Annotated in this window: 58 protein-coding genes and 2 pseudogenes (2 of these 60 cut by a window edge); 18 read left to right on the top strand and 42 right to left on the bottom strand. The window is 57.7% G+C overall.

Features of this window, described 5'->3' with window-relative positions:
- Positions 1–945 carry the 5' portion of a DUF3152 domain-containing protein gene (locus ACP8MI_RS02890; protein WP_249606393.1) on the bottom strand. The gene continues 3 nt to the left of window position 1, outside the view, so the window shows 945 of its 948 coding nt (coding positions 1–945); its start codon is at positions 943–945; the stop codon falls past the left edge of the window.
- Between the two features lie 58 nt (positions 946–1,003).
- Complete coding sequence (locus tag ACP8MI_RS02885) at positions 1,004–1,231, bottom strand: DUF3107 domain-containing protein (protein ID WP_249606392.1); 228 nt, start codon at positions 1,229–1,231, stop codon at positions 1,004–1,006.
- Between the two features lie 234 nt (positions 1,232–1,465).
- On the opposite strand from ACP8MI_RS02885, the gene ACP8MI_RS02880 reads away from it, so the two are divergent.
- Together ACP8MI_RS02880 and ACP8MI_RS02875 are read left to right on the top strand one after the other, a co-directional pair.
- The gene (locus tag ACP8MI_RS02880) at positions 1,466–2,815 is read left to right on the top strand and encodes a DEAD/DEAH box helicase (RefSeq protein ID WP_147578659.1); all 1,350 of its coding nucleotides are present in this window, start codon (positions 1,466–1,468) and stop codon (positions 2,813–2,815) included.
- Complete coding sequence (locus ACP8MI_RS02875) at positions 2,815–4,113, top strand: Rv3212 family protein (protein ID WP_284590003.1); 1,299 nt, start codon at positions 2,815–2,817, stop codon at positions 4,111–4,113. The genes ACP8MI_RS02880 and ACP8MI_RS02875 overlap by 1 nt, the downstream gene beginning before the upstream one ends.
- Before the next feature lie 18 nt (positions 4,114–4,131).
- On the opposite strand, the gene ACP8MI_RS02870 is transcribed toward ACP8MI_RS02875, so the two are convergent.
- A complete protein-coding gene (locus ACP8MI_RS02870; RefSeq protein WP_018121004.1) occupies positions 4,132–4,581 on the bottom strand; it encodes a hypothetical protein in 450 nt (149 codons plus the stop codon).
- 491 nt (positions 4,582–5,072) lie between these two features.
- On the opposite strand from ACP8MI_RS02870, the gene ACP8MI_RS02865 reads away from it, so the two are divergent.
- Both ACP8MI_RS02865 and ACP8MI_RS02860 read left to right on the top strand, forming a co-directional pair.
- Positions 5,073–5,333, top strand: coding sequence for a WhiB family transcriptional regulator (locus tag ACP8MI_RS02865; RefSeq protein ID WP_018121003.1), 261 nt, complete (start codon positions 5,073–5,075; stop codon positions 5,331–5,333).
- Between the two features lie 158 nt (positions 5,334–5,491).
- Positions 5,492–5,569 carry a 50S ribosomal protein bL37 gene (locus tag ACP8MI_RS02860; RefSeq protein ID WP_375544301.1) on the top strand — a complete coding sequence of 26 codons (78 nt, stop codon included), beginning with the start codon at positions 5,492–5,494 and terminating at the stop codon, positions 5,567–5,569.
- A gap of 189 nt (positions 5,570–5,758) precedes the next feature.
- On the opposite strand, the gene ACP8MI_RS02855 is transcribed toward ACP8MI_RS02860, so the two are convergent.
- Positions 5,759–6,127 (bottom strand): hypothetical protein, encoded by a 369-nt coding sequence (locus ACP8MI_RS02855; protein ID WP_018121002.1) that lies wholly within the window; start codon positions 6,125–6,127, stop codon positions 5,759–5,761.
- Positions 6,127–6,831, bottom strand: a complete 705-nt coding sequence (locus tag ACP8MI_RS02850; protein ID WP_018121001.1) for a sigma-70 family RNA polymerase sigma factor — start codon at positions 6,829–6,831, stop codon at positions 6,127–6,129. Before ACP8MI_RS02850 ends, ACP8MI_RS02855 begins: the two co-directional genes overlap by 1 nt.
- Before the next feature lie 40 nt (positions 6,832–6,871).
- Between ACP8MI_RS02850 and aroA the strand changes: the two genes are divergently transcribed.
- Together aroA and rsgA are read left to right on the top strand one after the other, a co-directional pair.
- Positions 6,872–8,161, top strand: a complete 1,290-nt coding sequence (gene aroA, locus ACP8MI_RS02845; RefSeq protein ID WP_284590004.1) for a 3-phosphoshikimate 1-carboxyvinyltransferase — start codon at positions 6,872–6,874, stop codon at positions 8,159–8,161.
- A complete protein-coding gene (rsgA, locus tag ACP8MI_RS02840; RefSeq protein WP_249606389.1) occupies positions 8,162–9,202 on the top strand; it encodes a ribosome small subunit-dependent GTPase A in 1,041 nt (346 codons plus the stop codon). It begins immediately after the preceding gene.
- A gap of 81 nt (positions 9,203–9,283) precedes the next feature.
- Here the strand turns inward: rsgA and ACP8MI_RS02835 are convergent, their stop codons facing one another.
- Both ACP8MI_RS02835 and ACP8MI_RS02830 read right to left on the bottom strand, forming a co-directional pair.
- Positions 9,284–9,790, bottom strand: coding sequence for a DUF6912 family protein (locus ACP8MI_RS02835; protein ID WP_249606388.1), 507 nt, complete (start codon positions 9,788–9,790; stop codon positions 9,284–9,286).
- A 1-nt stretch (position 9,791) separates the two neighbouring features.
- Entirely contained in the window at positions 9,792–10,202 is a 411-nt protein-coding gene (locus tag ACP8MI_RS02830; RefSeq protein ID WP_018120997.1) for an HAD family hydrolase, read from the bottom strand.
- A gap of 164 nt (positions 10,203–10,366) precedes the next feature.
- Between ACP8MI_RS02830 and ACP8MI_RS02825 the strand changes: the two genes are divergently transcribed.
- Complete coding sequence (locus tag ACP8MI_RS02825; protein WP_249606387.1) at positions 10,367–10,807, top strand: hypothetical protein; 441 nt, start codon at positions 10,367–10,369, stop codon at positions 10,805–10,807.
- A 44-nt stretch (positions 10,808–10,851) separates the two neighbouring features.
- Here ACP8MI_RS02825 and secA read toward each other — a convergent pair whose 3' ends face one another.
- From secA to ACP8MI_RS02785, 8 genes are all read right to left on the bottom strand, one after another.
- On the bottom strand, positions 10,852–13,449 hold the full coding sequence (secA, locus tag ACP8MI_RS02820) for a preprotein translocase subunit SecA (RefSeq protein ID WP_249606386.1): 2,598 nt from the start codon (positions 13,447–13,449) through the stop codon (positions 10,852–10,854).
- Positions 13,450–13,621: 172 nt separating this feature from the next.
- Positions 13,622–14,299 (bottom strand): ribosome hibernation-promoting factor, HPF/YfiA family, encoded by a 678-nt coding sequence (gene hpf, locus ACP8MI_RS02815; protein ID WP_018120994.1) that lies wholly within the window; start codon positions 14,297–14,299, stop codon positions 13,622–13,624.
- 146 nt (positions 14,300–14,445) lie between these two features.
- A complete protein-coding gene (locus ACP8MI_RS02810; protein WP_239212185.1) occupies positions 14,446–15,093 on the bottom strand; it encodes a ComF family protein in 648 nt (215 codons plus the stop codon).
- Positions 15,094–15,118: 25 nt separating this feature from the next.
- A complete protein-coding gene (lpqB, locus tag ACP8MI_RS02805; RefSeq protein ID WP_337891687.1) occupies positions 15,119–16,927 on the bottom strand; it encodes an MtrAB system accessory lipoprotein LpqB in 1,809 nt (602 codons plus the stop codon).
- Positions 16,902–18,638: an MtrAB system histidine kinase MtrB gene (gene mtrB / locus ACP8MI_RS02800; protein ID WP_018120991.1), complete on the bottom strand. Its 1,737-nt coding sequence runs from the start codon at positions 18,636–18,638 to the stop codon at positions 16,902–16,904. The genes lpqB and mtrB overlap by 26 nt, the downstream gene beginning before the upstream one ends.
- Positions 18,639–18,649: 11 nt before the next feature.
- Positions 18,650–19,354: an MtrAB system response regulator MtrA gene (gene mtrA / locus ACP8MI_RS02795; RefSeq protein ID WP_018120990.1), complete on the bottom strand. Its 705-nt coding sequence runs from the start codon at positions 19,352–19,354 to the stop codon at positions 18,650–18,652.
- Positions 19,329–20,084 (bottom strand): dTMP kinase, encoded by a 756-nt coding sequence (locus ACP8MI_RS02790; protein WP_284590005.1) that lies wholly within the window; start codon positions 20,082–20,084, stop codon positions 19,329–19,331. Before ACP8MI_RS02790 ends, mtrA begins: the two co-directional genes overlap by 26 nt.
- Positions 20,081–20,431: a DUF4259 domain-containing protein gene (locus ACP8MI_RS02785; protein ID WP_049148611.1), complete on the bottom strand. Its 351-nt coding sequence runs from the start codon at positions 20,429–20,431 to the stop codon at positions 20,081–20,083. The genes ACP8MI_RS02790 and ACP8MI_RS02785 overlap by 4 nt, the downstream gene beginning before the upstream one ends.
- 191 nt (positions 20,432–20,622) lie before the next feature.
- On the opposite strand from ACP8MI_RS02785, the gene ACP8MI_RS02780 reads away from it, so the two are divergent.
- On the top strand, positions 20,623–21,738 hold the full coding sequence (locus tag ACP8MI_RS02780) for a hypothetical protein (RefSeq protein ID WP_126844454.1): 1,116 nt from the start codon (positions 20,623–20,625) through the stop codon (positions 21,736–21,738).
- Between the two features lie 73 nt (positions 21,739–21,811).
- On the opposite strand, the gene manA is transcribed toward ACP8MI_RS02780, so the two are convergent.
- The 3 genes and pseudogenes from manA to ACP8MI_RS02765 form a co-directional block, all read right to left on the bottom strand.
- A complete protein-coding gene (gene manA / locus ACP8MI_RS02775) occupies positions 21,812–23,059 on the bottom strand; it encodes a mannose-6-phosphate isomerase, class I (protein ID WP_126844456.1) in 1,248 nt (415 codons plus the stop codon).
- A 56-nt stretch (positions 23,060–23,115) separates the two neighbouring features.
- Positions 23,116–24,510 carry a phosphomannomutase/phosphoglucomutase gene (locus ACP8MI_RS02770; protein WP_049167516.1) on the bottom strand — a complete coding sequence of 465 codons (1,395 nt, stop codon included), beginning with the start codon at positions 24,508–24,510 and terminating at the stop codon, positions 23,116–23,118.
- A 406-nt stretch (positions 24,511–24,916) separates the two neighbouring features.
- Positions 24,917–25,351 (bottom strand): annotated as a pseudogene (locus ACP8MI_RS02765) (DUF3499 domain-containing protein); the annotation flags it as partial.
- 136 nt (positions 25,352–25,487) lie between these two features.
- Between ACP8MI_RS02765 and ACP8MI_RS02760 the strand changes: the two are divergent.
- Positions 25,488–25,961 (top strand): metallopeptidase family protein, encoded by a 474-nt coding sequence (locus ACP8MI_RS02760; RefSeq protein ID WP_201809125.1) that lies wholly within the window; start codon positions 25,488–25,490, stop codon positions 25,959–25,961.
- A 48-nt stretch (positions 25,962–26,009) separates the two neighbouring features.
- On the opposite strand, the gene ACP8MI_RS02755 is transcribed toward ACP8MI_RS02760, so the two are convergent.
- The 3 genes from ACP8MI_RS02755 to ACP8MI_RS02745 all read right to left on the bottom strand — a co-directional run bounded on the left by ACP8MI_RS02755 (position 26,010) and on the right by ACP8MI_RS02745 (position 28,658).
- Positions 26,010–26,306, bottom strand: coding sequence for a WhiB family transcriptional regulator (locus ACP8MI_RS02755; RefSeq protein ID WP_018120982.1), 297 nt, complete (start codon positions 26,304–26,306; stop codon positions 26,010–26,012).
- Between the two features lie 272 nt (positions 26,307–26,578).
- Entirely contained in the window at positions 26,579–27,649 is a 1,071-nt protein-coding gene (gene manB, locus ACP8MI_RS02750; protein ID WP_284590006.1) for a mannose-1-phosphate guanylyltransferase, read from the bottom strand.
- A gap of 106 nt (positions 27,650–27,755) precedes the next feature.
- Positions 27,756–28,658 (bottom strand): glycosyltransferase family 2 protein, encoded by a 903-nt coding sequence (locus ACP8MI_RS02745; RefSeq protein WP_236588381.1) that lies wholly within the window; start codon positions 28,656–28,658, stop codon positions 27,756–27,758.
- Positions 28,659–28,711: 53 nt separating this feature from the next.
- Between ACP8MI_RS02745 and ACP8MI_RS02740 the strand changes: the two genes are divergently transcribed.
- From ACP8MI_RS02740 to ACP8MI_RS02725, 4 genes are all read left to right on the top strand, one after another.
- On the top strand, positions 28,712–30,397 hold the full coding sequence (locus ACP8MI_RS02740; RefSeq protein ID WP_283774539.1) for an LCP family protein: 1,686 nt from the start codon (positions 28,712–28,714) through the stop codon (positions 30,395–30,397).
- Positions 30,398–30,519: 122 nt separating this feature from the next.
- Entirely contained in the window at positions 30,520–31,212 is a 693-nt protein-coding gene (locus ACP8MI_RS02735; protein ID WP_126844460.1) for a TIGR03089 family protein, read from the top strand.
- A gap of 103 nt (positions 31,213–31,315) precedes the next feature.
- Positions 31,316–32,494: an acetyl-CoA C-acyltransferase gene (locus ACP8MI_RS02730; RefSeq protein WP_147578665.1), complete on the top strand. Its 1,179-nt coding sequence runs from the start codon at positions 31,316–31,318 to the stop codon at positions 32,492–32,494.
- 2 nt (positions 32,495–32,496) lie between these two features.
- Positions 32,497–34,797 carry a 3-hydroxyacyl-CoA dehydrogenase/enoyl-CoA hydratase family protein gene (locus ACP8MI_RS02725; RefSeq protein ID WP_284572214.1) on the top strand — a complete coding sequence of 767 codons (2,301 nt, stop codon included), beginning with the start codon at positions 32,497–32,499 and terminating at the stop codon, positions 34,795–34,797.
- A gap of 279 nt (positions 34,798–35,076) precedes the next feature.
- Here ACP8MI_RS02725 and ACP8MI_RS02720 read toward each other — a convergent pair whose 3' ends face one another.
- Both ACP8MI_RS02720 and ACP8MI_RS02715 read right to left on the bottom strand, forming a co-directional pair.
- The gene (locus ACP8MI_RS02720; RefSeq protein WP_348649938.1) at positions 35,077–35,376 is read right to left on the bottom strand and encodes an acyl-CoA dehydrogenase family protein; all 300 of its coding nucleotides are present in this window, start codon (positions 35,374–35,376) and stop codon (positions 35,077–35,079) included.
- A gap of 108 nt (positions 35,377–35,484) precedes the next feature.
- On the bottom strand, positions 35,485–36,660 hold the full coding sequence (locus ACP8MI_RS02715; protein ID WP_490290697.1) for an acyl-CoA dehydrogenase family protein: 1,176 nt from the start codon (positions 36,658–36,660) through the stop codon (positions 35,485–35,487).
- 208 nt (positions 36,661–36,868) lie between these two features.
- Here ACP8MI_RS02715 and ACP8MI_RS02710 point away from each other — a divergent pair.
- Positions 36,869–37,482, top strand: a pseudogene (locus ACP8MI_RS02710) (TetR-type transcription factor C-terminal domain-containing protein).
- Between the two features lie 19 nt (positions 37,483–37,501).
- Here the strand turns inward: ACP8MI_RS02710 and ACP8MI_RS02705 are convergent.
- The 4 genes from ACP8MI_RS02705 to lepA all read right to left on the bottom strand — a co-directional run bounded on the left by ACP8MI_RS02705 (position 37,502) and on the right by lepA (position 42,102).
- Entirely contained in the window at positions 37,502–38,380 is an 879-nt protein-coding gene (locus ACP8MI_RS02705; RefSeq protein ID WP_284572218.1) for an HpcH/HpaI aldolase/citrate lyase family protein, read from the bottom strand.
- A 68-nt stretch (positions 38,381–38,448) separates the two neighbouring features.
- Positions 38,449–38,607: a hypothetical protein gene (locus tag ACP8MI_RS02700; RefSeq protein ID WP_284572219.1), complete on the bottom strand. Its 159-nt coding sequence runs from the start codon at positions 38,605–38,607 to the stop codon at positions 38,449–38,451.
- Positions 38,608–38,658: 51 nt separating this feature from the next.
- The gene (locus ACP8MI_RS02695) at positions 38,659–40,086 is read right to left on the bottom strand and encodes a M20 metallopeptidase family protein (RefSeq protein WP_284585541.1); all 1,428 of its coding nucleotides are present in this window, start codon (positions 40,084–40,086) and stop codon (positions 38,659–38,661) included.
- 168 nt (positions 40,087–40,254) lie between these two features.
- Positions 40,255–42,102 (bottom strand): translation elongation factor 4, encoded by a 1,848-nt coding sequence (gene lepA / locus ACP8MI_RS02690; RefSeq protein WP_018120969.1) that lies wholly within the window; start codon positions 42,100–42,102, stop codon positions 40,255–40,257.
- 104 nt (positions 42,103–42,206) lie between these two features.
- On the opposite strand from lepA, the gene ACP8MI_RS02685 reads away from it, so the two are divergent.
- The 4 genes from ACP8MI_RS02685 to ACP8MI_RS02670 all read left to right on the top strand — a co-directional run bounded on the left by ACP8MI_RS02685 (position 42,207) and on the right by ACP8MI_RS02670 (position 44,140).
- Positions 42,207–42,743, top strand: coding sequence for a type II toxin-antitoxin system PemK/MazF family toxin (locus ACP8MI_RS02685; protein WP_049148587.1), 537 nt, complete (start codon positions 42,207–42,209; stop codon positions 42,741–42,743).
- Between the two features lie 223 nt (positions 42,744–42,966).
- Complete coding sequence (gene rpsT / locus ACP8MI_RS02680) at positions 42,967–43,233, top strand: 30S ribosomal protein S20 (protein WP_284572220.1); 267 nt, start codon at positions 42,967–42,969, stop codon at positions 43,231–43,233.
- Between the two features lie 296 nt (positions 43,234–43,529).
- Entirely contained in the window at positions 43,530–43,688 is a 159-nt protein-coding gene (locus ACP8MI_RS02675) for a hypothetical protein (RefSeq protein ID WP_284572221.1), read from the top strand.
- 317 nt (positions 43,689–44,005) lie between these two features.
- Positions 44,006–44,140 (top strand): hypothetical protein, encoded by a 135-nt coding sequence (locus tag ACP8MI_RS02670; protein WP_284571846.1) that lies wholly within the window; start codon positions 44,006–44,008, stop codon positions 44,138–44,140.
- Between the two features lie 246 nt (positions 44,141–44,386).
- On the opposite strand, the gene ACP8MI_RS02665 is transcribed toward ACP8MI_RS02670, so the two are convergent.
- The 15 genes from ACP8MI_RS02665 to obgE form a co-directional block, all read right to left on the bottom strand.
- Entirely contained in the window at positions 44,387–44,518 is a 132-nt protein-coding gene (locus ACP8MI_RS02665) for a hypothetical protein (protein WP_284571847.1), read from the bottom strand.
- Between the two features lie 503 nt (positions 44,519–45,021).
- A complete protein-coding gene (locus tag ACP8MI_RS02660; protein WP_284571848.1) occupies positions 45,022–45,672 on the bottom strand; it encodes a LysE family translocator in 651 nt (216 codons plus the stop codon).
- Positions 45,669–46,145, bottom strand: a complete 477-nt coding sequence (locus ACP8MI_RS02655) for an ankyrin repeat domain-containing protein (protein WP_018120962.1) — start codon at positions 46,143–46,145, stop codon at positions 45,669–45,671. Before ACP8MI_RS02655 ends, ACP8MI_RS02660 begins: the two co-directional genes overlap by 4 nt.
- Positions 46,146–46,157: 12 nt before the next feature.
- The gene (holA, locus tag ACP8MI_RS02650; protein WP_425654050.1) at positions 46,158–47,114 is read right to left on the bottom strand and encodes a DNA polymerase III subunit delta; all 957 of its coding nucleotides are present in this window, start codon (positions 47,112–47,114) and stop codon (positions 46,158–46,160) included.
- A gap of 18 nt (positions 47,115–47,132) precedes the next feature.
- Positions 47,133–48,872, bottom strand: coding sequence for a ComEC/Rec2 family competence protein (locus ACP8MI_RS02645; protein ID WP_284571850.1), 1,740 nt, complete (start codon positions 48,870–48,872; stop codon positions 47,133–47,135).
- A 9-nt stretch (positions 48,873–48,881) separates the two neighbouring features.
- Complete coding sequence (locus ACP8MI_RS02640; RefSeq protein WP_049167507.1) at positions 48,882–49,703, bottom strand: ComEA family DNA-binding protein; 822 nt, start codon at positions 49,701–49,703, stop codon at positions 48,882–48,884.
- 139 nt (positions 49,704–49,842) lie between these two features.
- Positions 49,843–50,652, bottom strand: a complete 810-nt coding sequence (locus ACP8MI_RS02635; protein WP_018120958.1) for a DegV family protein — start codon at positions 50,650–50,652, stop codon at positions 49,843–49,845.
- Positions 50,653–51,330, bottom strand: a complete 678-nt coding sequence (locus ACP8MI_RS02630; protein ID WP_049167506.1) for a histidine phosphatase family protein — start codon at positions 51,328–51,330, stop codon at positions 50,653–50,655.
- Positions 51,327–51,785 (bottom strand): ribosome silencing factor, encoded by a 459-nt coding sequence (gene rsfS, locus ACP8MI_RS02625; RefSeq protein WP_049167505.1) that lies wholly within the window; start codon positions 51,783–51,785, stop codon positions 51,327–51,329. Before rsfS ends, ACP8MI_RS02630 begins: the two co-directional genes overlap by 4 nt.
- 98 nt (positions 51,786–51,883) lie before the next feature.
- The gene (nadD, locus tag ACP8MI_RS02620) at positions 51,884–52,540 is read right to left on the bottom strand and encodes a nicotinate-nucleotide adenylyltransferase (RefSeq protein ID WP_126844467.1); all 657 of its coding nucleotides are present in this window, start codon (positions 52,538–52,540) and stop codon (positions 51,884–51,886) included.
- Positions 52,541–52,626: 86 nt separating this feature from the next.
- Positions 52,627–53,136 (bottom strand): hypothetical protein, encoded by a 510-nt coding sequence (locus tag ACP8MI_RS02615; RefSeq protein WP_284571852.1) that lies wholly within the window; start codon positions 53,134–53,136, stop codon positions 52,627–52,629.
- Between the two features lie 42 nt (positions 53,137–53,178).
- A complete protein-coding gene (locus ACP8MI_RS02610; protein WP_284571853.1) occupies positions 53,179–54,480 on the bottom strand; it encodes a glutamate-5-semialdehyde dehydrogenase in 1,302 nt (433 codons plus the stop codon).
- Between the two features lie 18 nt (positions 54,481–54,498).
- Entirely contained in the window at positions 54,499–55,407 is a 909-nt protein-coding gene (locus ACP8MI_RS02605; protein WP_049167503.1) for a D-isomer specific 2-hydroxyacid dehydrogenase family protein, read from the bottom strand.
- A 99-nt stretch (positions 55,408–55,506) separates the two neighbouring features.
- Positions 55,507–56,745, bottom strand: a complete 1,239-nt coding sequence (gene proB, locus ACP8MI_RS02600) for a glutamate 5-kinase (protein ID WP_018120951.1) — start codon at positions 56,743–56,745, stop codon at positions 55,507–55,509.
- A gap of 88 nt (positions 56,746–56,833) precedes the next feature.
- On the bottom strand, positions 56,834–56,850 hold the 3' portion of the coding sequence (obgE, locus tag ACP8MI_RS02595) for a GTPase ObgE (RefSeq protein ID WP_126844469.1). 1,513 nt of this gene lie beyond the right edge of the window; the window shows 17 of its 1,530 coding nt (coding positions 1,514–1,530); the start codon falls outside the window, past its right edge — the gene reads right to left on this strand; the stop codon is at positions 56,834–56,836.

The raw sequence follows: 56,850 nt of genomic DNA, 5'->3' as shown, positions 1-56,850 counted from the left end.
GGTCTCTTTCTCCGGTTCGTGCAGGGCATCGAGCGCAGCACCGTCGGGAAGCGGGCGAGGATACGGCCACGGATTCGGACGGCAGGTATCCGGATTATCCGGATAGACTTCTTCCGGGTTCAACTGAAACAGTTCCGAATTTTGCAGGCTGATGGTTTGTTGCATCATTACCGGCGCGAGGTTGCCCTCCCCGGTACAAGCCTGGTGATGAGGGTAACCAATAGCGTGGCCGACTTCGTGGTTAATCAAATATTGTCGGTAGGCACCCAAATCGCCTTGGAACGGGGCGGCGCCACGCACCCACCGGGATTCGTTCAGCAATACCGTCGAACCACCCGTGATGGTGGTATGGCACGAGGTTTCTAATTCTAAATCCACCCCACACATGTCCGCGGTGGTGGTGACAGACGCCAAAAGGATGCGGGTGTCAGGGTCTTCTTCCGGTCCCACGTGCACGAATTTAAAAGCTGGGTCATAGGTCCAGCCACGTGGATCCGCCAGTGTCGCATCCACCATGCGTGCTATCGCATCATCGCCGCCATAGGGCACGGTATCGAGGCCTTCTTCTACTTCGACGGTGTAACGAATAGTCTTTTCTGCACCGTGGCCAACCTCCTGGCCGGGCGTGCCGACGGGGCGGAATTCGCCGCTGCCGTTGGCAGAATAGGTACCACCGGCCGGTAATTCACGCAGACCAAGCTCAGCACGTGAGGCAGTGCCGGGATCTGGGCCAGCGCCGAGTTCACCATCCGATTCCTCGTGTCCGCCGTGCCCATCATGACCGCCGGATCCGGCAGCACTGCGTGCATGCTCCCGCGAACCAGCGTCATCGCTGCCACGGGAGACGTCGACAAGCACCGCGGCCGTGATGATCAGCACCACGGCTATGATCCCCATCTGCCACCAGCCATAGCGGCGCACATAATGCTCGAGTTTCTTATTCATCTACACCTGAATCAATACCGCACCTGCAGCATCGTATTTCCTACAGCAGAGTATTTATTTAGGCACCGCCAAAGCCGACGACCGGCTGTTCGCCGCTACCGACCTCGACATACGCAATCGCATTGGTGCGCACCAGGTACTTGCGGCCTTTGGCATCCGCCAATTCGACGACATCATCGGCTTTACCCAATACGTCTTTGACGAGCTTCACTGCTTCGTCGTGGGAGAGCTCAGAATTAATCACCAGTTCACGAGGCGATTCAATCAAACCGATCTTGATATTCATACGCTTGCTATACACCTTTCGATTGCTATCGGTTGTTATCAGCATGCAATCCATACGCCTGAAACGCTTGCAGTGCATCCCTCACGGTGAATCCACAATGCCAACGTTTCCAGCACACTGCATGCGTTGTCCTGTGCCATATCCTAGTCAAGTTCGCGCGCATGCACAGTCGCACCCATGCACGATCCAACGCGCTGTATATCTATGCCCGTCCATCCGCGTTAGTATTAAGGAGTGTCTTCCCGCAATACTTCCCCCCAGTCAACGACGCCTACGTTTGCACAATTGGGCGTGGCTGCGGAAATCTGCGAGGCTCTTGCCGACGACAACATCCACCACACGTTCGCGATCCAAGAACTTACCCTGCCGCTGGCATTAGACGGCAAGGATCTCATCGGTCAAGCCCGTACCGGCATGGGAAAAACTCTTGGATTTGGGGTTCCGCTGCTGGACCGAGTCTTCGATGACGCGGATATTCCCGAACTCGACGGCACACCGCGTGCGTTGGTGATTGTGCCCACGCGTGAATTAGCAATCCAAGTCGGTGCTGATCTCACGCGCGCCGCGCGGCACACCCCGGTGCGCACACTCACGATTTACGGCGGTAGCTCCATCGACAATCAGATCAGCCAGCTCGAGCGCGGCGTCGACGTCGTCATCGGCACTCCCGGGCGTTTGTTAGATCTTGCACAGCGCGGCAACCTGATGCTGCACCTCGTGGCAATCTGTGTGCTTGACGAGGCCGACGAGATGCTGGACCTGGGGTTTTTACCGGATATCGAGCGTATTTTCCAGGCTCTCCAACCTACGCCCGCCCCGGCGTCCGCGCCCCGCAACCGCCGTTTACAGACCATGTTGTTTTCGGCGACGATGCCCGGCGAAATCAAGGCTCTGACCCGGAAATTCCAGCACAAGCCCATCCATATTCACGCCGAGGACCCTACGGCAACCGCCACGCATACCAGCACCCGGCAGGTGGTTTTTCAGGCCCACCAACTGGACAAGCTCGCGGTGGTGTCCCGGATCCTGCAAAGCCCGAGCCGCGAACAAGCAGTGGTTTTTACCCGCACCAAGCGCTCGGCCGCATTTTTAGCCCAGGATCTCGCGGAGCTCGGTTTCGGTGTCGCGGCTGTCCACGGTGACCTTAACCAGCCGCAACGGGAAAAGGCCTTACATGCTTTGCGTTCTGGTGCTGTCGACGTGCTCATTGCCACTGATGTTGCCGCACGCGGTATCGATATCGATTCGATTACCCATGTCATCAACTATCACCTTCCCGACGACGCCATGACCTTCGTCCACCGCATCGGCCGGACTGGGCGCGCGGGCAAAACCGGTACCGCAGTGTCGCTGGTCGGGCTGGAAGAAATCGGGAAATGGCGCGTGATTAACGATGAGCTTGCCTTGGGCCAGCCGCAGCCTCCTGAGTGGTTTTCTACTTCGCCAGAACTTGCCGACGCCTTCGACCTGCCCGCAGGCATCAGCAATAAAGTCGGCGCCCCCACAACAGTCATTGGAGTTGATCCGAAAAAACACCGCGACCAGGCCCAGCCCCGTAAGCCGCGACAAAGGTCACGCCGTTGATGGCGCCGCAGTCGACACGCCTGCTGCGGCGTACACGCACTGATGTGGTGGTCATCGCGGCGTTAAGCATCATTTCGGTTGCCGCGGTGCTGATTGTGTATGCGGGCGCATCAATCCGCAAGAGTGAGGCAATTGTTGCTGAACACGCCTACGAGCCACCGGCACCGCGGGAGACCATCCCGGATGAATTTACCGAGGTTGCGCGCCTGCATTCTGCACCGCTACCGGGCGATGCTCTGGAACCTGCGGTCGCTGCGGCGGCAGCACCGGTAGTCGCCGCAGGGTTGGTCATTACCTACGAGGAGCAGGACGGACGCCACATTGTCCGTGCATACGCACCAGAAACTCTTGCCGACGATCATGAGCAGCCTAGTTCAGCACCCGACCCGTACTGGGAGTATTCCCGCGAGTATCCGTTGTGCAGCATCGCCGCTGCGTGGGATTCTGTAGTGCTGACGTATCGCAACGCTGCAGGCTGCGGCGATGTCGTCGCGCTCGATGCTGCGACGGGCAACTACGATGCGACCCGATCTGCAGTGGCACCGGACGAGGTTGCCACGATTCGTTCCAATGACCGCGTGGGCACGGTTTCGCCAGAGCGCGTCGAATTATGGCGTTCGGATCTGGTGCGCACGGTGGAATACGGCGCAGTCGAGGCTCCGCAGGAACCGGGCAGCCAACCGTATGCGCAGTGTACTATTCATTCGGCGTTGACCCGCACAGAATTACTGGCAGTCGTCGAGCATTGCCCGGACGATACCGATCACAGCGTGTTGCGCCTGCAGCAAGCAACCCCGGAAGACTCGCGCGTGCCAGAAATCGATTCCAGCATCGGGCTGGAACATCCCAATGCACATGTGGTAGCGGTGGGCCAGGAAGCTGCGGCGGTCTATATACCTGGTGAAAAACCAGAACTGATGTCTTTTCACAGCGACGGCACACGCACCAGCCAGCGTCACGTCAAACCGGCTGCCCCGATACAGGCTTTTTCTGCCGCAGCAACCGCTGATCTTCCACACCACATGACCTGGTTCGACGGGCACCGCCTCTACTTCTTTACGCCAAATGAACTGGCGGTCGAGCACATCATTGACCCAGCTCTGGGGACCGGAGTTGCCGTAGACGGCAAAGCGTTGGTCCCTACGGAGTTCGGCATTAGCGTGGTCAATTGGAATACCGGCGAGATTGAGCGCACCATCCCGCTGGATCGCGGGGATTATGACGGGCCGGTATCACTCGCAGTGGCGGGTGAGCATCTCGTCGAAAAGCGTGGCATCGAGCTCGTGGTTCTGAAATAACGCAGGCCACCTGCACGGTTAGCCACGGGAGTGGTGATGCAGCTCCATCCACGAATTCGATTGTGGGTGGAAGATCATCATCAATGCGATCAGTGCCGAGGCGAGAATGAAGATGCCGAAAAACACGGCTCCACCGGACATCATCTGAAACGACGATGCCGCGAGTATTACCTGCAATAAGACGATGGGCCCACGTCCCCAGCGTTTACCCCGATATTGTGAGACCGCGGCGGCGACGATGGTGCCGAAAATAATGAAGATGAATCCAGCGGTGCCCGCCCCGATCCAATTCGCGGAGGCAGCATCGGATACTACGCTGTCGTTTTCCGCGTTAATGATTCTGCGCCAGATCAACACGGCAGCAAAAATCAGCGCGATCGCGGACTGCACCACCGCAATCAACGACGCAAACTTCATGGTTGCAGGTGGCTGCAGTGGTGCTTCTGGCTTTTCCGACGATGATTTCACGCCCCGTATTCTACAGTTTCGCTACGCGAGCGACACTATGATTTGACGAAACATTATTGGCAACTCTTTTCACGATTATCGCATCTGCGCAGTTCACCGTCGGCAAGAAAGCTGTGAGAAAGCTGAATATTAGCGATTTACACCATCATTTTGTGGTTAAACATTCATTACTAATACATGATTTAACTCACTATTTACTCCCGACCCCTAGCATTCATCTTTTATTCATGTCATTATTCGTTCATAGCGACAACCCAGGCCGCTAACCCGGCACAACCCCGGACGATGCCCAGCGCATCGCAACAGTTAGTTGCGCACAAAGCGCAGCTTCCGGGCGCATGAACACGCCCGGCACCAACCGGAGTGCGATCCCAGCCGGTAGCACCGCAGAGGTTTTCCTGAAACAGGTTTTCCTCAACAGGTCTTCCTCACTGAGAATTCTCATGGATTCCCATTCATTCCCCCGACTGCAACCACAAGGAGTACACAGAATGTCTGATTGGCGCCACGAAGCAATCTGCCGCAACGAAGATCCAGAACTGTTTTTCCCAGTTGGCAACTCCGGCCCAGCGCTGACCCAGGTGGCGAAGGCAAAGCTGGTGTGCAACCGCTGCCCTGTCACCAATGATTGCCTGCAGTGGGCCCTGGAAACTGGTCAGGACGCCGGCGTCTGGGGCGGCATGTCCGAAGAAGAACGCCGCGCACTCAAGCGCAAGCGCAATCGGGGACGCCGCGCCCGCGTCAGCGCCTAAGGTCCATAGCTGAAATTCCACGGCGTAAGGTCCACCGCCGCCTAAAGTCCACGGCCTAGGATCCTTAGGCAAAGCAACTACCTACTGGTCTACCCTATGTGCAGGATTGGCTAGTATAGTGTGGGCAGCCCGTTCCTATTGAATAAGGAGTGATCACAATGAGCAAGCGTGGTCGTAAGCGTAAAGACCGTCGCAAGAAAGGCGCTAACCGCGGTAAGCGTCCAGGCGCTGGCTAACAGCCGAGCGCTCTAGCTGCCCGTATCCGGTATCGGCCTGAGTGTTGTACTGGGCCCTAGTGTTGTACTGGGCTTAGAGCCGCTGGAGCGCTGCGACAAAAGAAGAAGGCATCACCCTGCACCTCGCGGGTGATGCCTTCTTTTATTGCTTGGCTGCCGAAAATTCCGGGCCGCTAATACCCTAATCCCCTAATACCTGCGTCGGCTGGTGCGCACCGTCGTTTGCTCCGTGCGAATTGAGACGATAATCCGCTCCCGAAGGCTCCGCGGCGCGGTATCGTCGGAGCCTTCATCGACCGCGGAACAACAGCGATTGAGCAACGCACGGAACCGTTCTTCTTGTTCCAGCCGCTTATAACACAGCTCGCACGAGGCAAGTTCCGCCCGAGCGTCCTGCAGCTCTGCGGAGTTCAGCGCACCATTTTCCGCGCCGTCGATGAGCAACCCCACGAGGTAATTAACTCGCTGGGGGCTGCACCCGCAGGGCGCGTACGTTTCTCCACCATAGCTGTCTGCATCGTGATTGTCCGCACTCTCATGCGCATTCCATCGTTGCATCAGCGCTCACCTTCTTTGCTGTTCGCTGCTTTGTCAGCCGATTCTTGCACTGCTGCCTGTGCCGCGGCAATGCCATGATCGGCGGCCACTTCCTTTAACGCTTCGCGCAGCTTTTTTCTTCCACGATTGAGCCGGCTCATCACCGTTCCTAGCGGAATATCCAGTACCTCGGCGATTTCTTTGTACGCCAGGCCCACCACATCGGAGTAGTACACCACGCGCCGGTAATCTTCGGACAGATCATTAAGCGCCGCGGCAATCGTGGCATCGGGCATCGCAGCGAGTGCTTCGACCTCCGCAGAGACCAACCCGGCAGAATCGTGCTCGGAGCTGGTGTAGAGCTGCCCATCAGTGAGTTCATCGGCGCTGGTTTGTTGCGGCTGGCGCTGCTTTTTGCGGTAGCTGTTGATATAAGTATTGGTCATGATCCGGTATAACCAGGCCTTCAGGTTGGTGCCTGGGGTGAACTTTGCAAAGTTCTGGAAACCTTTGAGGTAGGTTTCTTGCACCAGATCCTCCGCGTCTTGCGGGTTGCGCGTCATTTTCAGCGCCCCGCCATACAGCTGATCCAATAATGGCAGTGCGAGTTCTTCAAATCCGGTGTTTGCCGATGCGGTGGCGCTTGCCGACGGTTGCTGGCTGGTGTGCTCGGCTGTTCGCACCGACGCACCGGCTGCCGGTTCGTCGTAAAGCTCCGCTCTCATCCACGTATCCTTTCCGGCGCTGTCTATTATCATGGCGCTTATGAGCAATTTCTGGGCTGCCCCGTATGCCACGCACCCGGTTTCGCATGTGCAGGCGATTCCAGGGTCAAAATCTTTGAGCAATCGCGCCTTGGTACTGGCTAGTTTAGCTGATCGCCCCTCGACGATTCTGCGGCCGTTGCACTCGCGCGATACCCAGCTGATGGCGCAGGCTTTGCGCGCGATGGGCGTGGGTGTCACTGAGTCGCCAGAGGCCATCACCGTAGAACCGGCCCCGCTGCAGCCCGCCACCATCGACTGCGGTCTGGCTGGAACGGTCATGCGTTTTTTGCCGCCTCTGGCGGCGCTTGCCGACGGCACGGTGGCCGTTGATGGCGACGAACAAGCCCGGGCCCGCCCAATTGGCCCGCTGCTGGATGGCCTGCGTTCCCTTGGCATTGCGGTGGACGGCGAGCATTTGCCGTTTCGCATCATCGGCTCTGGTATCCCGGCTGGCGGCGTCGTCGAGATTGATGCTTCTGCTTCCTCGCAGTTTGTTTCTGGTTTGTTGCTCTCGGCGGCTCGTTATACCGACGGGGTGACGGTGCGTCACGTTGGTGATTCTTTGCCATCCATGCCGCATATCACCATGACCGTGGAGATGCTGCGTGCTGCCGGGGTGCGCGTGGATGTGTCCGAAAACCAGTGGCGCGTCCACCCAGGCCCGATCCGGGGTGGTACGTGGGAGATTGAGCCCGACCTGTCCAATGCCACACCATTTTTGGCCGCCGCTGCGGTAACCGGCGGCACCGTGACCATCCCGCAGTGGCCAGCTGCCACTACCCAGCCTGGTGCTGAGATCCGCCCGATCTTGGAAGCAATGGGCTGTGAGGTCGAGTTTATTAGTGCAGAACAGGATTCAGCGGAACATACTGCAGCTGGCGAGTTGCGCGTGACTGGCCCGTCCGACGGTCAGCTGCGCGGTATCAACCTGGATATGGGAGATATCGGCGAGCTCACCCCCACCGTCGCCGCTCTGGCAGCGCTGGCCAGCACCCCATCAAAGTTGTACGGTATCGCCCACCTGCGCGGGCACGAGACCGACCGGCTGGCCGCGTTAGCCACCGAGATCAACCGCGTGGGTGGCGATTGTGCAGAACGTGCCGACGGTTTGCTCATCCGTCCGGCGCAGCTGCATGGCGGGCAATGGCACTCGTATCACGATCACCGCATGGCCACCGCCGGTGCGATCATCGGCCTGCGCGTTTCCGGTATCGAGGTGGAAAATATCGACACCACATCGAAGACACTTCCGGGTTTTGCCCAGATGTGGGAAAAGATGGTGTCGTAGATGGCCAGGCGAGATTGGGACGAATCCGACGTCAAAACCCGCCCTGGGAAAGGCTCGAAGCCGCGGACGAAAAACCGGCCGAGCCACAAAGATGCGGTGTTCGGGATGGTCATTGGCAAAGACCGGGGCCGCTGGACCGTTGCGTTAGACGATGGCCCAGACGTCGTGTGCATGCGCGCTCGTGAACTCGGCCGCACCCCGATTGAAGTGGGTGATCGCGTCGGCGTGGTCGGTGATACCTCGGGGAAAAAAGATACTCTGGCGCGCATCGTGAAACTCGCCGAGCGTAGTTCTGTGCTGCGGCGCACCGCGGATGATACTGACCCTTATGAGCGCATCGTGGTCGCGAATGCGGATCAGATGCTGATCGTCACAGCGGTGGCTGATCCCCCGCCGCGCACCGGGTTTGTGGAGCGTGCGCTCATCGCCGCCTTCGTGGGTAATATCAGACCGATTTTGTGTTTGACCAAGACGGATCTTACAGATCCCAGCGAGTTTGCCGCGCAATTTGCCGATTTGGATATCACGGTGGTGTGCGCGGGCACTTCCGACGAGCTCGACGAAGTCTCGCAGCTGGTGGCAGGACACCGAACAGCGCTCATTGGCCACTCGGGCGTCGGCAAGTCCACCCTGGTCAACCGGCTGGTTCCGGATGCAGACCGGGCGACCGGCGAGGTATCAGCCATTGGACGCGGCCGCCATACTTCGACGCAATCGGTGGCATTACGCCTACCCGAAACGCTTGCCGACGCGCGCGGGGCTTCTCAGCCAGCTGGCTGGTTGATTGATACCCCGGGCATCCGTTCGTTTGGTTTGGCCCACGTAGACGCCGATACCGTGCTGGAGGTTTTCGACGATCTCGATGAGATCACCGAGGAATGCCCGCGTGGGTGCTCACATAGCGGCCCACCCGCGGATCCAGAATGTGCACTCGACGAGATCGACGAGAATGATCCCAGCCTTGCCGCCACCCGCAACCGGCGGGACGCCATGCGTCGCCTACTTGAGGCGCTGCGCAGCAATGTCGACTGGGAAAACTAAGCTCCCGGGGCTACAGGCCTACAGGCTCCCCGGGCGAAAATCCCGCGGCGGAGTTTCCGAGCGAAATTCCCCGGGAAAAAATTAGTTGCTTAGCTGCACTAAGGCATTGAGCTCGTTGGCGTCGTAATAAGCCATCAGGTTGTCTTGCGCATCGCCAACGGCGAGTTCGGCATCTTCGTCACCCAGATCAGCGGCATCGATCAGTGTAATGGCTTTAGCTGTGGCTTCTTCGGCATCTGCAACATCCATGTGAATAGCGGCGAAATCCCGCACGTCAATCACGGCTGGATCCAGCTTGATCACCGGCTCACCCATCTCCGGGTCCGGGATGCAGGACGCATCTGGCACATCGGCGGATATCACCACACGGCGGTGCGGCAGCTCAGAATCGCCGACGGTCAGCAGCCGCAGCGAAGCCTCCGCCGCAGAATCAAAGGCCACCATGGCGATTTCTTCTTCCTCACCAGAATCAAAAAAATCGCGCAATCCGTCGGTCACCGCGAAAGCCCAACCGCCTTGGGCTGGGAATTCGCCGTCTTCGGCGCATTGTTTGAGCAAACTGAACGTCGCGGGCAGATAAATCCGCATTTTAGAATTCTCCGTCAATATCGAAAATGGCTTGCACTTCCACCCCGGAGCGGTCGAACTGGGTATACAGCACGCCCACCATGCCATAGCCGACAGAGGCGCGCACGTTATCAATGCCGTCGTCGACCATGACGCAGTCATTCAATGGCAAGTCCATGGCGGCGGCGGCGTGCTGGAACGCGCCCATCTCTGGTTTTTCCATGCCAATTTCTCCGGACAGCAGCACAGCATCGACAATGCCGCGATATTCCCATTCCCGGATCGATTCTGCCTCCGGCCCACCGGGATGGTTCGACAAAATCGCGGTGGCAACACCGTTGGAGCGGGCTGCACCTAATAGGTTGCGCCAGCGACGCTGGTCTTCTTCGGAACCGTCTAATACTCCCGTGTAGTCCAGGATTAGTCCACGCATATATTTTCTTCCTTTTGCCCGATTTTTTCGTTCTACTTGCCCTACGCACTACCCTAGTTTTTGGGCAGGTATGGCACTTTTCTCCATACTTCCACACAGGCCGCATTCGGCCAGGCACACTGGACACAATACCTGTTTCAGTAGTATTCCGGGGGAGGGATTTCATGCTCGCTGCAATACCGGGTTATGCGCACCTGCGCGTATATATTCCAGACGAGCCCGACCGCAATCCAGATACCAGCGAGACCGATATCGATGTTTTGCACCAATTTGCACCGTTGCTGCAAATAGCGTTGGAGGTGCTAAGCGGGTTGCGTCCCGAGCACCAGATCCGTACCAAACGCTTCGGGCCAGCGGTGCGCATTCATATCGGCGCGCAACAGCGCAAGGCCCGCGCCGAACACAACAAGGGATTGTCCAGCACAAGATTATCTGGCCCAGTGGCGGTGAAATCACTGCACAGCAGGCCGTCGTCAACGCAGCCCGATAGCTGGGAGTTGTTCGGCACTGCACTCATTGGACCCGCGAACGCCCGTTCCCGCTACGGCTTCACCGCGGTGTGCGGGAACGAACAATTGGTGAGCTTGCGGGTGCTGGCTGCTTAACCAGTCCGGCACCCTTCCGCGTGAGCCCGGCACCCCACAGGGTTCTAGCCGCCCATCACGCTGTTGGTTGCACCGCCACCACCGGCGGATTGGATGGGCGTGCCAGGGTCAGTCTGCTGTTCGCCCTGCTGCGCAAAGCGCTTGCGCAGCATGAACAATTGGCGCACGGTTTCTTCCTTAATGGCCTCGTTCATGGCATTGAACATGTCGCCACCTTCCTTCTGGTATTCCACCAGCGGGTCGCGCTGAGCCATGGCACGCAAGCCGATGCCCTCTTTGAGATAGTCCATCTCATAAAGGTGCTCGCGCCATTTCTGGTCGATGACCGGCAGGATGATCATGCGCTCGGTGTTACGCATTTGCTCATCGCCGCCGATTTCGGTGACGGCTTTTTCTAGCTCATCGTATTCCTTCTGCGCATCGGCGATCACGGCGTCGCGAAGCTGGTCTGCGCTGAGCTCGCCCTTGGAACCGTATTCGGTGCCGTCGACCAGACCCTGCCAGCTAATCGTTGGCTCGTACAGGGTATTCAAGGCGTTCCAGAGCTCGTCGAGATCCCAGTCTTCGACGTAGCCGACGGCAGTAGCACCCGATACATAGGCACCGATGGTGTCGTCGATCATCGTGCGCACGTGGCTAGAAATATCCTGTGAGGTCAGGATCTCGTGGCGGGTCTGGTAGACGACCTTGCGCTGCTCGTTGAGCACCTCGTCGTACTTCAGGACGTTTTTGCGCATCTCGAAGTTCTGGTTTTCTACCATCGCCTGCGCACCCTTGATGGAGTTCGAGACCATCTTCGCCTCAATCGGCACATCATCTGGCACGTTGAGGCGGTTCATCATGTTTTCCATGGACTGGCCGACGAAACGCACCATCAGCTCATCGCGCATGGACAGGTAGAACCGGGTTTCCCCAGGGTCACCCTGGCGGCCGGAACGCCCCCGTAACTGGTTATCGATACGACGGGATTCGTGGCGCTCGGTACCCAGCACGTATAGGCCACCGGATTCACGAACCTCGTCGCCGCGGCGTTTGCTTTTCGCCTTTTCGTCTTCGATTTCGTTGTCCCAGGCTTCCTGGTAGGCCTCTTCGTCGTCGAAAGGATCTAGGCCGCGCTGACGCAGACGCATATCGAGAATGACCTCGGGATTACCGCCCAGCACGATGTCGGTACCACGGCCAGCCATGTTCGTTGCGACGGTGACGTTGCCCGGTAGGCCGGCACGCGCAATAATATTGCCTTCTTCTTCGTGGTATTTCGCGTTCAGGACGTTGTGCTCGATGTCCTTGCGCTTGAGCAGCTGCGACAAATATTCGGAGCGTTCCACCGAGGTAGTACCCACCAGGACGGGTTGGCCGGCAGCAACGTGTTCGGCGATGTCTTCCACGACCGCAGAGAACTTTGCTTCCTGCGTTTTGTAGATGCGGTCGGAGTGATCCACACGCTGGTTTGGTTTGTTCGTCGGGATCGGAACGACGTCCAGTTTATAAATCGAGTTCAGCTCGGCGGCTTCGGTCTCTGCAGTACCGGTCATACCGGAGATCTTGTCGTACAAACGGAAGTAGTTCTGCAGCGTGACCGTCGCCAAAGTCTGGTTTTCGTTTTTGATCTCGACTTTTTCTTTTGCCTCGATCGCCTGGTGCATGCCTTCGCTGAAGCGGCGACCAGCCAAGACACGGCCGGTGAAGCCGTCGACGATCATGACTTCGCCTTCGCGGACAATGTAGTCCTTGTCGCGCACAAATAGCTCTTTGGCTTTCAGTGCGTTGTTCAAAAACGACACTAACTGCGCATGCTCTGGAGCGTAGAGGTTGTCGATACCCAGCTGGTCTTCGACGTATTCGACGCCGTCTTCACTGATACCGATGGTGCGCTTGCGGTGATCGACTTCGTAGTGTTTGCCTTCGCGCATGCGTGGTGCAAGCTGGGCGAACACGGAATAGTACTGCGAGCTACCGTCAACGGGACCGGAAATGATCAGCGGGGTACGGGCTTCGTCGATAAGAATCGAGTCCACCTCGTCGACAATGCAGAAGTTGTGCCCGCGCTGCACGGCGTCTTTCAACTGGCGCACCATGTTGTCGCGCAGGTAATCGAAGCCAAGCTCGTTGTTGGTGCCGTAGGTGATGTCCGCAGCATAGGCTTCGCGGCGTTCTTCGGGGCGCATCTGTGAAAGGATCACGCCCACTTCCAGGCCCAGCCAGCGGTGCACACGTCCCATCATTTCGGCGTCACGCTTAGCCAGGTAGTCGTTGACCGTGACGACGTGGACGCCCTTGCCTTCCAGCGCGTTGAGGTAGGCCGGGAGAACGGAGGTCAGGGTTTTACCCTCACCGGTGCGCATCTCTGCGACGTTGCCGAAGTGCAGGGCGGCGCCGCCCATGATCTGCACCAGGAAGTGCTTCTGGTCCAACACGCGCCACGAGGCTTCACGGGCCACCGCGAATGCTTCGAGCATGATGTCGTTGAGGTCTTCGCCGTCGGCTAGTCGTTTCCGGAATTCGCCCGTTTTGTCCTTCAGTGCCTCGTCAGACAGTGCGGCGTACTCGTCTTCGAGTGCCATGACGTCTTGGGCGATTTTCTTCAGGCGTTTGACGGTCTTGCCTTCGCCAGCCCGGAGAAGCTTAGAAAGTCCAAACACAGGTGTGCCATCCTTTAAAATCACGAATAGTTTTTGCTCTGGGCTATTCTACGCGCGCAGCAACAAAAAATTGCCCTAGGCCGATGTTAATGAGCAACACACTTGGGAATCATCGGCCTGGGCGGGCAAGGTAGCTGACGATACGCCAGCTGTTAATTCGCTGTGGTAGCGATTAGCTCTCGTCGCCTTCGGTCAGAGAGATCAAGCCGTAGTCAAAGGCGTGGCGACGGTACACCACCGACGGGCGGTTGTTTTCGGCGTTGATGAACAGGTAGAAATCGTGTCCCACCAGTTCCATTTCGGACAAGGCATCATCAACGCTCATCGGAACAGCAGCGTGCTCCTTTTCGCGGACAACCTGGCCTGGCTCGATGTCCTCAACGGAATCAGCATATGGGTCAACATCGTACTTCGACTGCTGTGCCTGTTCTTTGGCCTCAGCTTTCGCTGCTGCAACCATCTCAGCTGCTAGCTCACCGGTACCCTTTGGTGCGCGGTGGCCAGACTTGGCGGCTTCACGACGAACCTTGACCTTACGCAGGCTACGGGACATTTTCTGGAGTGCGGTTTCCAAAGCAGCGTAGAAGGAATCTTCCTTAGCCTCAGCACGCAGCAGGTGCCCTTTGCCCGTGGCGGTGATCTGAATGCGGGAGCCTTGATCCTCACGACGAGGGTTCTGCTCCTGCTTCAGCTCCACATGGAAGAACGTCAGCGTAGGGTCCAGCTTTTCGATGCGGGAGAGTTTTGCGTTAACGCGCTCGGCGAAGTGCTCCGGCACCTCAACATTGCGGCCGGTGATGGTGACCTGGGCTTCTGGGGCTTGAGCGTCGTTATTTACGTCGAAAGTCATAACTGTAATCTTTCCCTTTCATCTCGGTTGCTCTACCTTTATTGTATCAACCGCGAACTAGTTTGACCTGGGTTTGGACTGGGAATTAGCGCTTAATTGGAAAAAGTTTTCAGAGCTTTCCTAGCTTCTCGTAGCACCTCCTAGCTTTATGCAGCCGCCAAAACCACACACCCAGCAACATCCGCACCAGCGAACGTGAGCGTGTCGACGGTCGCGGCCAGTGTTGCCCCGGTGGTTATCACGTCATCGACAACCACCACCTCGGCCCCGCGTGGTACCGGGCGCACCAACTGCACGTTGCCGCGAACGTTGTGCAACCTGTCGTCACGGTTGAGCCCAGACTGATCCGGCATCGACGACGCCAGGCATACCGCTTCGATGACCGGAAATCCACTACCCAGACACAACTGTGTCATTGGGTCACCGCCGCGCAGCCTGGCTGAGCGCGCACGAGTGGGGGCTGGAACCAACACCACACGATGCGAAAACTCCCCGCGCGCTTGCAAGGTTTCCAATGCTGCCTGTAAAACCGCAGCAATGTGCGGACGAATTGCACGGTTATTGCGTTCTTTCATTTCTAAGATGACTTCGCGATGTGGGCCTCCATAACCACCGCAGCTATACACAGGGGCGAGGACGTCAGCTCGCGGCGTGATGCGTCGCGGCGGCTGGGCCAGTACCACGCGGCAATTCCGGCACAGCAGCTGTCCGGGCGCACCACAGCCGGCGCACGAGCTGGGTAAAACCAGCTCGACGAAACCGGCGCGATCAGCGTGACGACGAAATTTCGACATGATCCCCCACATTGTTGTCAGCCGGCTAGTTCGCCACCACAGGAACCGAACGCTGCCCCTGCAAACCAGGTACTTCGCGCCAAAACGATGTCTCGCTGCCACTGGCTGGAAGCTGCAGTGTCGCATGCGCATCAGTGATATATAGCGTTGACCCAGACGCCGCTACGGCCACCACCGGTGCAGTCACATTCCCCGACGGCAACGACGACACCGCCGAGCCATCCTGTTCTACACGCCACACCGGCGTATCAGCCGCAGACGTCCCCACCAACAACGAGCCATCCGGCTGCCAATCCAAACTCAACGCGGTACCACCGATTTCGGTGGCCATCTCATGCACGTTCACGATCTTGCGCTCACCGGTCGTGGTGTGTTGCACTACACCGGTATACACATGGCCGTCGATGATCATCGCCGCTGTGGCACCACTATTAGACAACCGCAGCACAGAAATCTCGCCGTCAATCTCCTCCAGCGCAGAAGTATCAACCTTATCGGTCGACAGCTCACCGGACGTCGTCGAACGGACCACACGCACGACCTGTTTATCCTGGGTAGCTACCCACACCGCGCCACCACCGCGCTCCAGCGTTGGGCGGGTGATGAATTCGCTGGACAATGCTTCTTCCAGTGTTCCATCCAGCTCGCCAACAAACAGCTGCGATTCTCCCCCTCCAGCAGACTGCGCCGTCCCAGCACCGCGCGAACGCACCACCGCAACCGTGCCATCAACGCCAATATCCGCGGCACTGACATCTGTCAGCTCACCAGCGGCGTCGTCAAGCGGCACCCGCTGGTCAGATGCAACCCGCACCAAAGAACCATTCGCCAACGCATACAACGGACTCACGCCATCCGACGAGGCTTTCGGGTTCAGCCCGGCAAAATCGTCGGTGGACAGCGTTTCTAAACCATCGCGGACCGGAACATCGTCGATCAACACCGAATACGGGCCCGGCACCGAAGCTGTCGCCAACGTCCACACCAGCTGCGCGGCAAACTGCATGCGCTGCTCAGTGCTCATCGAGGACATCCCAGAGAACTTGTAGGTGCCCTCATCAATGCCCAAAAACGTGGCATCCTCCGGAACATAATCCTTCGTCGCAGGGGCCAAACGCGACGACGGCCCTGCAACCAGCATCGTCGCCAGTGACGCCCCCAACGACTCTTGCTGCGAATACAACCAGCGCCGGTCAGACACCAACACGCTGCCAGTCGAATCAAAGAAATACAGCGACTGCGGCTGGTACTGGTTTCGCAATTCATTCCGCTCAATCACGACACCGGACGGCAAGGACGAAATCCGCCACTGATTATCAACCAGTTCCATTTCCACGCTGGTCTCATACAAACCATCTTCGGGCAGATATTTTCCACCATCGCCTAGCTTGCCGATGACGGTACCGCGCACATTAAACTTCCGCTTCGCAGAATCCGACGGCCCCGACGCGGTATTGAATTCGATGCGATCGACGATCAACATGTCATCGTGGTGCGGCTGCCAATTGCTTTTCGCATTATCGGTGAGATAACGCTTCGCCGCACGATAGTCACCGTCCGGGCTTGCCGACGCGCGATAAAAATCACGCAGCAACAAATCCGGTTCTTGCCCGTCGGTTGGTCCAATATTCATATCATCGTCCGGATTTGCTGAATCCTCAAACGGGCGCAGCGCCTGCGGGCCAGTATCCCGAGGCAACGAACTGCACGCCGCCACAAACCCCAGGCTGCCAGCTACCACTACCGCGAGAGCGCCACGGCGCACAACATACAGGCTCTGGTTGCCGACGAATCGCTGCCTACGCTGCTTATTTTGCATCATCTTCTGCATCATCACGGTCATCCTCATGCCCTGCGCTGGTAGTTTTCTCACTATCCGCGCTCTTTTCGCCTGTCGCTGACTCCGGGACATCGGGCGCAACTACCAGCTCCAGCGGCGCCGGATCTACCTCACCGCGCGGGGTCCGTGGCAGCACCAGCCGGAACGTCGCGCCCACGCCTAATTCGCCAACAGCATCCAATATCCCGCCATGCAACTGCGCATCCTCGCGGGCAATCGCCAATCCCAAACCGGTGCCACCGGAATGCCGCTTACGCGACACATCCGCACGCCAGAAGCGATTGAACACCAGATCTTCCTGGCCGTCTTTGAGCCCCACGCCTTGGTCGGCAACCAGCACCGCAATCGCGTGCTCATTCGACCCGGCTATCACCCGGATTGGATTGCCTTCCGAATGGTCAATCGCATTAGCCAGCAAATTACGCAAAATCCGCTCGATCCGACGAGAATCACCGGCGATAGTCAAAGCGTCGTCAAGACCAAAAAAGGAGACCTTGACGTCTAATTTATCCGCCAAGTGCTCCACCTGGTTCCACGCAGCATCCAAGCTTGAGCGCACATCAATCTGGGTTTCAGACAAATCAGCCACCCCGGCATCGTGCCGCGAAATCTCTAACAGATCACCCAATAAGTCTTCGAACTTATCGAGCTCGCGGGTCATCAGCTCCGTCGCACGGCGCGTGTGCGGGGCCAGCGAGTCTGCATCAGAAGCGATCATGTCCGCGGCCATGCGCACCGTCGTCAAGGGCGTGCGCAATTCGTGCGAAACATCTGAAGTGAACTGACGCTGCAAATCGCCGTATTCTTCCAGCTGGTTAATCTGGCGCACCAGCTTATCGGCCATGTCATTAAACGACATCGCTAACCGTGCCATCTCGTCCTCGCCCTCGACGACCATGCGTTCGCGCAAATGCCCTCCAGCCAAGCGTTGCGCAGTACGCGACGCGGAGCGAATCGGCACAATCACCTGCTGGGTGGCCAACCATGCAATCCCCACCAACAGCACCAGCACGACTACCCCCGCAGTAGACAGCAGACCGCGTAGCAACGCCATGGTGGATGCTTCTGATTCCATCGACAGCGCCAGATACACCTGGGCGCCCGGAATATCGGATTGGGTCGGTGAACCAATCAGCAGCGCGTCATAGACCGTGCCGTCGGCACGCTCCACCGGGGTGAACTGATAAGAAACGTGCCCCTCAGAGACATACCTGCGTAGCTCCGCGGGCACACGGAAACCTTCTGGCGCCGTCGTCAAAGAGCCATCGCCGTTATCGACAACGATGATGGTGTCATAGATGGCCGATGCATCACTGGATTCACTACTGGAATGAGAAATAGATGCGCGCGCCGAGGTGATACGCACTTGCACACTATTGGCTGAGCCGGTGGCGTTAATTTGCTGTTCGACGGCAAAACGAGCACGGTCAATTTCCTGGCTGGCAACATCGAGCTTCTGATCCACCAGGCGCTGGGTGATCACCGAGATCAACGCGAAAGCCAGCACCAGCATGACCACCAGTGAGGACACGAAGATCGAGACGATCAAACGCACCTGCAGCGACGAACGCCAGTACTCCAGCATCCTCGTGCGCAGGTGGCGCAAGCGGTTTTCCGAACCACCAGGACGAGCAGCCTTGTTCGTGCTTGCTGGATCACTGGACGTAGACGGCGCAGACGACGTAGACGCGGCGGGCTTTTTCACGCTCCTCCTGCCTAGGCTGCAGGCTTCTTGCCTGTTTTATAGCCCACTCCCCGCACCGTGAGCACGATTTGCGGGTCCTCCGGGTCTTTTTCAATCTTCGCGCGCAGCCGCTGCACATGCACATTCACCAAACGAGTATCCGAGGCGTGCTTATAGCCCCAGACCTTCTCCAGCAACGATTCCCGAGTGTGCACCTGCCCTGGCTTGCGCGACATTTCCAGCAACAAATCAAACTCCAGTGGGGTCAGCGCGATCTCTTCACCATTGCGCGTCACGGTGTGCTCACTGGTATCAATGTGCAGATCACCGATGACGATGCTTTCTGCAGAATCCGCGGCGTCGTCATGCGAAGCCACCGCCGGGCGTAGGCGGGCACGGATGCGCGCGATCAGTTCCTTGTGTTTGAAAGGCTTCGTGATGTAGTCGTCGGCGCCCGATTCCAGCCCCAACACGACGTCAACGGTATCGGTTTTCGCGGTCAGCATGACGATCGGCACCGATGATTCTGTGCGAATAGTGCGGCAAATATCCACGCCGTTCATGCCTGGCAGCATCAAATCCAGCAAAATCAAGTCCGGTTCGTGCTCACGAAACGCCGGGACCGCCTCATTGCCGTCCGTCACCGCGATGGGATGAAAACCTTCGGATTCCAGCACGATAGTCAACATCTCGGAGATCGCTGGGTCATCATCAACTACCAGAATGGTTGCTGCCATCGTCGTATTCATCCTCCGGGGGTGGTGTTACGGGAACGCTACGGTGGGCTAGCTCAGCCCGGCGCGTGTGAATCGTTGCCATTATCTTATCGATGTCATCGCTGACTAGCCATTGGCTAGCCCAATTCAACGCCGCGAGTTGGTGATAAGCAGCATTCGTGTTGGTTTGTAGATCACTGTCGCGTTCGTAGTGATCCCGCTGCCGGGTGGCATCTGCCTGCGAGCGCGATTGTGCGCGAGCGGCAGCCACGTCGACGGGAACATCCAGCAGGATCTGCAAGTCGGGCTTCGGCAGCCCCAAGCGCCCAAATTCGAGTTCGGCAACCCAGTCCGTCACAGCTTGTTCCCCGGTCCGCGCCCAGCTATAGGCGGCACTCGAGGCCACATAGCGGTCCAGGATCAGCACGGCATCGCTGTGGCGTGCGTTGTCGGCGGCGTCGGCATGATTGCCGGCATGGTTATCGCTGCCGTCGGCATGATACTGCCACAACGTGTCCCGGCTCGCGGCGCGGTCCAAAGCAAAAAGCGTGGCCATGGCATAGGGAGAATCGCTGAGATCCCCCATCCTGCCGTAGAGTGCCTCTCGTGCCAGCTGGGCGTGGATGGAATTGTCATAGTCCGGAAATGCCAACACCTCGACAGCGATGCCTTGTTGCCGAAGCATCTTTGTCAACGCAGTAACCGCGGTGTTTTTACCTGCGCCATCGATACCTTCGATGGCAATAATCATGACAAGGCTTCCAAGAACGGATCAAGGTCATAGTCGCCGTCAACGCCGTCGAGTAGTTCGGCGGCTGCTTCCGTGAGCTGTTCGTCGGTTGTGCCCGCCAGCTCACGGATAAACGGGTACTCGGCAACGGCATCGCCTGCCGAAAACGGAGCTCCCGCCCAAATAGCTGCGATGGTCGCTGCGACCAAGCCGTGGTGGGCTTCTACCTCGGTGGCGTCGTTGCCGGCTGCGAGCAAGCATGCATCACGAACCGATTCGATGATGTCGTCGTCGTCAAGATCGACTAGTTCATCGAGAAAATCCTGGCTATTGTCGTCGGTGAAAATAGCTTCATCCCAAGATGTCATGGAGTACTCCTGTCTCAATCTGCATCAGCTGATCTAGTTTGACACACACGGCCGCATATCTGGCACGTCAGCTCCTCATATATAAGTTGTCTCACAATAGCGCGGATTCGACGTCACCCCCTTACTACTTTGAGATAAAGCTGTTATGGTTTGTTATCAAGTTGCAATCAACGCGAAAGGGCGCGCGTCCCATGAGCCAAGAAACCCGCCGGGCAATCGCTTTTATCGGTGGCGGCTGTCTTCTTGCGGGCGCAATTGGCTTCGGAGTCTGGCAGGTTTCGGACCCGGCGAACTTCTCCACGGCCTCGCAGGTGCATGAAGCAGGCCATACTCAGACCGAAACCGCCACCGTCACGGAAACCACCAGTGCTTCGGAAAATACTGCCCGCGCTGGAGCAGCAACGCGCGACACTTCCGGGCAGAACGCGAACGATAATAGCGCTGCCACGCAGGAACATTCACGGCATCGATCCACGCCGCATTCGCTTGCCGACGCCCACGGGTTGCCCACCACACCGCGCGGATCCCAGAACTCTCGCCGCGCACAGATTGATGCTGCAGACCCGTTCCTTCCACCGCATGCGGTGATCAAGGCAGATCCCAAGCCAGTCGAGCCTACGGTGGTCTACCGTCCGCGGGGTTTTGAGGGTCCACAACCACAACAGCAAGGCAGCCAGCGCGGTGCTGGAAACCAAGAACCGAACGATTCCCTCGTGCTCGCCGAACCGGCACCTGCTGCAGATCGCCACAACGACACGAGCGCCGACGGCACTGGTCCTGGCGTTACTGCCCCTGGCGTTACCGGCCCAAATACCGCCAACCAGGATGCCACCAGAAACGGCGTTTCCGGGCAGGTCGGTATCCAGCAAGCACCAGTAGAAGTACCACAGGCTATCCACGATCTCACAACACTGGATCCGAAGCCTTTGCTCAATGAGACATTGGATCGCGCGGGATTACAGCCTGGCACTGGGACACCGGCGCACCCGGCGCAAGCAGGCCAACCCGCCGATACTGGCGAACCGAACGATACTGCGCCACAAGACCAACAGCACCAACAGGACCAGCGGTTCCACCAGAACGAGCAAGCACCAGAACCCGAAGCCGGAACTGCAGCATGGACAGGCCAGATAGCGAACGTGCCTGCTAGTGCCGAATTGCACGACGCGCTTGCCCGCGGTACCGCGGCAGCGAATGAGGCCGCCCAACAATTACGCGACGCCGTCGACGAGTTCGTCGGCGCTGGCTCTGCCGGCATTGGCTCTACGGCACTGAGCAGCTCGAGCTCTGCATTTAAGGCTTACTAGCGGCTGCGTGATAATCACTCAGTAGCTGCATTTAATAGTCATCGCTGCCGGGGCGTTGCTGGGGATTCTGCTTCTAGGTACGGGCGATAAAAAGTTCGGCGCTAGTTTCTGTTTCTCCGCCTGCCTCCCCGCCAGCCACGGCAAATTCCGTTTCTGCAGCACCCGCTGGTAACCAGACTGCTTCGGTAGGCCGAATGATCTGATCCTCACAGCGCACCGCACCCCGGGTAACCAAGACGATGGCAGGCCCATCATGTCCGCACCGCAACGTCGGTTGCTCACAGGTTAATTCGACACGCTCCAGCACAAATTCATCCGAATGCGCAGGATAACGCAACCGACCGTCAGCGCTGCTGTATGGTTCCACGATAGGATCCTGCACACTAGAAAAATCCAGCACTTCCAGCAGCTCTGGCACATCAACGTGTTTTTCAGTGAGCCCACCGCGCAGCACATTATCCGAATTCGCCATGATCTCCACGCCCATCCCTTCCAGATAGGCATGGAGTTGACCAGACTTCAGGCATATCGCTTGCCCCGGTTCCAACGTGACGTGATGCAGCAATAGTGCACTCAATACGCCGATATCCCCCGGGTAGCGGCGTTGTAAGTCCACCACGGTGCGCAGACTATCCAAAATCCATTCGGCGACAGACTCACAGGCGGAATCATCGGCAAGAATTGTGCTGGCCACGTCGACGACGGAACGGATTAGACCCTCTCGAACATCGTCGGCAAGCGTGACCCAACGTCGAAACAACGCGTGCAGTTGTTCGGATTCACCGGCAGAACTCGCGCTGGCTAGAATCTCGACATAGGGCGCTAGCTCAGAGCAATCGAGTACCGCGAACAGCTCCTGCGTACGAGCAATGGGGCGAAAGCCGGCCAGGGCCCGGAACCGCGTCAATGCCACAATAAGCTCAGGTTTGTGGTTGGGGTCTTTGTAATTCCGCTGTGGGTCATCCAAAGCCAGCCCCGCCGCGTTTTCCCGCGCAAAACCAGCTTCGGCTTCGGCCCGAGTCGGGTGTGCCTGCAAAGACAACGGCTCGTCCGCAGCCAAAAGCTTCAGCATAAACGGCAACCGGCCATCGGCGTGCTGGTGCACGCGCGCACCCAAATGGTGGTGCGGATCAGCGGCGATGTAATCACCCAAACTGATCAGCGTGTCATCGGACGCGACCACGTGTGCCGGCCCAGCCGTATGGGCACCAAACCAGAGCTCAGCGATGTGATCCCCGGTCGCTGGCTGGCCGGCCAGCTCAGGGATCAGCGTGGTCGAGCCCCACGGGTAGCGGCGAATCGCCGGTCGGAGTGGCTGCATAGATCGAAAATAATCCTTCTAGTGCGGGGTGTTTACTGCGGTCTGTGAAACTGCGGCTAGGACACCAGCGCGGAGATTTCGTCGACAAGCTCGGAGACGTGTTCCGGAGTTTCTGCTTCCACGTTCAGGCGCAGCAATGGCTCCGTGTTGGACGCGCGCAGGTTAAACCACGCAGTGCTTGCCTGCAGGTTGACGGTCATTCCGTCTAATTCGTCGATATCTGCAGCTCGGTCCGCAAATGCCTGGCGCACTTTGTCGCGGGCGGCAGCCTGCTCAGTAACCCGAAAGTTGATCTCGCCCGAGGCAGCATAGTGCTGGTAGGAAGCCATCAGCTCTGACAAGCTGCCGTCGTGCGCAGCTAGTGCCGCAAGCATGTGCAGCGCGGCAAGCATGCCGGAATCGGCGTTGAAAAACTCGCTGAAATAATAATGAGCGGAATGCTCACCACCGAAAACAGCATTGTGTTTCGCCATTTCCGCTTTGATAAACGAGTGTCCGACCTTCGTGCGCACCGCGGTGCCGCCGGATTTTTCGACTAGCTCCGGCACCATCTTGGAGGTAATCAGGTTGTGGATGATCGTCGCCCCCGGATAGCGCTGGAGCATGCGCTCGGCGATCAATGCACAAATCGCGGACGGCGAAACCGGCTGGCCTTTTTCATCCACCAAGAACACGCGGTCAGCATCACCGTCGAAGGCTAGTCCGACATCAGCGCCTTGTTCTACGGTAAAGCGCTGCAAATCCACCAGGTTCTTCGGATCCAACGGGTTGGCCTCGTGGTTGGGGAAAGTGCCATCAAGTTCGAAATACAGCGGACGAATCTCGATGGGCAGGTCCGCAAAAACCGCGGGCACTGTGTGCCCGGCCATGCCGTTAGCGGCATCCACGGCAACCACGAGTGGGCGCGCGGCAGACAGTGGCACCAATTCATTGAGGTAACGCGCATAATCGGCCAGAATTTCGTGCCGGTCAACTGTACCGTGGCTCGATGCCGGTGCCGCGGCCGAAGAAGCGCTGCCGCCCTCGTCGGCAAGATGTGCCAGGTAATCAGTGATAATTCCCAGGCCGGTATCCTGCCCCACCGGCTTGGCTCCGGCGCGACACAGCTTGATTCCGTTATATGAGGCCGGATTGTGCGAAGCAGTAAACATCGCACCGGCGCAATCCAGCTGCCCTGCGGCAAAGTACAGCTCATCGGTGGAAACCAGCCCCAAAGCGGTGACATCCAGACCCGATTCCGCAACCCCTTCTGCAAAGGCTGCAGCCAACTCCGGAGACGACGGGCGCATATCGTGGCCGACAGCAACGCGGGTTTCGGTGCCGTGGTTTTTCAGGAAATCTGCGAATGCGCGACCGACGTTGCGGACAAAATCCGTGGTGATCTCGGATTCCACCAGCCCGCGAATGTCATAGGCCTTAATAACAGAGTTGAGGAATTGCGCAGAATACATAATCGCCATTCTAACGGTCGCGCGCCCGGAGGTTCCGATGAGTACGCACACAAAAATGTTCCCATGGGGTATTAGCAGGAATTTACCGGGCAGCTAGCAGCTTGTGGGTTGGCTCAACTAATCCGGTTTAGTCGCGGCGTTCATCCGGCCATAACGATGCAAAGTCGGTTGCCGAAGAATGGCGCAGCTCCTCCAGCATGGAATCAACCGGATCAGCATCGCGTTCGCTAGCGCCTTCACCAGCATGCTCTTCACCAGCATGCTCTTCACCAGCATGCTCTTCGCCGGTATCTTGTGCGCCAGTATCTTGTCCGCCGCCAACTTCGTGCTTATCGGCATTGGTGTGTGGACCGATCGCATGACGGCTGCCGTTAACACTGACCGAATCTGGTACGGGCTCGTCGGCATCGGCGTCGTCAGGCACTACCTGCAAGTGTGCGCGGCGCTGCTGCTTTTCCTCCACCACGCGCGGAACGCGGTGCACCGGGTGGTTAGAGCGTTCCGGATCCGCCGCGTCTGCGAAGGCTGACGTGTGCGCAACGGGGCTGGTATCGGGGTCGTCGACAAGACCACTGGTTACGCGACCATTTTCGCGCACCGCAGCCGCGAGAGCAATCAAATCATCTTCGTCATCAATATCGACATCGCCGACGCGAACGATCTCCCACCCGACCGGGGCGGTGATTTTCTCGGAATGTTTCTGGCACAAGTCCCAACTATGCGGGTCCGGTTGGTTAGTCAACGGGCCCACCACCGCGGTCGATTCGGCATACGCATACGTCAAGGTTGCGAGCGCAGGCTGACCACAGCCGGGACGGGAGCAGCGACGAATTTGATTCACGCCACCAAGTTTAAAGACTGGCTCCAGGTTTGCCAATTGCTGTCAGGGAGTACTCCCGGCAGCATCACTTCGATTAAGCGAATGAAACCGGCGTGGCGCAACGACGAAATTTGCCGTTGAGTTCTAAGCTGATGCCATGACTGCAAGCGCGAGGTTATCCCCACGACGCGACCGCCATGGGCGCGGCCTGCGTGGGGTGCTACTACCACAGCAAACTCCGCGCTTTCGTTCCCGCAGCCAACAATTCGACATGGCTGCACTGGATGCATTTAGTTCCATCCACGCATCCTTCGCCCCGCAATTGGAGGCATTAGACCTCGCCGTCGATACCGTGCCGCGCATGAATTTGGGTTCGGATTTAGCTCTTGTCGACGACGAAATTTTCAGCGACGGACCAGTCCCGCTGGGTCGCGTATTACAGCCCGGGATAGATGCACAAGGCCAGCCGACGCGCGCCCGGATTGTGTTGTTCCGGAAACCCATCGAGCAACGAGCCGCCAATAGCGAACAACGCAGGCAGTTGCTGCAAGAAATTCTGACAGTTTTGGTGGCTACCTACCTTAACCTGGATCCGCGTGATGTGGATGCGCGTTATCCGTGGGAAGACTAACCGCTCCATGCGGCCTGCCGCTCACGGGATCAAGGAACGCTGAAGCTATTAGCCGATATCACGCTTTAAGCGGCGGCGTTCACGATCAGATAGTCCGCCCCAAATACCGAAGCGCTCGTCATGCTCCAGGGCGAATTCAAGGCATTCATCGCGTACTGGGCAGGCCCGGCAAATGCGCTTGGCCTCCCGGGTAGAGCCACCTTTTTCCGGGAAAAATGCTTCCGGGTCGGTCTGCGCGCACAGCGCCTGATCTTGCCATTCTTGTTCTACCGCACCGAAGAGCTCTTCGATCGACAGTGCTGCCGCGCCGCCACGGAGAATGGCGTTTTTAGCCATATCGTCCACGCCGTGTCCTTTCTCCGTAGTTTCGTTCAGATACTGGAAAAGATTAGACAACGCGACACTAAATATCGTCAACCCAGGTTCCGGTATCTGCAGAAAAACCCACAGAAAAGCCCTGCACTAGACCACACGAGTCACAGCAGTAACAACAATGACTCAACGGGGGTAAACCACGGGGGTACTAGATATAGTGCCGGGGCTCGTCCGGGAAACTACAGCCTGGCTTCGCTCCAAGAAACCGCCGCAGAAAAAGCCCAGAAACTAAGCGGCAGAAACTAAGCGTCAGAACTGAACCGGATACCAGTATCCGGAATATCGACACCTGGCCACACACGCATGCCCGGCGCGAGTTCACACCTGGCCCCAATCTGGGCGCCTTCACCGATAACGCATCCGTCGATAATCGCGTTGGCACCGATATGTGCACCGTCCGCAATGATCGAATTCCGGATTCGCGCCCCCGGCTCGATGGTGGCACCAGCAAAAATCACCGAAGAATCGATACGGCAGCCACCACCAATCTCAGCGCCGCGGCCCACCGTGGTGCCCCCCAACAACAGGACTCCCCCGGCGACGCCGGCAGCGGGATCCACCAGTGCTTCACCGGTGCGCCCCTCCAGCAGCGGGGAGCCCACAATTCCGCGCACCAGATCAGAAGAACCTTGCACAAAATCATCGGGGCGACCCATATCGCGCCAATACGCGGCATCGACGTGCCCCACCACGCTGCGTCCTTCGTCGAGCAGCCGCGGGAATGTCTCACGTTCTACAGAGACGTTACGTCCAGCGGGAATAGAGGCAATCAAATCTTTTTTGAACACGTAACAACCGGCGTTGATTTGGTCCGTCGGCGGGTCTTCGGTCTTTTCCATAAACGCGGTGACCTGCCCGCTGGCATCCGTCGGCACGCAGCCAAAAGCGCGCGGGTCAGATACACGCACCAAATGCATGGTCAGATCTGCATCTTTTTCTTCGTGGGTGCGCAAAATTCCACGCAAATCAGTCGAGGCTAGCACATCACCGTTGAACACCATGGCGTTATCGCCGCGAATTTTGTCATACACATTGCGAATACCGCCGCCAGTACCTAGGGCTTCTTCCTCGACGACGTATTCGATCTCCAAGCCCATGTCAGAACCGTCACCAAAGTATTCCTCGAACACCTCGGCGCGAAACGACGTCGACAAAATGACATGTTCAATTCCTGCAGCCTTGATGCGGGCCAATAAGTGCTGCAAGAAAGGGTATCCAGCAGTGGGCAGCATCGGCTTCGGCGTATTGATGGTCAGCGGGCGCAAGCGAGTTCCGCGCCCACCAACCAGAATCACGGCGTCGGTTTTGCTCATGGACCAAAATATAACTGTTCAACACCGACAAACCGCGCTTACACACCGAGGCCGACGCGGATCTGCCGCCACAGATCAAGCGGATCAGTCGTGGGTCAGCCTCGTCTCAGCCGCGAGTCACAATCTTCGCTCGTAGCCCTAGCCCGGCACGCAGTACCGCGCGCACCGGTGCTTGGTACCAATGCGGCAGGCGGTCGCAAAGATAGCGCGCTGCAGATTGGTGGTGTACCCGCAGCATGGTGGCAGATACAGATGCTTCTTCGGTGGAATGGCCCTGTGCGTGACTAATCCGTGCCGACGGGCAGTAAATATTGCTGTATCCCGCGCGGGCGAAACGGTCCCCCAAATCTGTGTCTTCGAAATACATGAAATAGCGTTCATCGAAACCACCCACGCGCGCGAAAGCTTCCCTGCGCACCAGCAGGCAGGAACCGGATAACCACCCGGCCTCGCGTTCCGTTTCCATATCCTGGCCTTGCCGGTAGCGCGCCGAGAACGGATTCGCTGGCCACAGATCCGCCAAGATGGCATGCCCGATTCCGTCCACCAAACTGGGCAAAGCGCGTGCCGACGGATAGGTGGATCCGTCGGCCTCGATAATGCGCGGGCCGATCGCCGCCGCGGTGGGGTGGCGCGCTGCGCACGCCAGCAGCTCGTCGATCGCACCATCGTGGAATTGCACGTCTGGATTGGTCAGCAGCACGAAATCGTCGGCAAGCGTCCCGCCAGCTAGGCTGTCGTCGTTCGCATCATCCAGGGCTCGCACCCCGGCATTCATTCCCGCGCCATAGCCGAGGTTTCCGCCGGTGGGGAAAAACGTGACGTGATCATATTCCGCAGCCGCTTTTTCCGGTGCGCCGTCGGTCGAGCCGTTATCGGCCAGCACCACCTCCACCGGGCGGGTTGTCGCACCAGGCAGGGAATCCAGCAATGCGCGCAGGTGCTTACCCGGTGAATATGTCACGGTGATGACGGGCAATCGGCTGTGGTGGTTAGTTTGCTCAGACACAATGGGGCTTATGGTAACCGAAAACGTACTGTGATGCCCTAAAGTTGAACAGCGTGAATGATCGAAATCGCTCCATCCGAGAGATTCAGCCCGCCCCACGCTCCCGCGCCACGATCAAACAACGCGGCCCCGGCGGGCTCAAGGTCTTCATTGCCCTGCTTTCGGTGTTGACTTTGCTCATCACCGCCTTGGGCTATTGGACAGTCGGCCGCGTCGGCTCCAGCCTGGCCTCGGCGGGAAATTTGGGGCTGAGTGAGACCTCGCAGGGTTCTGGGGATCAAGCCCCGGACGGTGCCGTCGATATCTTGCTGGTCGGTTCAGATTCCCGCACCGATGCGCACGGGAATGAACTCAGCCGGGAAGAGCTCGATCGCCTCAACGCCGGAGAATTCGGTGGCGAAGACAATACCGACACCATGATGTTGATCCGGGTGCCTAACGACGGTTCCCAGGCCACCGCGATTTCGTTACCGCGCGATACTTACGTGCACGACGACGAGTTCGGCAACATGAAACTCAACGCCGTCTATAGCGAGCACAAAGCCGCGTACGAGCAGGGACTTTCTGCAGATACTGCTGGTGCTGGTGGCGCTGGCGCGCAAGGCCAGAATACAGACGGGGAACAAGCCTCTCCGAATCTCGATGTGGATCAAGAGCGCGCCGCCATGGCCGCTGGGCGTGCCGGGCTGATTTCTGCGGTCGCGGACCTCACTGGCATTGAAGTGGACCATTACGCCGAGGTCGGCTTGTTGGGGTTCGTGCTGCTTACCGACGCCGTCGGTGGCGTGGATGTGTGCTTGAAAGAGCCTGTCGACGACCCAATGTCTGGAGCGCAATTCCCCGCCGGGGTGTCCACGCTGGATGGCCGGGACGCCTTGGCTTTCGTGCGCCAACGCTACGGCCTGCCCCGTGGTGACCTGGACCGCATCGTGCGCCAGCAAGCGTATATGGCCTCGTTGGTCAACAAAGTATTGGCTACCGGCACCCTGACTAACCCGTCGACGCTGAACAAAATCTCCACCGCAGTGGAGCGTTCAGTCATCATCGATGAGGACTGGGACATCATGAGTTTTGCTACCCAGTTGTCCAACTTGGCGGGTGGAAACGTCACTTTCACCACTATTCCGGTCACCTCCATCGATGGTGTCGGCGATCATGGCGAATCCGTGGTTACTGTCGACGAAGACCAAGTTCATGCCTTTATGGACCATCTACTGAATCAACCAGGAGATTCCGGGGATGAAGCAGATGGTTCTGATGGCTCGGACGCTGCGGACACCGCTGGCGATGGCGAAAACCATGATGGTGCCGATGAGCAAGGCCGCAACCTCGTCGAGATGGTTGCCGAGGGTGCCCAGCTGCACATCCTCAACGCGCAAGCACCCACCGGTACCGCAGCTGCCGTCGGCGCGTGGTTGGATGAGCACGGCTACACCGTGATGGATGTCTCCAATGCCAACGAGGGGATTTATACGACCTCGCAGGTCGTTGCCGCTGACGCCAACGATCCGCGTGCGCAGGCTTTGGCGGAGCAGCTGGGAATTCCTACGGTCACAGAAAATGCCAACCTGGAGCCAGATTCCATCGTCGTGGTGGTCGCCGCTGATTACAACGGGCCGCTGAACGAGGACAAGCTTGGGCAAGACGATGCCACTGCCGCTGTGGGAGAGGATTTCGGCAGCGTGGTGGATGCCCCAGAAATTGATGCCGGTGGCGACGGTCCGCGTTGTGTGCACTAGTGCACTAGTCACTGCCCACGGTGGTTTGAGTGTGTTCTAGTGCCCCGCTCAGCTTTGCTACTACACGGCTGATCCACAGCTTGCACACTGCAGGTCCGCAGCGTGATCCCTAGGATGGGGTCATGGATATGTTGTCTCATTTGCTTGCCGACGACCCTGCAAGCCCGCGCCTGACCGTCTATAACGAAGCCGACGGTACACGCATGGATTTTTCCGCTCAGACCACCGAAAACTGGGCTTCCAAGGTGGCCAATTTTTTGCGCGAAGAATTGGATCTTGACGACGGTTCGGCGATCCTGGTGGATCTGCCCGTCTCGTGGCAAACCGTGATGATTTCCCTCGGCGCGCTGGCTGCCGGAGTCACGGTGCACTTTGCTACTGACACTGTCGCTGCCGACAGTAGCGACACTTCTGATGCTGCCGAGCCAGTCGTCTTTTTCACCACGACGGACAAAGCCAGCGAGTACGCGAATCGCGGCGATGTTGTCGTTGTGACCACGGACCCATTCGGCCGCGGTGTCGAAGAACTCGGGCAACAGGTCCCGGAGGGCGCGGTTGATTTCGGCCCCACGGTGCGTTTTTACGGCGATTTCTACCCTGGGCAAACCCGCCCACTGGCAGAGCTCATTGAGTCGTCCGTCGAGCCCCACGCGGAGCGCTTGTTGTCGACGGGATGGACAGATTCAAACTCATTCCAACGCCAGGTTCTTTCTCCGCTGGCCGCGGGAGGTTCTGCAGTCGTGGTGGCCGGCATGGTAGATACGGAGCGGTTAGCGGAGATCGCGGAGAATGAGAAGGTTACCGCGCGGGACTAGAGCTTGGGTTAGTTCTCGTTGCCGAAACCAGATTTGTGACATAGACTACGCTTCATAACGAATAATCATTCGTAGACAGTTGTTTCAGACAGCAAGGAGTCTCATGTCAGAGATCTACATTGCCAACGCAGCCCGCCTTCCCATCGGGAAAAACCAGGGCTCACTCGCCAAGCTCTCTCCTACCGAAATGGGCACCATTGCCGCGAAAGAAGTCATCGCGCGCGCTGGTGTTGACCCAGCAGCCATCGACTCCGTCGTCGCCGGCAACGTCGTGCCCACCACCCCGTCTGATGCTTACCTATCCCGCAAGATCGGCATCAACTCCGGTCTGAAGGATTCCTCCATCGCCTTCAACGTCAACCGTCTCTGCGGCTCTGGCGTACAAGCCATTGTCTCTGCTGGCCAACAGATTGTAAGCGGCGATGCAGAACTCGCACTAGCCGCCGGTGTCGAGCACATGAGCTCAGCACCCTACTCCGTCAAAGGCATGCGCACCGGCGGAATAAAAATGGGCGATGGCGTGCTCGAAGACTGGCTACTAGGCACCCTGGCTTGCCCATTCGGCACCGGCCACATGGGTGTCACCGCCGAAAACGTCGCAGAAGAATACGGGATTTCGCGCCAACGCCAGGATGAATTCGCCGCAGAATCCCAGCGCCGCGCCGCTGCCGCACGTGACAACGGCGTGCACAAAGAAGAAATCGTGCCCGTCACCCTAAACACCCGCCAGGGTGACATCACCTTTGATTTCGACGAGCACGTGCGTGAAACCACCCCGGAGGCACTGGCGAAGCTGAAGCCAGTATTCCGCAAAGACGGCACCGTCACCCCGGGTAACTCTTCTGGCATCAACGACGGCGCTGCCGCCTTGCTGTTGGGCAGCGAATCCGCGTTGAATCAGCACGGAACCAACCCGCTGGGTCGCGTGGTGTCCTGGGGCATCGCCGGAGTGGATCCAACCAAGATGGGCTTGGGCCCAATTGCTGCGGTGCCAAAGGCATTGCAGAAAGCTGGTCTGAGCCTGAGTGATATCGACCTCATCGAATCCAACGAGGCCTTCGCTGCACAAGCCATTGCCGTACAGGATGAGTTGGGATTCGATCCCGACAAGACCAACGTGCACGGCGGTGCCGTCGCCCACGGCCACCCGGTTGGGGCATCCGGCGCTATTTTGACTGTGAAGATCCTGCACCACCTGCGCGCAACTGGCAAGAAGTACGGCCTGGTCACCATGTGCATTGGTGGCGGCCAGGGTATCGCTTTGATTGTGGAGGCTGTATAAACATGACTAACACTGCAACCAAGATTGTGACGGACCCACAACCTACCACCGTGGACGCTCCCGTGAAAAAGGCTGCCGTGATCGGCGCCGGTTCCATGGGTGCGGGCATCGCTGCGCTGCTATCCAGTGCTGGCATCAAGGTCACACTGCTGGACATGGCCGACGACGGCGACACCCACGAGGAACGCAGCGCCCGCGCACTCAAGGGAATTGACACCCAGAAAAAGCGCAAGGGGTTTGTGCACCCGAAGTTCGTGGAGAATATCTCCGCGGGTAACACCACTGATGATCTCGAGAAACTCACCGAGTGCGACTGGGTCGTGGAGGCCATTTTCGAGGACTTGGACGCCAAGCGCTCCCTGTATGATACCGTCGCACCGCACCTGAATGACCGGGCTATTTTGTCGTCGAATACCTCGACCATCCCGTTGGCGGAGCTGACCGCTCAGCTTTCCGACGACCTGGCCAGCCGTTTTGCCATCACCCACTTTTTCAACCCTCCGCGTGTGATGCGCCTGGTGGAAATCGTCGAAGGCGAAAAGACCAGCAAGAATACCCTGAAAATTTTGAATGCTGCTGCAGAACAGCAGCTGGGCAAAGTCGTGGTGGATTGTCGCGATACCCCAGGCTTTATTGCTAACCGCCTGGGTTGTTTCTGGCTGGGTGCCGGTGCCGAGCTGGCCATGGAACAGGGCGTGTCTTATGAGCTTGCCGACGCCGTGTTCTCCAAACCATTCGGCATCCCGCGCACCGGCGTTTTCGGCTTGTTGGACTACATCGGCCTGCAGCTGGTGAAGCCAATCTGGTCGTCGCTGACCAACGCGCTGCCGGAATCCGATAAGATGCACCAGTTCAACCTGGAGAAAAACGACGTCATCAACGGCTTGGTCGAGCGCGGACTCACTGGGCGCACCGGGGATGGTGGTTTTTATCAGGGCCGCGACAAGGTCATTCAGGATGACTTCAGCTACGGCGAGCGCCAGCATCCGGAAGATCCGGCTACCAAGCACAAGGATGCTGCTTCGGTAATCGCAGAAGATAGCGCCGGTGGCCGCTACGCCCGCGACTTGTTCGCAGCGACGCTGGGCTACTGCCTGGATACTGCGGAGGAAGTCGCCGATACCGTCGAGCTGATGGATAAGGCCATGGTGCTGGGTTATGGCTGGAAGCAAGGCCCCTTCGCGCTGGCTGATTCCATTGGTCTGGACAAGGTCACCGAGCTATACGACGAAACCCCTGCCCTGCTGCAGGCCGCTATCAAGGCCGGTGGGTTCTACCCAGAGGTGGGCAAGGTGCTGGCTACCGACGGCACCGTATCCGAGACCAAGGACCGCGCTGGTGTGGTCACGGTCAAGGAACTGCTGGCATCCGGCAAGGCCACAACCGTTCGTGAGGCAGACAAGCTGAACGTCCACCTGCTGGATAATGGCGTCGCCATTTTAGACTTGCAGACATCACTCAACTCTTTGAGCCAGCCAGCGCTGAATGACATACGCGCCGTTGTCGATGATGCCGAAGAATTGGGAATCAAGGCCCTGGTGATCGGTAACGACGAGCAACGCGCGTTCTCCGCCGGTGCGGATTTGAAGTCCATCGCCGAAGCAGGCGAAAGCGGCGATACCCAGCGCATCGATGACCTGGTGCGCAATGGTTCGCAGGTAATGCGCAAGCTACGCACCGCACCATTCCCCGTTGTTGGCGCGGTACGTGGCGCTGCCCTGGGTGGCGGTTCCGAGCTGTATCTGTCGTGTGACCGCGTGGCCGTCCACGCTGATACCAAGGTTGGTTTCCCAGAACGTAATGTCGGACTGTTCCCGGCATGGTCCGGTACGGTGTCCCTGCTGGAGCGCATGCGTCATCGTTACGACGATTACCACCAGCGCGCATTCGACGTGATCACCGATGCCAAGCCGCTGCCGAACATGTACTTCGCAGCGGATTACGGCTTCATTCGCGAAGGCGACGCCATTTTGATGTCGCCGGATCACGTGCTGGGCTATGCCATTGACCAGGCAGCCGAGATGATCGATGATTATTCCCCGGTCGATGAGGACAAGATCGCTTTGTACTCTGGTCAGACCCCACTGGATGAAGGTTGGCCAATCGAGGGCATGACGGACAACGATCATGTCATCGCCCGCCAACTGGCGAAGCACTACACCGCTGCTGATGGTGTCAGTGAGCTAAGCTTCGATGAATTCGCGGACCGCGAGGTCGAACATGCCGTGCCGCTGATTTCTATGCCAGCCAATGTGGAGCGTGCCATGCACATGGCAAAAACCCGTAAGCCGCTGAATAACTAGGTTGCAGACATAGCCCAGCGGCGTACCGCAGCAACCGGGTGATCGAGCAAAGACCGGCCAGATTCTTTCTGGCCGGTCTTTCGCGTTCTGTTAGTCTTTTCTTAGTGTGGCTTTGTGCTTAGTATGGGCTCATCCCCCCGGTGTCTTAACGCGGTGGCATGCGCAAGCCACCCACGCGCGCGAGTTGCACAGGAATTCATTGGTATTCGCAAACGAGTCCGCACCCGGGATCAGATTTTCTACCGGAATTTTCACCTGTGCACAGCGCATATCCTCGTTTTACATGATGCGCAGCCCGAGTTTGCCGCTGATCTTTTCCGGCGACACGCCAGCGATGATCCAGTCTTTCTCGGTTCTCGTGGCGGTCATGGATAATCCACCGACGATCAACTCGTTGTGAATGTCCACCAATGTAGCTAAGGAAACATCCGCGCACGTGATTTTTGCATACACCAGCCCGCGAAATAACCGAGAGGTCCCAGAAATTTCGATTTCGCCCAATCCGTATTCTGCAATCTGGCCTAATAGGTCAAAGGGGAATTCTTCTCGATCCCAATAGTCTGTGACTTGTGGTCGGATTCATGGCAATCTTCCGTGGCAAGACACAACGTTTTAGTATTATTTATTCGCTTACAAAATCGAGTGCTACAGAAAAAGCCGAACCCCAAACGGGATTCGGCACCGTGGTTACTTGAAGGCTCCCACGCCGGTAATCTTCTTACCGATAATCAACGACTGCACCGTATCAGTGCCCTCGTAGGTGTGGTAGGCCTCAATATCTGCAAAGTGACGGGCAATGTTGTTATCCAGCAAAATACCCACGCCGCCAAGCATGTCACGGGCATCCGCAGCAATCTTGCGAGCGCCACGCGTACAGCGCAACTTGTTAAACGCAGCCTGTTCGGAGGTAAGCTTTCCGGCCGCATCCAGCTCCGCAATGTGGCGGTTCAACAGCATCATTTCGCTGAGTTCCAGCTGCATATTCACCAGACGCTGTTGAATGATCTGGTTTTCGGACAGGCGTCGGCCGAACTGAATGCGCTCATCCACGTATGCGCGGGCCTTTTCATAGCAGCCAATGGCTGCACCCAACGCGATCCAGGCGACACCAGTACGCGTTGCCACCAGCACGGCAGCGGTGTCCTTGAAAGTCTTGGCGTTAGCCAGCTGGTTTTCTGCCGGAACCCGGACGTCGTTGAGCTTGATATGCGCCTGATGGATGGCACGAAGCGAAATCTTGTTTTCGATAACTTCCGCGTTATACCCTGCGGTGTCCTGCGGTACGATGAAACCAGAGACGTCGCCTTCTTCGGTACGCGCCCAGACAACCGTGATATCACCGCCTTTACCCAGGCCGATCCACTTCTTTTCCCCGTTGAGCACCCACTCGTCACCATCCCGGACCGCCGAGGTTTCCAGCGCAATCGAGTCCGAGCCGTGATCCGGTTCCGTCAACGCGAAGGCACCGAGTCTCTCGCCTTTCGCCATCTTTGGCAAGTACTTATCCTTTTGCTCCTGCGAACCACACATATCAATCGCACGCATCGCCAGGCCCGCCTGCACAGCCATAATCGTGGCGACGGAGCCGTCGGTACGTGCAATATCCATCAGTGCCAAGCCAGAACCCAGGTGCGAAAGGGTCTCGTGGCCGTCCACGTCCAGGCCGTCGGTGAGCAGATCCTGCTTGACGATTTCTTGGATGAGATCGAAGGGAATTTCTGCACGCTGCCAATAATCATTGATGACGGCTTCGATTGGCTCGCGCAGGCTGTACGCACGCTTCCACGCATTGAGATCAGCTTCTGGTAGGTCATTGAAAACACCAAGCAAGTCAGTGCCGGCGGCAAGTGGGTTATTGGCCATGGTTACAGTCACTCCTCCAAACGAATGTTCATTCATCATAATTGTGACTCACATCGCATTAATAGTCAAGCAGAATGCACGCAACACTTTCCGGCATGCTTAACTGGTCTGGAATGCACAACTGTTATTGCAGAACTAATAGTGCGTAGCTTACAGTTCGTTACTACTAGCGCTTTGCCGCCAATGCGCCCGACTAGGAGACAACACCATGGCTAATCCGAAACGCCGAGCACAAATCGCCGAGGCCGCGATGCAGCTTTTCGACGAACGCGGCTACCACGCCACCGGAATGGAAGACATAGCGGCAGTCGTCGGCATGCGTGCATCCAGCCTGTACAACCACTATGGATCCAAGCAAGAGGTACTGGCTGATATCGCGGTCAGCTCCATGGAAGCCCTACTGCGTTTTCATGCCACCGGTTATTCACCCATGAAAACTAGCGCCGATAAGTTATTCGCCAGCATGAAATACCACACGATTTTTCATGCGGAGCAAGCTCGCCGGGCACGAATCGTGAATAGCGAAATTCGTGCGCTGGAGGAGCCAACGCGCTCGATTGTGGTGCAGATGCGTCGTGACTACGTCTCGCGCTGGATGGCGATTGTGCGCGAAGGCATTGATTCCGGGGTTTTATTGCCGACGACGTCAAGATCGTCTCCTGGGCGCTGATCGATATGGGCATTGGAGTTTCGCAGTGGTATGCCGAAGGCGGGCGTCTGAACAGTGAAGAACTTGGTGATATGTATGGCCGCATCGCCTTGCGCCAACTATGCAAGGATGGTGCGCTAAAGCCCGCGGAGCACAACAACCCCGCGGGCTAAAACTCCCCCGTTTCCGAAATTACTTTCCGGCTTTGGCCAGCAGGTCCAGTGCGCGCCGGTAGATCGGTGCGTCGACGTAATTTCCGGAGTCCAGCTCTACCGAGGATTCTTTTCTCGCGACGGCTTCTTCGAATTTCTCAACAGCCTCGCGCGCCCATGCGATCGCGTTATCCGAAGGTTTAAAGGCGGCAGTAACGATCTTGCACTGCGACGGGTGGATGCACAGCTTACCGCTAAAGCCCAACGCACTGGCGTAGTGCGTGGCATCGATGAGACCTTCTTCATTCGCCACGTTGAAATACGGGGTATCCACCGGTGGCGATAAGCGATAAGCCACCGAGGCCGTAGCCAGGGTGGAACGCGCAAACAGTAGCGCATCACGGTTGGAGTGATTCACCCGCAACTGTTCCGAATAATCGCCCGCACCAAACGCTAACTGCGCGACGCCACGGGTAGAGGCGATCTCTGCAGCATTAACGATGCCGCGTGCGGTTTCTACCAGCGCGACGATCGGCACCGGAGCACCGTCGGAATCTTTCAGCAGGTGCTTGGTTTCTGCCATTGCTTTCGACTCATTAACCAGCGGCTGCATCACAAAATCCAGCTGATCCGCCACTCCCTGGAGCGCTTCGAGATCTTTCGGGTATTCCTGCGAATTCACGCCGTTAATGCGCACACCGATGAGCACCGGCTTGTGCGCGGTAATGATGTCCGGGTTTTGCCCAGACGAGTATTCCTCAATAAACGAGACGATGTTCTGCCGGGCACGCGCTTTGTTTTCTGGTGCGCAGGAATCCTGCAGATCAAACACGATCGAGTCGGTTCCACAATCAACTGCTTCTTGGAAGCCTTCGGGGTGGTCACCGGGAACGAACAGAGGCGATACGAGTGAAATCATAACTTTGAGTCTACGTGAGGAAGATCAACAATATGGTGTTAGTGCCAGACGCAGTCACATGCCGATTATTAGTGGGCGTGGACCATCCGGATCAGGGCGTTATCAACAACATGCTCGTCGACACGTTCTGGTCGCAGCGCGCCTGCCGCCAGTTGCTGAAATTGTGCTTCTTGCTGGCTCGAAAGCCCACAGCCCGGGGCAGGCTGCCGTGATTCTGCATGCCACATAGCCCCCAGCATAGCGGACTGGTTGGCTGCGCGGCACTGGCAGCTGAACGTCTAGTTATTGCGCTCGGTGGCCGCCACCTTTTCCCTGGCTTCCCGGGCCGCGCGCACACTTGCCGACGGGTGCGCTTCTTCCGTCGCCAAGCGTTCAAATCCCAGCGCCGCCAGTGCCGCTGCCTGATCACCGAGAATCGAATCGTTGAAATTAATCTTCGGCGAGTGGTTCCAATCACGCAGGTGCTCCGGTTTTTCGGGATTTGCGGTGCCTAAGAACATGAATGTTCCTGGAACCTGCGCGAGGACAAATCCGAAATCTTCCGAAGCCATCATTGGGGCATCGAATGGTTGCACGGCATCGTCGCCGAACATGTCACCCCAGACTGCGGCAGCAAACGCGGTTTCCCGCGGGTTGGTCTTCGTCGTGGGATACAGCACCTGGAAATCAATATCGACCGAACAGCGGTGCGCAGCAGCCACGTTGCCTGCAACCTCAGCGATCATTTGGCGTACCGCATCAATCTTTTCATCACGCAACACACGTACCGTCGCGCCCAGCGTCGCGGAATCCGGAATCGCGTTAAATGCACCTTCACCTGCACGCACGTTGGTCACTGTGACAACGATTGGGTCCAAGGCGTCGAAACGGCGAGTAATCGCCATCTGCAGCGATGTCTGGATCTCAGCCAATGCCAGCACCGGATCAATGGCGTCGTGGGGCCGGGAGCCGTGCCCACCTTTACCCGTCACGGTGATGGTCAAATTCGACGACGAAGACATCATCGGCCCCGGCACGTAGTGGAAAGTGCCGTAGTCCTGCGGGCCAACATGGATGCCATAGGCCGCGATTGGGCGTCGACCAGCGGCATCCAGCACACCTTCTTCAATCATTGGTGCTGCCCCACCCGGGCCTTCTTCGCCCGGCTGGAACATGAAAATGATGTCACCGGCGAGTTCTTCGCGGTAGCGGCACAGAATCTTCGCCGCCCCCACCAACCCGGCGGTGTGTAGGTCGTGCCCACAGGCGTGCATGTAATCGTTTTTCGACGCGAACGGGAGATCCAATCGTTCCCGCACGGCCAAGGCATCCATGTCCCCGCGCAGCAGTACCGAAACGGGGTGGTCGCCGCGTTTGCCTCCACGCAGCACTGCAATAACCGAAGATAACCCCTGCCCTGTGGTGATTTCGAGCGGTAGCCCGTCAAGGGCTTCCAACACCTTTTCTTGTGTGCGTGGCAGGTGCAGCCCGATTTCTGGGTATTCGTGCAAGTCTCGGCGTAGAGTTTGCAACTCGCCAATAACATCTTCTGCCGCGCCACGGAAGACCTCCCCCACCGGCTGGCCGCCAACGGTGGCGCGCACAAATTCCAGGGGCCCTTGTGCCTGCGCAGAACGCTGCGGCAGACCCTGACCTTGCGCTTGTGGTTGACCAGGTGTGGAGGGGCGCCCGACGCGTCCCGGGCGGGCGGAACGACGGTTATTCAGCGGGTTAAATTCTGGTTGTTGCGAGTCTGGGCCGGGCACGAGAAGTAACACTTCCTTCGTTAAAAAAATTCACTACTGAAACAGGTTCTCCCCATCCACAGTAGTGAAATATGTGCCCGATCACTGGATTATTCGTGCCAGCAGCCTAACTAACCTAACTGCCCGCACTTAGTCAGCATCAGTCGACAGTGCCGCCACGAAGGCTTCCTGTGGCACGTTGACCGAGCCCAGCGACTTCATGCGCTTTTTACCGGCTTTCTGCTTTTCCAGCAGCTTGCGTTTACGGGAAATATCGCCGCCGTAGCATTTCGCCAACACGTCCTTGCGCATTGCGCGGATGTTTTCACGGGCGATGATCTTCGCACCGATGGCTGCCTGCACCGGCACCTCGAATTGCTGGCGCGGGATCAGCTCTTTCAGCTTCTTCGTCATCTTATTGCCGTAATGATAGGCGTGCTCACGGTGCACAATCGCGCTGAAGGCATCGACAGGATCGCCCTGCAGCAAAATATCCACCTTGACCAAATCCGCCAGCTGCTCACCGGCTTCCTCGTAGTTCAAGGAGGCATAACCCTTGGTGCGCGATTTCAGCATGTCGAAGAAATCAAAGATGATCTCGCCCAACGGCATGGTGTAGCGCAACTCAACGCGGTCTTCGGAAAGATAATCCATGCCGCCCATTTGTCCACGCTTGGATTGACACAGTTCCATGGTTGGGCCGACGAAATCTGCAGGCACAATGATGGTCATTTTCACGATGGGCTCGTAAACCGCATCGTGCTTACCCTCCGGCCAGTCCGCCGGGTTGTGCACGTACTGCTCAGTACCGTCTTCCTTGACGACGCGATACGTTACCGACGGCGCGGTGGAAATCAGATCCAGGTCGAATTCGCGTTCCAGGCGGTCACGCGTAATTTCCATGTGCAGCAAACCCAAGAAACCACAGCGAAAACCAAAGCCCAGCGCGACGGAGGTTTCTGGCTCAAACGTCAACGAGGCGTCGTTCAGCTGTAACTTCTCCAGCGCATCACGCAAGTCCGGGAAATCTTCCTGGGAAATCGGGAACATGCCCGAATACACCATGGGTTTGGGCTCTTCGTAGCCCTGCAGTGGTTCCTCGGCGCCCTTGTTCGCCCAGGTGATGGTGTCGCCGACTTTGGTTTCACGCACATCTTTCACGCCCGTGATCACGTAGCCGACCTCACCAGGACCTAAGCCTTGACACGAGGTCGGCTTCGGCGAGACGATGCCCATATCCAAGATTTCCAGATCCGTACCGGTGTTCATCATCCGCACTTTTTGCCGCGGCTTCAGTTGGCCGTCAACCACCCTGATGTACGTGACGACGCCACGGTAAACGTCATACACGGAGTCGAAAATCATCGCGCGCGCCGGTGCGTCTTCTGGGTAGTCGGTATGCGGCGGAGGGGTAAGCTCGACGACCTTATCCAGCAGTTCGACGACACCTTCCCCGGTTTTACCGGACACATGCAGCACGTCTTCTGGTTCGCAGCCAATGATATTGGCCAACTCAAGGGCGTATTTTTCCGGATCAGCCGCCGGCAAGTCGATCTTATTGAGCACCGGAATAATCTCCAGTTCGTGCTCCATCGCCAGGTACAGGTTCGCCAGGGTTTGTGCTTCGATGCCTTGGGCGGCGTCGACAAGCAAAATGGCGGCCTCACAAGCATCCAGGGCGCGGGAGACCTCATAGGTGAAGTCGACGTGGCCCGGGGTGTCGTTCATCTGCAGCACGATCTCTTCGCCCTTGTGTGGGCCGGAAGTCGGCACCCACGGCAAACGCACGGATTGCGCCTTAATTGTGATGCCGCGCTCGCGCTCGATGTCCATGTTGTCGAGGTACTGATCGCGCATATCGCGCTCGTCGACAACTTTGGACAGCTGCAGGATACGGTCCGCCAGGGTGGATTTCCCGTGGTCAATATGCGCAATGATGCAGAAGTTGCGCAGGCGCTCGGTTTCGGTGAACGTCTGCGCTGCAAAATTTTTCGACATTACTTCCTCGGACTACCTCTCGTTGTAAACTCCCACCAGCCTACCGAACCACGCCGCGGGGTAAATAGCCAGGACAGCTAAGCGCAATAGCTAGGATGACTAGTATGTCTGCAGCACGGCGGAAAAATAAACGCTGGTCGCCATCTGGCCCGGATGAGGATTTATTAGAAAAAGGGCTGGCGTTGATTAACGAACGGTTGGGGATGCAACATACCTCCACCCGTTCGGTGGCTCGTGCTGCTGCCAAAATTCGGGTGTGGAAATCCCGCGCGCTGAACCGCACGATATTTTATGCCCCGGACATGGATGGGCACGCCGATTCCGGCGAGGTGGTCTGGGTTTGGACGCCGACCGACGGCTCCGATTCCCCACCGCGGGAGCGCGCCGTGTTGATCATTGGGCGTACTAATAACAGCGTGTTGGCGTTGTTGATCTCGCCAAACCCGACTCATGATCACGATCCACGCTGGACCAGCATCGGCACCGGTGAATGGGATGAGGCCGGCCGACCGTGCTGGATTCGAATTGATCGCGTGCTGGAGATTCAGGAGAAATATCTACGCCGACAAGGCGTGCTGTTTCCGAAACGACGCTTCGAGCGCATCGCGACGCGGCTACGCAATGAACACCAGTGGGATTAGTGAAGAAAGTCTGCTAACCTCTATGGGGTTGCTCGTCTGTTGAGCTGCACCAAGCGGGGCGGTCAGGACCTTGGGTCCGCCCGATAACGGTTTGGTGACGCGCACCTGCGGTTGGTGGAAGCTGTGCTAGTTCTAGTTTCAGCTGGCTAAGCGGGGTGCTGGAAATGCCCAGCAGAAAGAGCTTTCACGTCAATGTCGATCGACTTTAAGAGGTATTTTCACCATGGCAAATATTAAGTCCAAGCAGAAGCGCGTTCTCACCAACGAGAAGTCGCGTCGTCGCAACCAGCACGTTCGCTCCCGCGTTCGCACCATGATGCGTAACTTCCGTTCCGCTGTGGAAGCTGGCGACAAGGCTGTTGCGGAAGAGAAGCTGCGCGTGGCTTCCCGCGAGCTGGACAAGGCTGTATCCAAGGGCGTGTTCCACCGCAACACCGCTGCTAACAAGAAGTCCGGCATGGCCCACCTCTTCAACAAGATGGAAGGCTAAGTTAGTTTCTAGCTAAGTCAGTTTCTCACTGAATAGCTGCTAGTCTTGCGCGGCCACCAAAAAGAACCGGCCTGGGTTACTGCACACCCGGGCCGGTTCTTTAGTTTTACAGTCACAACGCTTGAAACCATCCTTAACTCTAGCGTTTGACCTTAGTTTTGCACATGATACATAAAACAGATTTGATAATTCCCACCAAGAGCCCTTAAAATTGTGAGCGCAATGCAAGGATAAGCCCGTCCATCTCCGGGATTTTGAATTGCGCAACATTGATAAGAACATCAAGGAGAAGACTTATGCCTGCAGTAAACCCAATGGACCCAACCAACCCACTCGTTGCCGATGCACAGGCATCCAGCGTCGGTAACTTCATCGAGACTATCGGCGTTAACATCGCCAATGTAATCTCTGGTTTCGCCGAGGCTTTCATCCAGGCCTTCGGCTCCAGCTTCTAATTTAGGCAAATAAGCCTAATGCTTTGGTCTAATTTCACTTAGACCAATATCTACCCGCCAACGCTTAAGCGTTGGCGGGTTTTTCCTATTCACGGCATTTTTCTACTTCTTATGCGAATATTAAATTAGCAAAGCGTAATATTACTAGATTGCGGTTTTTATCACAGTAGAATCTTTCGACCTGGGAGTTTTCCGTTTCTTACTGGGAATCATTTGCTCAATATATTTCCCCGCCCCTAGAGTTGGGGGCGCAATACAGGGCGAGCCTAGAACAACAAGCATTCGACCTGATTCATCTCTACACTTAAGGAGTCCACATGAACAAGCTTCCTGCAGACGTACCAACCACCACCGGCATCCTGGCTTTCATCGAACAGATCGGCGTAGGCATCGCATCCGTCATCTCCGCTATCGCTGAGCCTTTCGTTCAGCTTTTCGGCTCCAGCATGTAATTTAGGCCAAAGCCAAAACAACCGATTGGGAATTCCTACCCCAGTCAATGCCTAAGGCGGCTGACACAACAGTGTTAGCCGCCTTCACAATTACCCAGCAAGCAACTCAACTTTCCAATCGAGCCGCCCCTGGGTCAGCACATCCACAACCATAGATGCAAAGATCTCCTCAGCGGAAAACCGCTGAGGAGATCTCAAAGTATCGGCAGAAACTTAGAGTCCCCGCCGCAGCTGTTAAGCAGTCAATTACTTGGAGGAGCTCAGAACGTTGGTCAGAACGCCGGTAGCGCCAGCGAATACAAACTTAGCAGCTTCGATCAAGTGGCCAACAACGCCGCTAGCGGTGGTGGACAGGTTAACGAGAACATCGTTGATCATGGTCAACAATCCTTTCATGGGAAACGAACGGTACGTGGCTTAGCTTAACAAGCCACTGTGTGCTGTCTGCAACCCGTTGAACAGCCGTAATTTAACGCAGACCGAACTTACAGAAACAGGTTTTTACGTAACTAACGACACAAACCCAAAACTTGACCCAGTCAAAATTACGTTTGAACTGCATAAACTTTTACTTCTATTTTGCTCTCCGACGCCTTCGATTTTCGTTACACAGCACCCCCGGAAGAGTGCATTACATATTCAGCTGCCCCATATTTTTGGGGCAAGATCAAACAATTAAAAGCGATTCACATCACCATAATTTTGCGTGTTCCCGGCCCCTGCGCCAGGGATACTCATTGTTGATACTCCTTGTTTGGTACTTACGGAAAATGGCATAAAGCATAAGGACGCATAAACAAAGCGCCCAACCACTACAGGTTGGGCGCGCAAAGGAAAATCAGGCAACTCGCGTGCACCGGGCTCGCAGGCGGTCTAAATTGCTAGTCACCAACCACCGTCACTAAACCACTGATCGCCAGCGAAGCACCGATCACCACGAACAACACTCCGGCAGCAATATCGATCCACGGGCCAGCCGCCAATACGCGGCGGCGCACCGCCTTCGTCGACAAGAAAAACGCGACGACGACAAACAACAAAAACGCAGACAGCGTCAACGCTGCGATCACGCCAATAGCCAGACCAAGTGACGGGCTCTGTGGCAGCAATGGCGCAACGATCGCCGCCAGGAACAGCACGATCTTCGGGTTCGCGATATTCGTCAACAAACCCGTCTTAAACGCTGACTTCAGCGAGCCCATCCGCAGCGCGGCGTCGGCAAGATCCACTGGCTTGACGTTGCGATCTTGCCAACCAGTCTTCGCCATCTTCCGCCCCATCCAGATCAGCGCAATTCCGCCGAGCAACTGCACAAAAGCCAGCACCGACGGATACGCCGTCAGGATCGCGGCAGCTCCAAAGACCGTGAGGCTGCACCACATCACCACACCCAACTGGATGCCCAAAGCCGCGGCCATGGCATGCATGCGGGAGCGCGTCGCCAAGCGCATGATCAAGATCATGTCCGGGCCCGGGCTGGCGGCACCAGCGAGGTTCAGCGCTAACAGGCTAGCCCACTGCGCCAGCGTCACTTGGCGTTCTCAAAACGCTCGAGCAGATCGGCACGCTCAAACATGCGCGCAGTATCCACCGCCGTCGGGTGGCCAAGGTTCGGGTCCGCCCCGGCATCCAACAGCACGTCCACCACAGCGTCTTCTTTCTTAAACACGGCACCAGCCAACGGCGACTGGCCACGATCATTGAGCTTGTCGACGTCTGCCCCACGCGCAGCCAAACCACGCACCAAATCAGCGTGGCCGTGGTAGGCAGCCATCATCAGCAGGCTGTGGCCCTCGTGGTTAACCAGGTCCGCATTCAAGCCGTGCTCGACATACTCGAGCAACGTGGAATCGCCATCACGAGCGAAATCAAATAGCTTGGTCGCAAATTCCTGCAGCTGCTGATCATCTGCTCCGTCAACGTGCCGATCACCCTGGTCAACGGCGTGTTCGGGCCGTTGTGCAGCGTGTTTTTCTGTATCTTTTGGTGTGTCTTTTTCAGTCATAGCGCCACAATTTTAGCGCGCCAACTCCGAGATTTTCCGCACCGCCGATTCCAGCGCGTACTCGGCATCACCACCCTGGCCTTTCACTTCAGCATCTAGCTCAGCGATGATCATCACCGCCTGCGAGACGTTTTCGCCGCGCCATCGACGCGCCACCTTCAACGACTTATCCACCAACCACGGCGGCATCCCCAATTGCCCGGCGAGTTTCTGCGCATTCCCGCCGTGCTCCGAATACAACCGCGCAACCGTTCCCACCTTGCTCGCCAGCGCATAAGCCAGCTTGACCGGCGGCTCACCGAGTTGCAGGGCCCGGCGAACCGAAGCCACTGCCTGCGAGGTGTGGCCGGCTACTGCCGCGTCGGCGATATCGAAACCAGAAACTTCCGCGACTCCTTGGTAGTACTCCTGCACCGCGGCCTCCGTGACATTGCCGTTGGTATCAGCAACCAACTGGCTGACCGCAGAAGCCAGCTCACGCAGGTCAGAACCGACGCCTTCCAGCAAACTATGGACCACTTCCGGCCCCACCCGCACGCCGTGCCTACGGAATTCCTGGTTGACCCAACTTCCACGCTCCGACGGCTTCAGCTTGGCGACGCGATGGACCTGCGCCAATTTCTCGATCTTTTTCATGATCGCCTGATTACGCCCACCACCGGCGTAGACGATGATGATGGTGACCGACGGAGCCGGATTGACACAGGCATCTAACAAAAGGTTCAACGGCTCTTTCCCAGCCGTTTCTGCGTTGGTGATTACCACGATCCGCTCATCGCCAAACAGCGACGGGCTCGTGGCTTCAATGAGTTCCGGGCCGGTAATATCCCCGGCGCGCAGCGTGGTTTGGTGGACTTGCTCGCCATCAGCAGCGTTGTTTTTCTCCTCGGCGGTAAGTTCTAAGCGCACCCGCTCGGCCAAAAACTCCTCATCACCAATGATTAACTGCACGCTGGATTCCATTGCCATGCCCCTATCGTGCCACAGCTAGAACCTCCCGCTTTCGGCGTGCTGTCTACCATCGACGTAGATGGTGACTGGCCCGTCGCGGTGAGGAAAAACGATCGGAATACCTGCAGGCGTGGCGGTGGGTCTTTCCGCGGGTTGGCCCGACGGATCGGCCACAACAATGGCTTCGGTGCCCGGCGGAATGGTTTGTGGGGCGATCTGCCCGGAATAATCGGTGATTTCTGCAAGTGTGTCGACAACGAGCACGTTGGCGTCCTCGATGTCCGCCTGTGGTGGCAGGCGCTGCAACCACCCGCTCAGCAGCATGGCCGCTAGCAAGGCAGCAATGGTGGTGCGCACAAACCCTGCGAGTAGTGCCGCGATGATCCAGCCGTAGCCGACAATTGCTGCCCACGGAGTGATCTCGATGGTGGCAAGCGGCAGATTTTGTGCCCAGCTGGCCACCCGGTAAATCCACCACGCTGCGGGTTCAGCGAGTTTCAGTGCCACGGCTTCTACTGGGACCGGCAGTGGTAGCGCGGCGAGCAGTGTGGCTGCCAGCCCGAGTAATAATGCGAATGAGACCACGGGGGTCACAGCTACATTGGCAAGCACGCTGACTAGCGAAACCCGACCGGCCATGAGGGATACCAATGGCATGGTCAGAATATCGGCGGCGATAGAGACCGCGAGTGCCCGGATAATGACATCAGGTAAGCGGATGCGTGACAGTGGCCGGTATAGCAATGGCACTAAGGCGATAATGCCAGCAGTTGCTGCCACAGACAGCGCAAACCCGAAGTTCACAGCCATGTCACTGTCGAGAAGCAACAGCACGATGACTGCGATGCACAGCGCATGCAACGGCGGCATGCGAGTGGAATGAAGAATCGCTGCTACCCCGACCAGACCGGTGATGCTGGCGCGCAACACCGACGGCGCCGGTCCCACCACAGTGACGTAGAGCCCCATGACCAGCACTGCGACGCCCGACTGCCCTACCGGACCTAGCCTGGCGGCACGCGCGAGAATGACCGCAGCGGCCACGATCGTGGCAACATGCAAGCCGCTGACTGCTGTGAGGTGTGTTAACCCAGTATCGATATACATCTGCCGCTGGGTATCGGTTTGCGCGCTGGTATCGCCCAGCACCATGCCCGGAATAAGCGAGGCTGTATTTTCGCCGAGAAACTGGTGGGCAGCACCATGCAGGGAATGCGCGACATAATCGGCGAACTGGGAAAGCCCGGTCGGAGGCTGCACCTGGGTGATCTCGCCTCGCGCGACCACCGGGGCCAGACCAGGCCGATCCGATTCCTGGTACGTTGCATCCACCAGGATGCGCGATCCCGGCGCGAGGTCCGCAAGCTCGGGTGCGTGTTGCACTGTTGTGTGTTCTGCTGTTGGTTGCTGGGCTGGTGTTTTCTGCACCGTTGGTTGCTGCGCGAACAGCGCCAAGTTCGGCGCCAAGCCGTCGACGTCGATGGGAAAGTAATAACCCCCGAAATCGAGGGGCTTTCCGCGCCCAGCTACCGTCGCGGGCAATTGCTCCGGATACGCAAACTCTGCTGCACGGTGCTGGCGGATAGCTGCCAGAAACAACGCAGCGCCGGCGCCTGCGCCCACAAGGAGGCAGTGCTGCCAGTAGCCCGTACTTGCGCATATCACTCCCACCGCGACGACTAACGCCACCGCCCAACCAGGGCTGCCGGTCACAATCACCAATAACACGGCTGCCCAGCTGGTCAACGCGGTGGGCAATAATCGCAGATCGTGCATGCCGGGGTTTTACACCGTGACCTCATCTTGCAGGCGGGAAAACTTCGCAGGCCCAATGCCAGAGACCTCTAAAAGCTGCTCCACAGAGGCAAAGCCACCATTTGATTCACGAAATTCAATGATCGCGCTCGCTGTGGCTTCACCGACACCATGCAGGGCGGTCAACTCAGCAACCGTGGCGGTATTCAACGAGATCGGCCCCGTACTCGCCCCCTGCCCGACACCGGCACTACCAGCACCACCTCCAGCGCCACCGGCACTCGTTCCGGTCCCCGAAACCGGCGGCGCTGGATCATCTGGGCCCACGACCACCAACTGCTGGCCATCGCTTAATAACTCCGCATGGTTAATACGCACCAAATCCGCCTCCGGTAACACCCCTGCCACAGCGAGTGCATCGGCGGCACGGGAACCGTCGGGAAGCGTCATGATTCCCGGGTTCTGCACCAACCCCACTACCGAAACCACAATGTCATCGGCTGAATGCGCACCCGCATCCACCGTTCCAGTCACCGCTGCATGTTTCGGTGACTTCTGCTCTGAGCCTGGCGAGGTAGCTGCGGCATCATCGGTAGAGCGAGTACCCGCAGAATCACTGGGTGCAGAATCTTCTGCCAACGCAGCGAAATCTGCTTGCCCCGATCCCTGCCCCAGAGAACTCACAGCCCACCAGAGCAGGCAACCGAGGAATGCAAGGCCAGCAGCGGCCACGGCCGCGGTGGTAGATAAAGAAAAACGCGGTTTGGGATAATCGACCGCCATGAGGTCTTCTTCCCCAGTGGGCCGGGTTAATTCCGCGATGCGTTCTTTGACACGTGCAGTTGGGCTCATGCCCGCGATACTATAACCGTGGCGCAAGAAACCGGGTTGGCTTGACCACAAACCTGTGAAAACTTACGTGGCAGATCAACAAAGCAAGCTCTCCTGTGGATAACCAACACGAGATTGGCAAAATGCACGTGCGCGCGTGCTAATCTCCCACCGTAAACACCGCAGAAACACCAATCGCGCCCGCACCAACGTGTACGCGCAAGACCTCACTCATTTCCATGACCATCACCGAAGAACCAGGTGCTAGCGCGTCGACAAGCAAGTCGTACAACGTCTCTGCAGCCTCGTCTGCCTCACTGTGCTGGATAGCAATAAACGCCGGCTCACCACCAGCGTGTTGGGAAACCAGCTCCACCAATTTGTTGAAAGCCTTGGTCTGGGTCCGAGTTTTACCAACCAACTCCAACTTGCCGTCGTTAAACTCCATGATCGGCTTCGTGGCCAACAACGCGGTCGATAGCATCGCGGTCGTCACTGACAACCGACCCGAACGGCGCAGATCATCAATCCGGTGCAAATACACCCACGTAGCAGAACGCGACAAAACACCCACAGCGGCGTCATAACATTCGTCGAGGTCAGCGCCTTGCTGGGCAAGTTTCGCCGCGGTCATCACGGCAGCCCCCATCGCCATCGCAATCGCGGGTGAATCAATAATGCGAATCTCATCGTCGGCAAACAGCCCCACGGCTGTCTGGGCAGAATTCCACGTCGACGACAACTCCTTGGGCAAATGCATTACCAGCACGCCATCGCCCTGGCTCCGCTCCACCAAACGGCCATACACCGCAGCCAGCTCTAAGGATGACAAACCCGCCGTGGACCGCTCTACCGAGCCATCCTTGGCGGTTTTTTCCACCACGTGCAGATCCAGCACCGTGATGCCAAGTTCTGCGATAACGTCCTCGCTCAAACTCGCTGAGGAATCCGTAACCACCTGAACCGTCATTTAATCCCCTCGGCCCATATTCCAGCCTTCTAGGAACCACTGGGCGCCACGCGTATCCGCGGCACCAGAAAAACGCGGGGTACGCTTCGGAGCATCCGGATCAAAACCCGGGCGCGCCACCAATTTCGCCCAATGAGTATTTTTCAGGCTGGACAGCATCGGAAATTGTTCCACCTGCAAATTCAACAACGCACACGCCAACGCGGAAATCGCGCCGTTATGCGCCACCAACAGCACTCCGCCGTCGTCCCATTCCGAGTATTCTTCCATCAACTCGTCAACAACCGGCCGGATGCGCTGGGAGACATCGACACGCGATTCGCCTCCCGGCGGGGTCCACGTAGCATCATTACGCCACTGTGCACGAGCCCCCGGGTACTGCTCATCGACCTCGCCGCGTGCCATTCCCTGCCACTCGCCCAAGTGGGTCTCGCGCAGTCGCGTATCGGTGGTGACCTCTAGTCCGAATTGCTCCGCGATATAGCTGGCCGTAGTGGCAGCGCGATTCAAATCAGAGGCGATGATCCGGGTGATGTGAACGTCGGCAAGCATCTGCGCAGCCTGGCGCGCCTGAGCATGTCCCCGCTCGGAGAGCTCAGTATCCAGTTGGCCCTGCATCCGCCCGCTGGCGTTATACGTCGTCTCACCATGGCGGACGAGATACAGCGGGCGGGTCATGGCCGTCCCCCGCCCACCACAGGAATATCGTCGATATCTTGAGCCGAACGCACCTGCGCACCATCAGATTCGGAATAGGTGCCTGGGCGGGAATATTCCACACCGTCGACTTCCACCAGCGGGCAATCCCCATACAGGCGGTCCAGACCGTAAAAATCACGTTCGTCATTGTGCTGGACATGCACGACAACATCGCCATAATCCAGCAGCACCCAGCGATAATCCCGCTGGCCTTCCCGACGCAACGGCTTCCGCCCGGCGTCTTTCAGGTCCTCTTCAATCTCGTCGACGATAGCTTTGACCGCGCGCTCCGTATCCGCCGAAGCGATGATAAACACCTCGGTAATGCCCAGGACATCCGAAACGTCCATGGCGACGATATTGGCCGCGGATTTTTCATCAGCGGCGCGAACGGCCACACTCGTGAGTTCGCGAGCGGTATCAGTAGCGGTCAATGCGCACCTTCCTCTTTCTGGCAAATATGCTGTTTCCAACAAAGTTGTGGTTTCGTGGGTTGTCTAGTCACAGTTTCGCACGAACTAGCCGGTTTCGGCTAGTTTTCGGCATATAAATTGTTTTTCGAAATGTACTGCACCACCCCATCCGGCACCAAATACCACACCGGACGGCCCTGCCCGGCACGCTCGCGGATATCGGTGGATGAAATCGCCAGCGCGGGCACATCCACCAGATCAATGCGGCGTTCGTGAATATCCGGCATCATCGCCTCAGACAACTCGTAACCCGGCCGGGTCACCGCCACGAAGCGTGCCATATCGAACATGTCCTCCCATTTATGCCAGGAGACAATATTGGCCATGGCATCAGCACCGGTGATGAAAAACAGCTCCGCATCTGGGTAGCTCGTACGCAGATCCCGCAGCGTATCAACGGTATAGGTATCCCCACCCCGATCAATGTCTACGCGGCTCACCCCGAAACGTGGGTTGGAAGCAGTGGCAATCACCGTCATCAGATACCGTGATTCCGCCGAAGTAACCTGCTTATCCGCTTTCTGCCACGGCTGCCCCGTGGGCACAAACAACACCGTATCCAGGGAAAACTTGTCCGCAACCTCGCTAGCGGCAACCAGGTGACCGTTATGGATCGGGTCAAAGGTACCACCCATCACGCCGATGCGCTGCGGGGATTTATGCTGCACAGCACCACCCTTCTCGGTAGTCTCGCTACGATCATCAGATTTAGTCATGGGTAATCCACTCTGCTAATACATCGACGACGGCGGCGTCGTGCGGATAATCAATAAGAAAATAATCGCCATGGATTCCGGCTTCATCACGCAATGGCATGCGGCGGTGTGTGCTGCAGTATCTCCACCAAGTTGGAAGAAAATTCCAGTGCATCCGGATTGCTACCGCGTTCTGCGATCACCGGCAGATAAAGATCCGCCGGATAGGTTTCTTCATCAAGTGCCAAGACCGGCACGTTGTGGAACAACGATTCCCCGGTAGCAGCAGTATGCCGCTGTTGGGCTAGGTGCAGGCCCGCTGCAATATTTTCTGCTTCAAAGCAATTAGATTCCCACGGTGAATTCGGTGCGTAACGTTGCGGGGTGGTCGCAAAATTCTGCTCCGAACCCCGCGCAGCAATAATCGCCACCTCCGGACACTGCTCGTTATCGGCAGCCGAGGTGGCGACGGTGGAATCTGATAGGTCCAGGGTCTGGTTCGTGCTCTCAGCGGCAATGCCCGCTTGTGCTGCTGGTGTACCAGCAGCAAGAGAAGACACTGCGCCGATGCTCACCAGCGCGGTGACAGCGCGGGCTTCCAGGCGTGAGACAGTCATGCCGGGTATTATTCCAGCTCACAGACCCAGATGCGAGCTGGTTTATGGACGGGTGTGACCAGTTCCCTGCAAAATCCACTTGCTGGAAGTCAGCTCCGGCAGTGCCATTGGACCACGCGCGTGCAGCTTCTGCGTGGAAATACCGATCTCAGCACCCATGCCGTAAACCTCACCGTCGGTAAAGGCAGTCGAGGCATTCAGCATGACGGCAGCAGCATCAACCTCATTAGCGAACTTCTGCAAAATGTCAGCGTCCTGCGCCGCAATGCCTTCGGTGTGGCCGGTGCTCCACTTCTGAATGTGGGCAATCGCGCCATCGATTCCGTCAACCACCTTGGCATTGATGTCCATCGACAGTGACTCTTCTGCCCAATCTTCCTCAGTTGCTTCCACGGCGTTTTCTACGCCGAAACCGGACAGCTCTTGCACCTCACCGTGAATGGTAACTTCGGCATCCTGTAATGCGCGCACGACCTTCAGCTTGTCGTCGTCGCTCAGCGCCGAATCCAGCAGCACCGTCTCAGTCGAGTTGCAGACTGAGGTGCGGCGGGTCTTGCCATTAACGACCATGGCGATGCCCTTGTCCAGATCCGCCGACTTGTCGATGTAGAAGTGGCAGTTACCAGTGCCGGTTTCAATGGTGGGCACCGTAGCACCCAGCACCACGGCGTTAATCAAACCGGCGCCGCCACGTGGAATAACCAGATCAACCAAGCCGCGTGCGGTAATCAAATCCTGTACCGAATCGTGGGTTTCGCATGGCAACAACTGGACAGCCTCACGTGGGTGCCCCAGTTTCTCCAGGGTGTCCTGCAGCAGGTCCACCAACTGCTTATTGGACTCACGAGCGGATTTCGAACCACGCAGCAGCGGCACGTTTCCGGACTTAATCGCCAGGCCGAAGGCGTCGACCGTAACGTTGGGGCGGGCCTCATAAACCATGCCCATCACGCCAAGCGGGACACGGACCTGCTTCATCTCGATGCCATTATCCATGGTGGAACCCTGCAGGATCTCGCCCACCGGGTCCTGCAAACCGGCAACCAAGCGCAGGCCGTTGGCGATACCGGCAATGCGGTCTTCATCCAGACGCAGACGGTCCAGCAGCTGATCGCTCAAGCCAGCTTCTTTGCCGTTGACGATGTCACGTTCATTGGCACCGAGAATAAGAGCAGTGTTATCCAGCAGGTCCTGGGCTGCAGTCTCCAGGATTTCGTTTTTCTGCGGAGTAGAAAGCTGGGCGATCACCGGGGCCACATCCTTAGCGGCACGGGCCTTGGTGAGCACCTCCTCGCGCTCCTGGGCACGTTCGGGCGACAGGTTTTCTGTGGTTTTATCAGTCATAGCGCCCAGTATACGTTTTTAATATCCAGCTTCCACGTCTACTTCCGTCGGCATAGTCTCACCATTCGCGAATGCTTCCATGTTTTTCAGCATGTGCGCGCCAATACGGTCGTGCACCGAATACAACGGGTTTGCCAGATGCGGGGTGATCACACACTCCGACATCTCCCACAACGGGTGGCCATCCGGCAGCGGCTCCGGTTCGGTGACATCCAGGCCAGCACCGGCAATAACACCGTTGCGCAAGGCGTCGACAAGATCATCAGTGTTCACCAGTGGGCCACGCCCCACATTGACGACGACGGCGCTATCTTTCATCTTCGCAAACGCATCAGCGTCCACGATGTGGTGGGTCTCGTCGGTCAGCGGCATCAACAGCACAAAGAAATCCGCGCGCGGCCAGACAGAATCCAATTCGGTACTAGGAACGGTTTCATCCGCACCGTCGACAGGGTTTCCCGAACGATTGACCGCAATGATTTCTGGGCCGAAGCCCTTGAGCATCGAAATCAACTCTTGGCCGATGCCACCAGCGCCAATGATGGCGACGGTGGAATCATCGGACAAAAAGCGGGTCTTCGGCTCCAGCTCTTTCTGGAGCCAGGTTGCGGCCTGTGTGGATGGTTTGTGTGCGTGCAGCTGCGCCAACAAAAGCGCAATCGCGGATTCCGCCACGGTCTTGTCATACAGCCCCGCGGCATTGGCCCAGCGTGTCGACGAATTTTTCATCTGGTCGACGAAAGCATCAACACCAGCCAAGTGCAGTTGCACGAAGCCGAGAGATTCCGGAATCTCCGGCAACTCATCCGGGGTGCCATTAAACAGCATGCACTCGGCGTCCGCGATGTCGTCGACAAGCTCGTGGCCTGCCTCTTCCAAAGTCTTGCGTACTTTATCCCAGCTGTTGGGTTGCATTGTGAACTTCATGAGTCCGAGGTTACCGGGATTCAGCGATGCAAGGTGGTACGGAGGCTGTACCGCTGGTTTACAGGCTTACGCGCGCTTTACAGCCACCGTATAAGCGCTCTACAGACGCGAAGCGTAGTTGGACAGGTAATCCGCATGCACAACAGGGCGCTGCATCTCCTCTGGCATTTCCTCGGTCTTCTTCCCGATGATCGACTTCAGCGCCGACGAAGAGTAGTTGACCTCTCCACGGCCAACGACCTCAGAATTCGGGCCAACGATATCGACGATCTCACCAGCGCGGAATTCACCGTCCACATCAGTAATGCCGACTGCCAACAATGAGTTTCCGCCGCGGGTCACAGCCTTGAGCGCACCCTCGTCCAAGCGCAGGGTTCCACCGGAATCGGCAGAATACAATGCCCAGAACTTCCACGCCGACAAGCGGCGTTCTTCCCGAGTATGGAACACGGTACCAACACGGGCATCTTCCAGCGCTGGGCCAATATTATCCGCCGACGTCAGCAACACCGGCACGCCGCCACGGGCAGCCAAACGCGCGGCCGAGACCTTCGAGGCCATGCCACCGGTACCAACTTTGCCGCCATCACCCGCGGCAACGCCCTTCAAATCCTTACCGGTGACAACTTCATCAACGAAGTTCGCATCCGGCTCAGCCGGGTTCTTGTCATACAAGCCATCGACGTCGGACAGCAGGAAGAGCGCATCCGCGCCGGTCAGGTGAGCCACGATAGCCGAAAGACGGTCGTTATCACCGAAACGCATTTCGGAAGTCGCCACCGTGTCATTTTCGTTGACGATCGGCACCGCGCGCAGAATACGCAGGCGATCAATGGTGCGCTGCGCATTTCGGGTGCGATCACGTCGACCAGCGTCCGAAGCCGTCAACAAAACCTGGCCACACGTGCGGTTATAGCGGGCGAAAGAACGCGACCACTCATAAGCCAAGTGCACCTGGCCAACGGCAGCAGCAGCCTGCTTCGTAGCTAGATCCTGTGGACGCTCTGTCAGCCCCAGCGGCTTCATGCCAGCAGCGACTGCACCGGAGGAAACAACAATGACGTCTGAAAATTCCATGCGCGCCTGCAACGCGTCAACAATGTGGTCAATCTTTTCCGGGGACACAGAGAAATCATCCGTCAGCGACGACGAACCGATCTTGACGACGACGCGCTTAGCGTTGGTGATCTGCTCGCGCAAAGCAGACTCGTGGCCCATGGCCAAACTGTCGAGGGCATCCTTCGGTGGATCCGGAAACGACGCTTCCGGCGAATCATCGTGGTACGGATCCAACGGGAGGTGGGCATGAATGTCACGGTCATGGGCATTGTGAGGCATACTGTGTAGTCTACAAAAATCCGCGTGTGATCTCACCCGCCACACTCAGCGCTTGTTTCACGCTGACAAAACGCGCCTTATAACCAGGCTAGCCCTGCCAACGCT

The sequence above is a fragment of the Corynebacterium sp. LaCa_70 genome, from assembly GCF_058182015.1.
Note: the sequence above shows the minus strand (reverse complement) of the source record. Positions and strands in the feature narration are given on the sequence as shown.

Bases quoted from the DNA above. Each gene is read 5' to 3' on its own strand.
- ACP8MI_RS02885 (WP_249606392.1), bottom strand. From the start codon at position 1,231: ATGAATATCAAGATCGGTTTGATTGAATCGCCTCGTGAACTGGTGATT.
- ACP8MI_RS02875 (WP_284590003.1), top strand. From the start codon at position 2,815: ATGGCGCCGCAGTCGACACGCCTGCTGCGGCGTACACGCACTGATGTG.
- ACP8MI_RS02865 (WP_018121003.1), top strand. From the start codon at position 5,073: ATGTCTGATTGGCGCCACGAAGCAATCTGCCGCAACGAAGATCCAGAA.
- ACP8MI_RS02860 (WP_375544301.1), top strand. From the start codon at position 5,492: ATGAGCAAGCGTGGTCGTAAGCGTAAAGACCGTCGCAAGAAAGGCGCT.
- ACP8MI_RS02855 (WP_018121002.1), bottom strand. From the start codon at position 6,127: ATGCAACGATGGAATGCGCATGAGAGTGCGGACAATCACGATGCAGAC.
- ACP8MI_RS02850 (WP_018121001.1), bottom strand. From the start codon at position 6,831: ATGAGAGCGGAGCTTTACGACGAACCGGCAGCCGGTGCGTCGGTGCGA.
- aroA (WP_284590004.1), top strand. From the start codon at position 6,872: ATGAGCAATTTCTGGGCTGCCCCGTATGCCACGCACCCGGTTTCGCAT.
- rsgA (WP_249606389.1), top strand. From the start codon at position 8,162: ATGGCCAGGCGAGATTGGGACGAATCCGACGTCAAAACCCGCCCTGGG.
- ACP8MI_RS02835 (WP_249606388.1), bottom strand. From the start codon at position 9,790: ATGCGGATTTATCTGCCCGCGACGTTCAGTTTGCTCAAACAATGCGCC.
- ACP8MI_RS02830 (WP_018120997.1), bottom strand. From the start codon at position 10,202: ATGCGTGGACTAATCCTGGACTACACGGGAGTATTAGACGGTTCCGAA.
- ACP8MI_RS02825 (WP_249606387.1), top strand. From the start codon at position 10,367: ATGCTCGCTGCAATACCGGGTTATGCGCACCTGCGCGTATATATTCCA.
- hpf (WP_018120994.1), bottom strand. From the start codon at position 14,299: ATGACTTTCGACGTAAATAACGACGCTCAAGCCCCAGAAGCCCAGGTC.
- ACP8MI_RS02810 (WP_239212185.1), bottom strand. From the start codon at position 15,093: ATGTCGAAATTTCGTCGTCACGCTGATCGCGCCGGTTTCGTCGAGCTG.
- lpqB (WP_337891687.1), bottom strand. From the start codon at position 16,927: ATGATGCAGAAGATGATGCAAAATAAGCAGCGTAGGCAGCGATTCGTC.
- mtrA (WP_018120990.1), bottom strand. From the start codon at position 19,354: ATGGCAGCAACCATTCTGGTAGTTGATGATGACCCAGCGATCTCCGAG.
- ACP8MI_RS02790 (WP_284590005.1), bottom strand. From the start codon at position 20,084: ATGATTATTGCCATCGAAGGTATCGATGGCGCAGGTAAAAACACCGCG.
- ACP8MI_RS02785 (WP_049148611.1), bottom strand. From the start codon at position 20,431: ATGACATCTTGGGATGAAGCTATTTTCACCGACGACAATAGCCAGGAT.
- ACP8MI_RS02780 (WP_126844454.1), top strand. From the start codon at position 20,623: ATGAGCCAAGAAACCCGCCGGGCAATCGCTTTTATCGGTGGCGGCTGT.
- manA (WP_126844456.1), bottom strand. From the start codon at position 23,059: ATGCAGCCACTCCGACCGGCGATTCGCCGCTACCCGTGGGGCTCGACC.
- ACP8MI_RS02770 (WP_049167516.1), bottom strand. From the start codon at position 24,510: ATGTATTCTGCGCAATTCCTCAACTCTGTTATTAAGGCCTATGACATT.
- ACP8MI_RS02760 (WP_201809125.1), top strand. From the start codon at position 25,488: ATGACTGCAAGCGCGAGGTTATCCCCACGACGCGACCGCCATGGGCGC.
- manB (WP_284590006.1), bottom strand. From the start codon at position 27,649: ATGAGCAAAACCGACGCCGTGATTCTGGTTGGTGGGCGCGGAACTCGC.
- ACP8MI_RS02735 (WP_126844460.1), top strand. From the start codon at position 30,520: ATGGATATGTTGTCTCATTTGCTTGCCGACGACCCTGCAAGCCCGCGC.
- ACP8MI_RS02730 (WP_147578665.1), top strand. From the start codon at position 31,316: ATGTCAGAGATCTACATTGCCAACGCAGCCCGCCTTCCCATCGGGAAA.
- ACP8MI_RS02725 (WP_284572214.1), top strand. From the start codon at position 32,497: ATGACTAACACTGCAACCAAGATTGTGACGGACCCACAACCTACCACC.
- ACP8MI_RS02715 (WP_490290697.1), bottom strand. From the start codon at position 36,660: ATGGCCAATAACCCACTTGCCGCCGGCACTGACTTGCTTGGTGTTTTC.
- ACP8MI_RS02705 (WP_284572218.1), bottom strand. From the start codon at position 38,380: ATGATTTCACTCGTATCGCCTCTGTTCGTTCCCGGTGACCACCCCGAA.
- ACP8MI_RS02700 (WP_284572219.1), bottom strand. From the start codon at position 38,607: ATGTGGCATGCAGAATCACGGCAGCCTGCCCCGGGCTGTGGGCTTTCG.
- lepA (WP_018120969.1), bottom strand. From the start codon at position 42,102: ATGTCGAAAAATTTTGCAGCGCAGACGTTCACCGAAACCGAGCGCCTG.
- ACP8MI_RS02685 (WP_049148587.1), top strand. From the start codon at position 42,207: ATGTCTGCAGCACGGCGGAAAAATAAACGCTGGTCGCCATCTGGCCCG.
- rpsT (WP_284572220.1), top strand. From the start codon at position 42,967: ATGGCAAATATTAAGTCCAAGCAGAAGCGCGTTCTCACCAACGAGAAG.
- ACP8MI_RS02675 (WP_284572221.1), top strand. From the start codon at position 43,530: ATGCCTGCAGTAAACCCAATGGACCCAACCAACCCACTCGTTGCCGAT.
- ACP8MI_RS02670 (WP_284571846.1), top strand. From the start codon at position 44,006: ATGAACAAGCTTCCTGCAGACGTACCAACCACCACCGGCATCCTGGCT.
- ACP8MI_RS02665 (WP_284571847.1), bottom strand. From the start codon at position 44,518: ATGATCAACGATGTTCTCGTTAACCTGTCCACCACCGCTAGCGGCGTT.
- ACP8MI_RS02655 (WP_018120962.1), bottom strand. From the start codon at position 46,145: ATGACTGAAAAAGACACACCAAAAGATACAGAAAAACACGCTGCACAA.
- holA (WP_425654050.1), bottom strand. From the start codon at position 47,114: ATGGCAATGGAATCCAGCGTGCAGTTAATCATTGGTGATGAGGAGTTT.
- ACP8MI_RS02645 (WP_284571850.1), bottom strand. From the start codon at position 48,872: ATGCACGATCTGCGATTATTGCCCACCGCGTTGACCAGCTGGGCAGCC.
- ACP8MI_RS02640 (WP_049167507.1), bottom strand. From the start codon at position 49,703: ATGAGCCCAACTGCACGTGTCAAAGAACGCATCGCGGAATTAACCCGG.
- ACP8MI_RS02635 (WP_018120958.1), bottom strand. From the start codon at position 50,652: ATGACGGTTCAGGTGGTTACGGATTCCTCAGCGAGTTTGAGCGAGGAC.
- ACP8MI_RS02630 (WP_049167506.1), bottom strand. From the start codon at position 51,330: ATGACCCGCCCGCTGTATCTCGTCCGCCATGGTGAGACGACGTATAAC.
- nadD (WP_126844467.1), bottom strand. From the start codon at position 52,540: ATGACTAAATCTGATGATCGTAGCGAGACTACCGAGAAGGGTGGTGCT.
- ACP8MI_RS02615 (WP_284571852.1), bottom strand. From the start codon at position 53,136: ATGACTGTCTCACGCCTGGAAGCCCGCGCTGTCACCGCGCTGGTGAGC.
- ACP8MI_RS02610 (WP_284571853.1), bottom strand. From the start codon at position 54,480: ATGACTGATAAAACCACAGAAAACCTGTCGCCCGAACGTGCCCAGGAG.
- ACP8MI_RS02605 (WP_049167503.1), bottom strand. From the start codon at position 55,407: ATGAAGTTCACAATGCAACCCAACAGCTGGGATAAAGTACGCAAGACT.
- proB (WP_018120951.1), bottom strand. From the start codon at position 56,745: ATGCCTCACAATGCCCATGACCGTGACATTCATGCCCACCTCCCGTTG.